The sequence below is a fragment of the Nonomuraea sp. NPDC049625 genome (genome assembly GCF_040675285.1).
Lineage (GTDB): Bacteria > Actinomycetota > Actinomycetes > Streptosporangiales > Streptosporangiaceae > Nonomuraea > Nonomuraea angiospora_A.
In genome coordinates this window covers 1,380,700-1,436,829 of record NZ_JBFAOQ010000001.1, presented here as the reverse complement: position 1 = coordinate 1,436,829, position 56,130 = coordinate 1,380,700, and the positions used below count along the sequence as shown (strand labels likewise).

The window sequence follows — 56,130 nt, the reverse complement described above, 5'->3', positions numbered from 1 at the left end:
GATGAGGAAGCCGCCGTCCGTGTGGATTCGTGGGCTGGCTCCCGGTGGTCCTGCACGGCGGCGGCCTCCTTCGTTCGGTGAATCAAGTTCAGGCTGTCGGCTTGCTTCTTGCCTTGGCCGGGCAGCCCGCCTTGAGCGGCGGGCCTGCCTGGCCGGTTGCTTGCCTAAGCCTAAGCCTGACCGACCTTGAAGCGGACAAAGGCCTGGACCTCGACGCCGTTCTCCTCGGCGTACTTGCCCACGCTCTTCTTGTTGTCCTTGACGAAGGCCTGCTGGAGGAGGGTGAAGTCCTTGTACCAGCCGTTCACTCGGCCCTCGACGATCTTGGAGATGGCAGCCTCGGGCTTGCCCTCCTCGCGGGTCATCTCCTCGAAGAGCTTGCGCTCCTTCTCGACCACGTCGGCCGGGACGGAGGCAGCCTTGAGGTACTGCGGGGCCATCGCGGCGGCGTGCTGCGCGATGTCCTTGGCGACCTCGGCGTTCGGCTTGTCGAGCTGGATCAGCACGCCGACGGCCGGCGGCAGCGCCGGGTCGGTCTTGTGCATGTAAGCACCGATGTAGCCGCCCTCGAGGACCGCGAACCGGCGGATCTCGATCTTCTCGCCGAGCGCGGCGTTGGCGACGTCGAGGTGCTCCTTGACGCTCTTGCCGTCGAAGGACGACTCGAGCAGCGACGCCACGTCGGCGGGCTTGGTCTCGAGGATGTGCTCGACAACCTGGGCGGCCAGCTCCTGGAAGCGCTCGCCCTTGGCCACGAAGTCGGTCTCGCAGTTGAGCTCGAGCAGCGCGGCAGCGGAGTCGCCGTCCTGCTTGAGCGCGACCAGGCCGTTGGAGGCGGTGCGGGCCTCGCGCTTACCTACGTCCTTGGCGCCCTTGAGGCGCAGGAGCTCGATAGCGCGGTCGAAGTCACCCTCGGACTCCTCGAGCGCCTTCTTGCAGTCCATCATGCCGGCAGCGGTGATTTCGCGAAGCCGCTTGACATCGGCCATGTTCACGGAAGCCATTGCTTTTCCTTGTGGGATTTCGTCGTCGTCGTGGATCAGGTGGGCAACGGCACGCCTGCTCACCCTTGGTTCGTACGGCGGGCGCTTGCCGTACGGAAGCCTTTGTCTTGCGTCAGCCTCTGTCTTGCGTTTCGGGGCCCGGCTCGCCTGGCATACTGCCCAGCCTCGCCCTGGCTTACCATCCTGGACCATCACCAGCCAGCACCGACGCCACCCGGCCGGCCCGCCGCGCCCGGTTCGGGCAAGCCCGCCCTCTCCGGCCCGGCCGGCCACCCTGGCCCGCTGAACTACCCGGTCCAACCCGGCCCGGTCATCCGTCCCGGTCACCCGGAACGGCCCGGCTCACCACCGGCCCGGCCTGCGACCCAACCCTGGATCGCAACCCAGACCTCGGCTCACAACCCCAGCCCGGGACTCAGACCTGAGGCCCCGGCCCGGGACCCGGGCCTCAGGCCCCGGCCCGAACCTCGACTCAGGGCCTCGGCCCCGGGCCTTGAAGCGCGACCTCACGGACCCGGCCCTGAACCGCGGCCCTTGAACCGCGACCTCACGGGCCCAGCCCTGGACCACGGCCCTTGAACCGCGACCTCACAGACCCGGCCCTGGACCACGGCCCAGGCCTTTGACCTACGGCCCAGATCCCGGCTCACAGCCTCAGCCTCGGCATCGGCATCGGCCCTGAACCTTGAGCCTCGATCTCAGCCCGGCTCTTGGTCCTTGCCTGACTGGGAAGCGTCCTCGCCTGGCGATCACTCACCCGGCGAGGCCGCGGCCCCTCGCTCAACCGTTCACTTGTCTTCGTGGCCCGTTCCTTGCCCGGTCATGGCAGGACCAGGGACATCCCTCGTCCTGCCGTTCCGTTCGCCGGAGCAAGGCGCGCGCCCTGCCTGGTGGACTCTTCACCCACCCGACCGGGACGGGCCCGTACCTGGGAAACCCCGGGTACCTGAGCGCTGACGTCAGGCCTGCGGCTCGGCGTCAGCCTCAGGAGCAGCCTCCTCCGCGGGGGCCGCCTCAGCCGCAGGAGCGGCCTCAGGAGCAGCCTCGGCCGCGGGGGCGGGCGCCTCAGCCTCGGCCGGCGCCTCAGCCGGCGCCTCGGCAGCGGCCTCGCCGGTGCCCTGCTCGATGAGCTCGCGCTCCCACTCGGCCAGCGGCTCGGCGGCGGCAGGCTTCTCGTCACCGCGGGCGGCGCCGGAGCGAGCCATCAGACCGGCCGCGACACCGTCGGCGACGACCCTGGTCAGCAGACCGACGGCGCGAATGGCGTCGTCGTTGCCCGGGATCGGGTAGTCGACCTCGTCGGGGTCGCAGTTGGTGTCGAGGATCGCGACCACAGGGATGCCAAGCTTCTTGGCCTCGCTGATCGCGATGTGCTCCTTCTTGGTGTCGACGACCCACACGGCGCTGGGCACGCGGCCCATGTCACGGATACCGCCGAGCGTGCGCTCGAGCTTGTCCTTCTCGCGACGGCGCATGAGGAGCTCCTTCTTGGTGAGCCCCGAGCCCGCGACGTTGTCGAAGTCGAGCTCCTCGAGCTCCTTCAGCCGCTGAAGCCTCTTGTGCACGGTGGAGAAGTTGGTGAGCATGCCGCCCAGCCAGCGCTGGTTGACGTACGGCATCCCGACTCGGGCAGCCTGCTCGGAGATGGCCTCCTGAGCCTGCTTCTTGGTGCCGATGAACAGGATGGTGCCGCCGTGGGCGACGGTCTCCTTGACGAAGTCGTACGCGCGGTCGATGTAAGAGAGCGACTTCTGCAGGTCAATGATGTAGATGCCGTTGCGCTCGGTGAAGATGAATCGCTTCATCTTCGGGTTCCAGCGCCGGGTCTGGTGACCGAAGTGAACGCCGCTCTCAAGCAGCTGTCGCATGGTGACGACGGGGGCCATGTGCTGGTCCTCCAGGTCTTGGCGCCCTGCGGAAGGGCGCGGTTCTCGGTTGTGCCGCAGCAGCGCGTCGTCTGCCGCCCTGATGCCCCGAAACCCCGCCAGCCGGGCCCATGGCCCGGACCGATGGCGCGGTCCGCAGTGGGGCATGCGAAGTCGGCCTGTGGTCACAGGCCACCGAAAAGTCTACCTCCCGTACCAGCCCAGCCTGACCGTCAACGGTCAATCAGACATCCAGCTCTCCACCCCCACACCCACCCCCATCGTGATCACTCAGTCATCAAGGCACCAAACACCATCAACATCTGACATGCACCGCGCCAACACCGGCCGCTTCCTGCAACTCGACCAACGCCCGGCAGCTCACCCCCACGAACCGCCCGACCAAACCCGCGGACCAGAGCACGATTCCGCACGTCAACACCGTCTCAACCAGGCCCTCCGCCCACTCTTGGCCCTCCACCCGCCCTTGCCGAGAACCAGAACACGGTCCCGCACGCCAACCACCACCTCAGCCGCAGACCAGAGCACAATCCCGCACGTCAACCTCTGCCTCAACAGGCCCTCCGCCCACCCTTGCCGGTTCCACATCAGCCGGCCGCATCGTGATCCTCGGTAGGCAGCCCCGGCGTCGGCCTCTTCGCGACCGGGAAAAGGTTCAGCTGCGCTTCGGCGATCCTGGCCCCGCTCGGCGCGGCCTTCTCATCGCGATTGGCAATGAGGTACGGCTCGAGCAGCTTCTCGATCGACTCGTTGAGCTGAGCCAGCTCCTCCGGGTCGACCCTGATCCGCATCCGGTTGAACCGGGTGACATCCCGCCACTCATCAGGCTCAGCCTCAACGGCCGCCATAGCGCGATCCGCCTCTTCATGCGCTTCCCGGCGGAACGCCAGCATCAGAGCCACCTTGGCATCCCGTACGTCCGGCTGATCGCCCGGCTTGACTCCGACGCTGATCGGCTTGTTCACGCTCTTCCACAGCCGTTCCCTGCCGTCGCCACGCGGCGGCGCGTCTTCCACGAACCCGTACTTGGCCAGCATGCGCAGGTGATAGCTCGCGGCGCTGGGCGTGATCCCCGCGATCTCCGCCACTTCAGTGGCAGTGGCACTGCCCTCGAGACCCAGCCGATTGAGGATCATCAGGCGCGCCGGGTGGGCCAGCGCCCGCATCGCCCTGGGATCACTGAGCCCCTCACTCATGCCGCCAAGATTACCCGTCCCAAGGTGTGAAGCATTGCCTTCATAACTATGAAGGGATATCTTCACAGTTATGAAGCGTTCCCTTCACAACTCCACCATGCCCTGCACCAGCCAGAACGCTCGTCAATCACCCCAAACCACGCCCACCCACAGCCAACCAATACGTCCAATGCCCCGTCCCCCACCCTCACAACACCAACGCCGAAGCCACTCCCACCACCCGCGATCAACCCACCGGCCCGACGCTCCCCCGGGCCCACGGCCTGGGCACCCACAACCGACGACGAGACCGCACCCCCCGCAAGCCATAACCAGCCAAAAGACCCAACGACCAGGCCAATCCCGCTCAACCCAGCACCACCAAACGCCAACCCCGCACACCAGCCCAAGTGCCCATAACCACCAACCCACCTGGCCCTTACCGCCGCGCACCCCAGTAACAGCCACGAGGCCGGCGCCTAAGCCCGACCCCAATCAGCTCAGTCCATCCCTCCAGCCAGCCACGTCCGAGGCTGCAGCCGCCATGACCGAGACCGCCACGTCATTGACCGAGGATCGAATGCCTGACCGCAACCTCACTAACGAAAACCGCGCCCCTCACGACAACCACGCCGCCAGTGCCCACCACATCCCCCGGCGCCACACCCCCGACCCCAAGCACGCTGCTCGTGACGGCACCTCCGATGACCCCACCGCCGATTCGAGCCACCATCACGCAACTCCCGACAGCACCCCCAACTCAAACCACGCCAGCCACGCAGCTCCCGACGACACCTCCAACGACCCCAGCACGAGCTCGAACCACCCCAACCCCGTAGCTCGTGACGGCACCTCCAGCTCGAACCGCCGCAACCACGCGGCTCCCAACGACACCTCCGACTCGAATCACCCCAACCACGATGACCGCAGCTCAGACGCGCCCATCCCACTCAGAAAACAGCGCGACTACCGCTTCCTCTGGGCCGCCCGAACGATCTCCGTCACCGGCTCGGAGGTATCCAAGCTGGCCATCCCCCTGACCGCGGTGACCCTGCTGGCCGCCTCCCCCTCCCAGATGGGCCTGCTGACGGCCGCCGCCTCGGTGCCCGCCCTCGTGTTCGGCCTCCAGTCAGGCGCCATTGCGGACCGGCTCACCCGGCACCGGCCTCTCATGATCGCCTGCGAACTCGTCTCATGCGCAGCCGCCGCCACAGTCCCCCTGGCCTGGCTCCTCGACCTCCTCAGCGTCGCATGGCTGATCACCGTGGCCCTGGTGATCGGCGCAGCCGGCGTACTCTTCAGGGCCGCGAACTTCCCCTACGTGGCAGCAGTCGCCGCCCCTCCCCAGCGAACCGAGGCGATGGCCGGATTGAACGCCTCCTACTCGGTGGCGTCGGTCGGCGGCCCCAGCCTGGCCGGTCTCCTGGTTCAGCTCTTCACGGCCCCGCTGGCCGTGTTGGCGGAGGCATTGTCGTTCCTGACCTCAGCCCTCTTGCTCCGCGCCATCCGCACCCCGGAGAAGAACGAGCCGGCAACCTCCCGAGGCATGTGGAACGACGTCATGGAGGGCCTGCGGACCAGCGTCACCCATCCCGTACTCCGCGCTCTCCTGGGCGCAGGCGTCACGATCAACTTCTTCGCCATGGCGTACACGGCCATCTACATGCTCTACATGGTGAACGCGCTCAACATCCCCAAGCCCCTGCTAGGCGCCCTCATCGCCCTGAGCGGCATCGGCGGCATGCTGGGCGCCTGGATCACGGCCCGCCTGTCCAAGCGCTACGGCGAGAACCGCATCCTGCTCGTCTCGGTGCTCTTCTTCCCCATCGAAATCCTCGCGGTAGGCCTGCTGACCGGCCCCCTTTGGTGGAAACTCTCGCTGCTCGCCCTAACCGGAACGATCACAGGCGGCATCGTCGTAGCCTTCGCCACCTGCATGGGCGCCATCACCCTGCGCGAAACCTCCCCAGAGCTCCGCGGCCGGGTGAACGCCACCATGACTTTCGCAGTACAAGGCGTCCTGGCCCTCGGCGGCATAACCGGCGGCATCCTCGCCGAATTCATCGGCCTACGCCCGGTCATCCTCATTTGCGCAGCAGGCATAGCCCTGAGCGCCCTCTGGATCTGGACATCTCCCCTACGCCCTCACCGCCAACCACGCCCCACCCGCCTGGCGAAACCCAGCAGCGAGCCGCCTGCATCCCAAACCATGAACTCCTTGATCGCTTGCAAACGCCACGCCCCTCGCTGACCCGCCACCCCTCAGACGTAGCCCAACCCGAGTCCCGAAACCAACAGATGGCGGGCGAAAGTGCGGTCGAGCAGAGGCGTTTGATCACTTCAAACCCCCGAAGAAGACCCGCAGATCCTTCGCCAGCATCTCCGGTGCCTCCATGGCCGGAAAGTGTCCACCCCGCTCATACTCCGTCCAGTGGGCCTCGGCGGGCGGGTTGACGAGCTTGCGGACAGTGGGATCGGCGCTGAACACCGCGAAACCCTGCGGCACGGCCGGCGGCGCACCCCACTCGGAAGAGTGGGCCTGTTCGTACAGGAATCGAGCGGCGGAGATGCCAGAGCCGGTGAACCAGTAGAGGCTGGCGATCGTGAGAAGCTGATCCCGGTCGTAGGGCAGGTCGGTCGACCGCTCGAAGCTCTCTGCGATCCAACCGAGCTGCCCGGCGGGCGAGTCGTTGAGCAGGTAACCGATGTTCTGGGGGCGGGTGTTCTGGATCGCCAGATAACCGGAGCCGTCGGCGCGGAACTCGGCCATCCGCTCCAGGGCCGCCTGGTCGACCGGGTCCGCCGGGTCGAGCCTGTCAGCCATGCCGGGAAGGAACGTGGCCGTGGCCGCCGCCGTGTACGGATCGGTCACCGCATGAACGCCCACGACATGCTCGCCGTCAAGGCCTGCCACCGCACCGGAGACCCCGGCGCCGATGTCGCCGCCGTGGACACCGTATCGGTCGTAGCCGAGCCGCCGCATCAGCTCTATCCAGGCCCGAGCGGTACGAGCCATCGCCCAGCCCGTCTCGCCCACCGGCGTGGAGAAGGCGAAGCCGGGCAGTGACGGGACCACCACGTGAAAGTCCTGCCGCAGGTGCTCGATCAGCATGGTGAACTCGGCGAACGCGCTGGGGTAGCCGTGAGTGAGCACCAGCGGCAGAGCGTCGGGGTTGCCGGATCGGACGTGCAGGAAGTGGATCCGCTGCCCATCGATCTCGGTGATGAACTGCGGGTACTCGTTGAGCCGCGCCTCGGCAGCGCGCCAGTCGTAACTCTCGGCCCAATACGCAACCAGCTCCTTCAGAAACTCCAGCGGCACCCCGCGACTCCACCCGATACTGGGTAGTTCGTCCGGCCAGCGAGTCCGGGCCAGCCGGACTTTCAGGTCATCGACGTCGGGCTGAGGGACAGCGATGGTGAACGGCCGAATCTCCATCTGACGCTCCTTGTCGGCTTGAGTGTTCACCACGCTAGGAGCCAATGCGGCACACTTCCTTCCGCAATCCGCCGACGATTCAGCACCTGCGATCCACCCAGCAATCGCCGGCTCGGCAAAGCCCCGCCGGTTCCCCACTCACGCGCCCCGACCAGACCGTCCGGCGCGTGTCCCCTCCCCACTGACCTGCACAAGGCCAGAACCGGCAGCCTCATCATCGCAGCGCTTCATCCCGCCCCGAGCCGCCATCGAGCCAGTTATCCACAACCCATAAACACCTCGCCCGCTTCATCCCCAGAACCCCGTTCGCCTCCCAACCACCCCGGCGCGCTCAACCAAACTCGCGCCATGACCTCTCTCCCTCCCACCCCGGCAACCCACCCACCAGCATCAACAACCACCCTCACAGCCCAAAGAAGGCCCACCCACTCCCCAGAGCCCGACACCCCCCACCCCATCAGCGCCGCCACCCTGGGCAGCCTCCACCAAACACTCCACCCCAGCAGAACGCCTTACCCACCCAAGGCAACACAGAGCACCCCACCACCGCCCACCCACCAGTTCCCCAAACCGACCCAAGCTGCCGCATCATCTCCACCCCACCGCCCCCTCAATCCACCCCGAGAAGACGAACCACCCCCCACTCACCAAGCCCCCATTCCCAGCCAAGAACCCACACCTCCCCGTACTGGCCAGTCCCCCACCCCCAGGCAAAAAGCCATGCCGCCCCACCCTCGCCAAACCCTCGCTGGCCAAGCCCTCACACCCAGGCAAAAGGCCACACCACCCCGCCCTCGCCAAGCCCCCGCACCCAGCCAAGAACCCGCACCACTCCGTACTGGCCAGGCCCCCACCGCCGGGCAAAGAGCCATGTCGCCCCACCCTCGCCATGCCCTCACGGCAGCCCAAGGCGCCCTGACAACGCTGCTCTTCGCTGCCGCCGCGATCCTTCTTCTCCCCGCTCCCCCGGCGAGAGCATCTCCACCCACATGGCGCTGGCCACTGGACGGACACCCCCACGTGCTGCGCCGCTTCACCCCACCGCCCGAGCCCTGGCTTGCCGGACACCGCGGCATCGACCTGGCCGCTGCCCCATCCACCCCAGTCCTGGCAGCCGGCCCCGGCACAATCCGCTTCGCCGGCCCCGTAGCCGGAATAGGGGTGGTCACCGTCGAGCACGAGGGCGGCCTCCGTACGACGTACCTCCTTGTCAAGGCGTCCGTACGGCGAGGCCAACCCGTCGCCCCGGGATCCAGGCTCGGCGTCGTAGAAGCCTCACCAGGCCACTGCCGGGAATCTTGCCTGCACTGGGGCCTCCGACGCGGCACCCATTACCTCGATCCCCTCCTGCTTCTGGGCCAGGCGACCATCCGCCTCCTCCCCTTCTGGCACGAAGACGAGAACCCGCTCCCGCCCGTGCATGAGCACTCTCTACGGGATGTCGACGAGCACGAGCATTTCCTCCAACCGCCAGCCGAGGAGACCACCAGACCGCTCACCACACAGCCACAAAGATCCCCAGCCATCCTCGGCCCTGCACCACCAGCAACGCCAAGAGCCCTGGCCGCCACCCCACTCACCCTCACCTTGATCAAGTACGGGACCCACAGCCTGCCCCGGCACACCCCATCGCCAAGCCGTCACGACAGCACGCCAAGCCAGCGCCACCCCCTGGCAGCCGCCGGCTCCTTCACCCCCACCACCTCACGCCGGAGACACCACCCCGCTCTCGCCACCCCGACGCTCGACTTCCTGACCCGCTCGGCCTCGACCACCACCACGACATCGGCAATTGGCCTCGGCACCCTGCTAGGGATAGGTCTCCTGATCACAGCCCTGCGCAGCCACAGACGTACTCGAACAGACCACCGTCCCCGAAGAAGGGGCCAGCACCGCGCCACCACAGGAGAAGAGCAAGGGCCCGCGAACACCGGCGTCCGGCACCGTGGTGAGAAACACCCAGCGCCCAGCCGCCCCACAACCACCCACGCGAAGTCCGGCCGCCACCGCAAATCCGCAACCGACAGAAATTAGAAGATCATCCGACGACGCATCCAACCAACCATCGACGTACTCGCACGCTCGATCATCGCTATCCCTCGTCAGGCCCTCGGATGCGCCTGTCGGTAAGCCGCCCGCAGCCGCTCGATCGAGACATGCGTATAGATCTGCGTGGTGTTCAGAGACGCATGGCCAAGCAACTCCTGAACACTCCGTAGATCCGCACCACCCTCAAGCAAGTGGGTCGCCGCACTGTGCCGCAACCCATGCGGCCCCATGTCCGGAGCCCCCTCCACCTGAGCCAGCCGCGCATGCACGACCCGCCGAATAGTCCCCGCATCGATGCGGCCACCCCGTACCCCAAGGAAGAGCGCAGCCCCTGACCGCGCCCGAACCCACAACGGCCGCCCATGAATGCACCACTTGTCCACCGCCCGAAGAGCAGGCAGCCCAAAGGGCACAGACCGTTCCTTGCGCCCTTTTCCCAGGACCCGGATGACATGCCGATCCCGATCCACGTCATCGACGTCGAGCCCGCACAACTCACTCACCCGCACACCGGTGGCGTACAGCAACTCAAGAAGGGCTTGATCTCGAAGTTCCTTCGGCTCCCCAGCCGAGGGCACCTCCAGGACAGCCTGCGCCTGCTCCGGAGCGAGAACAGCAGGCAACGGCCGAGCCGCCTTCGCGCTGCCCAGCAACAACCCCGGATCGGCCGCAAGCCAGCCGCGGCGGTAGCAGTAGGCGGTAAAGGTACGAACGCAAGCGGTCCGCCGCGCCAGCGTGGCCCGAGCCTTGCCGGCCCGATACTGCTCAGCCAGCCACTCACGAAGCACCCCGATATCAAGTCCTTCCAGCCGCCCATCCACATGATCAAGCAAGGAGTTCACGTCACTCAGATAGGCCCGCACCGTGTGCTGCGAAAGATCCCGCTCAATCCGCAGATGCCGCCCGAACTCCCCCACCACTTCTTCACGACCGACACCCCCACTCATCCCAGAACCCCCACTCCGATCCCTCCCACTGCCAAGCCATGACAGGCAGGAAAAACTTCACCCGCCACTCAAGCTCAACCCCATCCCAGGAACAACTCATAACCACCGGAGTCAGAACAACACCTCACCTCTCAACCAGGAGCCAACCCTGCCCGTGGTCAACCAGCACCTGGTTTGCCCTGTCTCAGGTCAATTCGCGTCAGGTTCGCCAGCCCCGGTGGTGCCCAGAACCCGATTCCGCGCCAGGCCAGGCCCTCGACCGGGGCCCGCAGCTGTCCATCCCGTTCCGCCACGAGCACGAACCCCGCGACCAGCGTCACGGGCAGCGCCCCGAGCTAGCGGCACCTCGGAGACCCGTTCGAAGTCGGCCAGGTTGCGGGTTCTCGTCGGTGCCGTGGTGAACGGCTCCGGGGCCCTCCACCCTGGCATGGACCACCTCCACTCAACCCGGGGCGCACCAGCGACTCCACCGAAGTCGGGGCACACCAAGGCCTCCATCGAAGTCGGGGCGGTTCACGCTGCCTTCCCGCGTTGAGCCGACCCAGCACTATGGAGTGGAGTCACACCGCCTGGCCGCGCATCTTCGCCCTGGACCCTTTCGGCCATGACAGTAGTAGGCGCAGTGCCGCCTCAACTTGATCGTGGTTTGCACCATAGGACCAAGCGAACTCGAACGACCGCTCACGAGCGTGGAGGTGGAAGTTCAAGAGCGAGGAGCTGGGAAATGGTGACGGCCATCGCTTGCTCCTTCGAGGGCCTAAGTCGAGACCGAAGGAGAGCAAAGCGATGGCCGCAGACATCAGTCTGCCCCGCGAGCGCTGGTTCGCGAAGGGGATCTGTAACCGGTGACCCCGACTTTGTCGCAGCCTATGATCAATGCTCTGACCAGCACAGACAAAGCCCTTCACATCCCTGATTTCACTGACATCTTCGTCGTTCCGCTGACATTCACCAGTTGAAGCGGCCGACATTTAAGCGTGGAGAAAACCTCCCTCAGCCCCACTGCGTCCACCGACTCCTGGACGCCGGGCGCACTCTCCGGCGGATCAGCGGACGCGCGGTCTGAGGATGTGGTTGAGGCCGCGAGGGAACGCAGCGATAGGTGCCGGCAAAGACTGAGAGCACTTCAGAAACGACGGACTCTGGAGCATCTATGCGCTCCTCGAAAACAAGAACGCCGGGCGCGGCGGGACTCGAATGCGTGGCGGCGGCCCGGGCGCGGGGTTACGTCCCGCGGAGGCTGACTTGCAGGAGTATGTTCACCTGCCTCCATGTCTCAGCGGCGGTGACTTATGGCATCGCCCGAACGGACACCCTCGCCTCGTACCAAACGGTCTTAGCCGGTCAGACAATTGTCCCCACCCACCGCCCAGCCCACTGCATGGACGAACTCGGCGGTCTTGTCCGGACCGGAGTTGTCCGTCAGACGGCGACACACCGTCCAGCCCCCGCCGGCCGCCGTCCAGCCCGCCGTCCAGCCCACCGTCCAGCCCACCGCAAACCAGCCCGCCGTCCAGCCGACGTCCAGCCCACCGCAAACCAGCCCGCCGTCCAGCCGCCGTCCAGCCGACGTCCAGCCGACCGCCGACCGCCGACCGCCGACCGCCGACCGCCGACCAGAGCATCGCGGGCCGCTACCCACGTGACAAGCCGTTGCCCAGTTCTCAAGGCTCCGTCGCGTCGGACGCCATCCCCGTACATCACAGCCGACTGTCGGCGCATGGTTGGCAGCCTGACAGGCCATTCCCGGCCCAAACTGGCGGGCCATTCCGAGCCCAAACTGGCGGGCCATTCCGAGCCCGAGCTGGCGGGCCATTCCCTGCCCGAGGGCCCTGTACCGATCGGGCAGCAGTTTCTCGGGCCGTAGCGGCCGTCGCATTGGCTCGGTCCGGGCGCTTTCAGAGGTGGATTGATTGTGCCTCAGCGCCAACCGTGCTGCTCGGGCTCGAGGGGGAAGTCGTCGTCTGGGAACGGGGGGTCGTCGGATGCGTCGGGCTCGGGGATGGCTGGGGGTTCTGGGGCTGCGGAATCGGGGGCTTTGGGGTAAGAGGCGAACTGTTTGCGGAGGCGCCAGCCGTTTGTGGTTCGTTCTATGTAGCCCGCGGCTGCTAGGCCGCCCAAGGCGCTCAGGGTGGCGTCCAGGCTTAGCCCTGCGGCGACCGCTATGGACGCAGGACCTGCGCCGCCTCGGCTGGGGATCGCGTCGAGGACTTTTCGGGTGGGTTCGTTAAGTTTGTCTCTGGGGACTGCAGGAGCTCGGGACTGAGAGGCCAGGTCGTCGCCTATTACGCCGACCAGGTCGATCATTTCCTCCGGAGAGGTTACGCATACGGCTTTGCGATCGCGGAGAAGCTTGTGGCAGCCGGCCGACATGCTCGAGGTGACCGGGCCAGGGACGGCCGCCAGGTGTCTGTTGAGCGATACGGCGTGGGCGGCTGTGTTGAGGGCTCCGCTGCGTAGGGCTGCCTCGACCACTACCGTCCCCCTCGACAGGGCGGCTATCAGGCGGTTTCTGATGAGGAAGCGGGCTCGGGTGGGGTGGACGCCGGGCGGGCATTCGCTGATCACGACGCCCCGATCTCTAACGGCGGCGAACAGGACTTCGTGGCTCGCCGGGTAACAGATGTCCACACCGCAGGCCAGGACTACGACCGTTGGTGCGTTGGCGGCCAGGGCTCCTCGGTGAGCCGCACCGTCCACACCGTGGGCACCGCCCGACACAACGGTCCAGCCCGACTCGCCGAGACCGACGCCGAACTCGGCTGCGATGTGGGTGCCGTACGACGTGGCGGCTCGCGCTCCGACGACCGCCACCGACTTGAGACAGGAGAAGCGCAGGTCGGCCGTGCCATGAAGCCACAGACCGAGGGGGCGGCCAGGGCCTAGTTGGTCGAGTTGGGTGGGCCATTCCGGGCTTCCCGGGGTGACCAATCGGGCTCCGGACCTTTCTCCGTTTTCGAGGTCTGCTGCTGGGTTGGCCGCTGCCAGGCGGGCGTGCCAGGCATTGAGACGGGCGGTGAGGTCAGGGGGACGATCTTGGTGGGCTTCCTGAGCCCGCTTGACTTCCTGGGCTACGAACTCTGGTGGCAGAGTGCGGGCGCGGATCGCCTCCACTACCGATGAGGCCCCGTACAGCATCACTAGACGGCCCATGATGGGGTCGCCGACGTCCGCCGCCCTCATGAGCGCGGCTCTGGCCTCAGTTTCGCTTCTGGCCGAGGTTGAGGCCGAGGTCGATGTAGTGGCCGATGCAGCAACCCTGGCCGAGGGGGCAACCGTAGCCGAGGGGGTGATGGCGGGCGAGGTGGCGACCGCAGCCGAGGTACTGGTCGTGGGCGAGGTGGTGATCGCGGGCGAGGTGGTGATCGCGGGCGAGGTGGTGATCGCGGGCGAGGTGGTGATCGCGGGCGAGGTGGTGATCGCGGCGGTGTTAGCGGTGGTGGCCGGGATGACGATCGTGGACGGTGCGGTGGCGACGTTGGCTGGAGCGGGGGATGTGGTGGCTGGCGCGGGAGCGGTGGATGGGGTGGAGATCGTAGCTGGGGCGGCGGTAGTGGATGGGGTGGCGGTAGTGGATGAGGTGGCGGTAGTGGTTGTGGGCGAGGACAACGGCGGCGGCGACGGCGCGGCAGGTCGGGGCGAAGTTGTGGATGTGGTTTGGGCGGTGGTCCCCGTCTGAGGCATGATCACGGGCTGATGCTTGGTTTCGCTTTCGGGCTTAGTTGCGGGCTCATGCTGCGTATCGCTGACCGTTGGGGTGGTGCTAGTGGGCTCAGGCGTTTCCCGCAGCTGATCGACGGGAGTAATGCCGGCGTCGACGGCGACGCCCTCGCCCATGCCGGTAGCGGTTTCTGTGGCAGTGCCAGCGCTAGTGCGGCTTGTGTAGGCGACTGTGGCGGTGCCATTGCCTGCGCTGATGGCGGGGGTGACACCCGTTTCGGCGGAGGTGGGGAGGCTCGTGCAGGCGACAGCGGCGGTACCCAGTTCGCCGAGCGTATCGGGGCTTGTGCAGGTGGTCGTGGCCGTGGCGGTACCCGTGTTGGCGGCTGGAGCGGTCTCGGCGGCTGCTGGAAGGGTGTTGGTCAAGGCTGTTTCGGTAGGCGCATGGGTCATGCCGTGGTCCGGATGGGGGCTTTGTGGAGCGTCTGACCGCGGTAGGCCAGGGGTAGCGGCTGGTGGGGGTACGAGGGGTGTGTCAGCTTCCGGGATTGAGCTGGGCATGAGGGCTCCTGGAGGGATGGGGTGGGCGGCGAGAGCTGAACGGGATGAAGACCTGGTCGTAGTGCGGGAGCAGGTCATGGTGCCGGAGCGCGTCGTAGTGCCAAAGCACGTCGCGGTGCTGGAGCACGTCGCGGTGCCAAGCACGTCGCGGTGCCAAGCACGTCGCGGTGCTGGAGCACGTCGCGGTGCTGGAGCACGTCGCGGTGCCAAGCACGTCGTGTGCTGATGGGGCGCGTGTGGGGTGGGTGTTAGGACTTCACCCCTAGCCAGAAGCTGAGGGCGGCGTTGGTTTCGTCCTCCTCCGGGGTGTCCTTGTCGGCCAGGTCGGCGAGGGTCCATGCCACGCGTACGACGCGGTCCAAGCCGCGGGCGGTGAGGGTGCCGGAGTCGAGGCAGGACGTCATGGGTTTCATGGCCTCGTTGGACGGGCGGTAGTCGGAGTGGAGCAGGGAGGAGGGGATTTCGGCATTCGTGCGCCAGGGCGTGCCGGTCAGGCGTTTGGCGGCGCGTTCGCGGGCCAGGAGGACGCGTTCGGCCACTGTCTTGCTCGTTTCTACGAACTGGCGGTCGGCCAGGAGTTCGCGTCTGGACGAGCGGACCACGGTGACCTTCATGTCTATGCGGTCCAGGAGCGGGCCGGAGAGCCTGCCCAGGTAGCGGCGCTTGATCGTGGGGGTGCACTTGCAGGTATCCCCTTGGTCCTCGGCCTGGGCGCACGGGCAGGGGTTGGCGGCCATGACGAGCATGAACCTGGCCGGGAACGTGACCGAGCCCGCAGACCTCGACACCGTCACGCGGCCGGACTCCAGAGGCTGCCGGAGGGCGTCGAGCACGTGGCGGGGGAACTCGGGAGCCTCGTCCAGGAAGAGGACGCCTCTGTGGGCGAGGGAGACCGCTCCTGGACGTACGATCGCGCTGCCTCCGCCGATGATCGCGGCGGACGTCGCCGTGTGGTGAGGGCTGACGAACGGGGGTCTGCTCATCATGGGAGCGTTCGGCGGCAGGGCGCCCGCGACGGAGTGGATGGCCGTGACCTCCAGGGCGTGGTCGAGCTCCAGGTCCGGCAGGAGGGTGGGGAGGCGTTCGGCCAGCATGGTCTTGCCGGTGCCCGGCGGGCCGAGCATCCAGAGGTTGTGGCCGCCTGCCGCGCACACCTCCAGAGCCCGTCGGGCGACCGGCTGGCCCACGACGTCCGCAAGATCCACCGTCGTGCCGTCGGTGGACTTGGGCAACTCGGCGCACTCCTCGACCCGGGGCTCGGGCTCGTCGTCTCCCCTGCGCAGCCACTCCACGAGCTGGCGGAGGTGCGAAATCGGGATCACTTTGACGTTGGGCACCAGGGCGGCCTCGGCTGAGTTCGCGGCGGGGACGACGACTGTGACGTCACCGTGTTTGGCCGCACCGAGGATGGAGGGCAGCACACCGCGTACAGGTCTGATGCGGCCGTCGAGGCCGAGCTCACCCAGGAAGAACGGCTCTGCGATGCGCTCGGCTGGGATCACGCCAGCGGCGCCCAGAATGGCCACGGCTATGGCGAGATCGAACTGGGAACCGCGCTTGGGGAGGCTGGCCGGGAAGAGGCTGACGATGATGCGGGCGTCGGGCCAGGGATACGCGCTGTTGACCATCGCGGACCTGACCCGATCTCGGGCCTCGCTGAGCGCCGTGTCGGGGAGGCCGATGAGGTGGATGCCGGCCAGGCCGTTGCCCACGTCCGCCTCGACCTCGACGGTGCGGCCGGCGACTCCGATCACGGCCACGCTGCGCGTGCGGGCCACGGCCATCTAGATCGCCCCCCGTACGTGACTCAGGGCGAAGTCACCGGCGAAACGCTCGAGGGCGACCACGTCCACCCGTACGGTGCGGAACGTGCGCGGCTGCGCGGCCAGCCACTTGGCCGCGAGCATCCTCAGCCTGGCCAGCTTGACCGGGCTCACGGATTCCAGGGCTGTGCCGTGAGATCTGCCCGATCGGGTTTTGACCTCGACGACGACCAGGGTGGCGCCTTCTTCGGCGATGATGTCGATCTCGCCGTGGCGACAGCGCCAGTTGCGGGCGATTATCTGCATCCCCTCGGCCTCCAGGTAGGTCACCGCTACCTGTTCGCCTTGTTTGCCGAGGTCTTGGTCGTGTTTCGCGGCCATATGCCACCTCCGTCGTCGGTCTGGTGCTGGTCCGGGCACCGACTTTCGTGGATGAGGGGTGGTGGGGGTGGGGCCGAACGGGGTTCTGGGGATGGTGGGGGTGGGTCAAGGGCTCGGTTGTGGATAGCGGGGTTGCGGACGGGCGGGGTTGCGATTCGCGGTATTGGATGGCGCGGTTCTGGGTCGGGGGATGGGTGGGGGCTGAGGCTCGGCTGTGCTGGTCCGCGGGTGGCTCGGTCGCACGGGCCTCACGCGGTGGGGGGCCACGGGTCCGTGGACGAGGCTCCGGTCAGGCAGGGGCCGACGGTCTGAGGGCCAGCGGTCCTGGCCAGCGGTCCTGGCCAGCGGTCTGGGGCCGTGGGTCCGGTTCGTCGGGTGAGGGTTTGCAGTGCCGATGGCTGTGGTGTCTGGCGTTTCGGCCAGTTGGTCGCATGTGGGCATAGGTGGTGTGGCTGTGGGCACGGTGCCATGGCTCGACGCGGTGCCGGGGGGGTGTGGTACCGGGGGGCGGTGGTACCGGGAGGCAGCGTGGTGCCGTGGATGACGCGGGCCGTGGATGACGCGGGCCGTGGATGACGCGGGCCGTGGATGACGCGGGCCGTGGATGACGCGGGCCGTGGGGGCTGTGGGCAGGCCTGCGGGTATGCGTGGGTTGCTGCGGCTGTGCGTTATCGCGGCTTGTGGCGGTGGATTGTGTCGCTCATCGAGCGGCGAGGAGCCTCAGCCCTGGCTCGCAACGGCCGATGCAAGATGGCAGCTTGGGGACCTGACTGATGACGCTCGTGGGAGTGGTTCGCGGCGTCAGTCGACCTGACCGGCGCACCAGGGTTGGCGGCTGGCTCACAGGGGTGGATGCGGGTGGCGGTTGAGGGCTGTACGCCGCGTTGAGCCATCCGGGCGCCACAGCGCCGACATGAGGCCTTCTGGGACGCGATAGGGCGCGGTGGGCTCATGAGTGTGGGTACGCGGCGCTGGCCGCCTCGCATGGCGCACGGGACGGCTTGCCGGGGCAGTGCACGGTGACGGCTTGCCGGGGCAGTGCACAGTAGCGGCTGACCGGTTCCAGTCCTCAGTAGCGGCTGACCGTTGCAGTCCACGGTGGTGGTTCGCCGTTGCAGTCCCATGGTGACGGCTCGCGGTTACAGTCCACGGCGGCGGTTCCCCGGTGGGAAGCACGCGTGTGGCCCGCGAGGGGTCTCTGTGGCGCCTGGTGGTGAGGTTGTGGGGCGCGTGCTGGCTGTGCCCGTCCAGGGCCGTCCCGCCGACGGCTGGTCAAGCTGCGAGAGGGTACGGCCCCCGTCTCGTTACCCCGAGAACCCCTCCTTGGGCATCTCGAGGTCCGCCTTGGCCAGTTCTTCCACGTTCACATCTTTAAACGTGACCACCCGAACGTTCTTCACGAACCGCGCCGGCCGGTACATGTCCCACACCCAGGCGTCCTGCATCTTCACGTCGAAGAAGACGTCGCCGTTCTCCGCGGTACGGACATCGAGGTCGACCGAGTTGGTCAGATAGAACCGACGCTCGGTCTCGACCACGTATGTGAACAAACCGACGACATCCCGGTATTCGCGGTAAAGCTGCAGCTCCATCTCGGTTTCGTACTTTTCGAGATCTTCTGCGCTCATCGCGGTCCTCCTGTCGTACCGGTCCCCCGGTTCGCCTGGTCAGGCAACCCCGGCCCCCATTTCATTTTCACCCATCCCCCTCGCCACCGTGACGAAGGAGTATCGGTGATCAGGACACGGCCCGTGCGTTTCCAGCGCCAGCCGGTGTCCTGGTGTGACATACCCCTTGTGCACGGCGAAACCGTACTGCGGGTAGCGCCCGTCGAGCGCGACCATGAGGCGGTCTCGAGTCACCTTGGCCACGATCGACGCCGCCGCCACGCATGCGGCCACCTGGTCCCCCTTCCACACGGCCAGTGACGGCGCCGGGAGGCCCGGCACCGGGAAGCCGTCCGTCAGGATGTACTCCGGGTCACAAGGCAACTGTGCGACAGCCCGCCGCATTCCTGAAACGTTGCATTTGTGAAGACCTTTAGCGTCGATCTCCCCCGGCGGGATGATCACCAATCCGATGTGGGAGACGCGGACGATCTGGTCGTACAGACGTTCGCGCACCGCCGGGGACAGCAGCTTCGAGTCGCCGAGGCCGTCGATCTGCCTGCGCAGGATCACGGCCGCGACGACGAGGGGCCCCGCGCAGGCGCCGCGGCCGGCCTCGTCGACGCCCGCGATGGGGGTGAGGCCGCGGCGGGCGAGCGCCCGCTCATAGGCGTAGAGTCCGGAATCGCGCCGGACGACGCTTGGCCGAGGGCGGAACGCAACTGTCATGACAGAGGCAGCGTACGCCCCAAACGCCGCGAACCGCGACCGAAAGCGACCGCTATTTGACCTTGTCGAAAGTGTCAGGACGGGAGAAGAGATACCCCCGGGACAGCGGCCAGTAGCGCACCACGGCCTTGCCGATCACGTCGTTCTCCGAGATGAACCCGCCTCCGGCCTCGTCCATGTGGGCCCGCGAGTCGGCCGAGGCGCTGCGGTGGTCGCCCATCAGCCAGAGCTTTCCGGCCGGCACGGTGACGCTGAACTTATCGCCGGAAGCGTAATCGCCGGGGTAGAGGTAGGAAGTCTCCTCCAGCGGCGTGCCGTTGACCGTGATGCGCTTCTTGGAGTCGCAGCACACCACCTTGTCGCCGCCGACGCCGATGACCCGCTTGATGGTGTCCTCGCCGGTGCTCCAGCCCTTGAAGACCACGATGTCGCCGCGCTCGGGCTTGCCCGCCAGCTTGTTGACGAAGACCCGGTCGTTGACCAGCAGCGTGTTCTCCATCGAGATGGACGGGATGTAGAACGAGCCGACCACGAACGCCTGCAGCAGCAGCGCGATGCCCACGCCCAGGACCAGCAGCAGCACCGTCTCGCGGAAACCGCCCTTCTTCTTCTCTTTCCCCACGCCCTCCGCCTTCTTGGTGACGGCCATCAGCGCCTCTTCCCCTTCCAGCGGCGACGAACCAGGACCAAGGGTACGGCGAGCCCGAACCCGGCGACCAGCGGTACGGAGCCACCGAGCGCCTGAAGCGCCGGTTGCGAGAACGTGTCCGGAATGTCGATCGAGGTCGCCCGGTTGAACGGCCAGACGATCACGAAGGCCCGCCCGATGACCTGGCTCACGGGAATGGAGCCACCACCCGCGTCACCGGTGTGGGATCGGGAGTCGAGCGAGACCGACCGGTGGTCGCCCATCACCCACAGCCGCCCCTCAGGCACCGTGATGTTGAAGAACTTGTCGGACGGCACGTTGCCCGGATAGAGATAGCTCTCCTCGTCGATGGGCGTGCCGTTGACCGTGATGCGATTCTTGGAGTCGCAGCACTTCACGTGGTCGCCACCGACGCCGATGACCCGCTTGATGTAGTCCTTCTCGCCGGGCACGATGCCGAACGCCGTGCCGACCCAGCGGAAGAAGGCCGCGACCGGGTTGGACGGCTCCTCCATCTGGAACTCACCGTCCCAGGAGTCGACTCCCGAGAAGACCACCACGTCTCCGCGCTCGATGTCACGCGTGTGGTAGACGAGCTTGTTGACCAGAACCCTGTCGTTTTTCAACAGGGTGTTCTCCATCGACTCCGACGGAATGTAGAAGGCCTGGACCACAAACGTCTTGATGATCAGGGCCAGCACCAAGGCCACGACGACAAGAACGGGCAGCTCTTTCCAGAACGACCCCTTCTTCTCCTTTTTCTCGCCTTTTGCTGGCTTCTGAGTCTCTTCGGCGACCACGTCCACCTCGTCCTCGACAGGGCGGCGCGCCGCGCCGTGCTCCTGGCTCTCGCTAGTCATCGCTGACGAGCCTAGATGATGCTTCGGCTCGACAAGCCTCGACCGACGTTACACCCATGCACGAGTCGCTCCACATAAAGGAAACGGCCCTGTAAAGCCGAATGGCCCGCGCGAGTGCGCGGGCCACGAAAAGACCGGGCTACTTGGCGGCCGTCGTCTCGCGCTTCTCGCGGATACGGGCGGCCTTGCCGCGCAGGTCGCGCATGTAGTAGAGCTTGGCCCGGCGCACGTCGCCGCGGGTCACGAGCACGATCTTCTCGATGACCGGGCTGTGCACGGGGAAGGTGCGCTCGACGCCGACGCCGTAGCTGACCTTGCGGACCGTGAAGGTCTCACGGGCGCCGCTGCCCTGCCTGCGCAGCACGAAGCCCTTGAAGACCTGGATACGGGAGCGGTTTCCTTCGACGACTCGCACGTGAACCTCGAGCGTGTCACCGGGGCGGAAGCTCGGCACGTCGCTGCGCAGCGTCGCCTTCTCGAGCTCCTGGATCTTCGTGTGCATGAGAGCTGTCCTCAAGTCCTCGCGAGCACGCGGAGGTCCACCCGGCCGTGGCTCGCGGCGGACACGCCTGCTGATGTGATGAACCCGGGATCGTTTCCCGGGCATGACAGACCAACCAAATGACGGTTGGCAGCGATTCAGTTTGCCATATCTTCGCGCTCGACGCGAAACGACAGCTCCTCGAGGAGCTTCCTGTCGTGCTTGTCGAGCGTGTCGGGGTCGAGCGCCGCCGCCAGCTCCGGCCTGTTCCGTACGGTACGGCGCAGCGCCTGGTCACGCCGCCATCTGGCGACTTTTCCGTGATGCCCGGACAGCAGCACCTCAGGCACTTCATGCCCCCGCCAGACGGGCGGCTTGGTGTAGACGGGGCCCTCGACCAGATTCTGCATGGACCCGGGCGCGAACGAGTCGTCCACGGCCGACTGGGCGTTGCCCAGCACACCGGGCAGCAGCCGCCCGATGGCTTCGACCATGACCAGCACCGCGACCTCGCCCCCGGCCAGCACATAGTCACCGATGCCGACCTCGTCGACCCGCAGCCGGGAGCCGTACTCCTCCATGACCCGCGAGTCGATGCCCTCGTACCGCCCGCACGCGAACAGCAGCCACGGCTCCCCCGCCAGCTCCTGCGCCAGCTCCTGGGTGAACGGCCGCCCGCTCGGCGTCGGAACGATCAGCCGCGGCGCGCCGTCCCCGGCCACGTCGTCGATGGCCTCGCCCCACACCTCGGGCTTCATGACCATGCCCGGCCCCCCGCCGTAGGGGGTGTCGTCCACGGTCTTGTGCACGTCGTGGGTCCAGTCACGGAGCTGGTGTACGCGTACGTCGAGCGTGCCGCGCTCGCGGGCCTTGCCGATCAGCGAGACGTCGAGCGGCGCGAAGTATTCGGGGAAGATCGAGATGATGTCGAGCCGCATCACAGCAGGCCCTCTGGCGGGTCGACGACCAGCCGACCGCCCTCCAGGTCGATCTCGGGCACCAGTTCCTTGACGAACGGGATGAGCGCCTCGTCCGCCCCGACCCTGCGTACCACCAGGAGGTCCTGACCGTGGTGGAGAACGTCGGTGATCTCGCCCACGGGCTCCCCCGCGGCGGTCTCCACCGTCAGGCCGATGAGCTGATGATCGTGGAACTCGTCGGGGTCGTCGGACGGCACCACCTCGGCCGAGTCGATGACCAGCATGGTGCCCCGCAGCTCCTCCGCCACGTCGCGGTCGGTGACCCCCTCGAGGGTCAGCAGCAGGAAGCCCTTGTGCCAGCGGCGGGCCGCGACGACGAGCGGCCCCCTGTCGGCGGGGTCCGTGGCGATGGACGTGCCCACGGCGAAACGCAGCTCGGGATCGTCGGTGCGTACCTCCACGGACACTTCACCGCGCACCCCGTGCGGACGGCCGATCCGGCCGACGACCAGCTGCAACATGAACTCCTAACGCAAGCGCCCCCATCGGCCGCAAAGCCGATGAGGGCGCGGAAACCTGACGCTAACGGACTGTTTCGTGCAGGTCGAGCAGGTCGACCCGTACGTACTTCCCGTCGGCCAGGGCGTTCACAACGGTGCGCAGCGCCTTGGCGGTGCGCCCGCCGCGTCCGATGACCTTGCCCAGGTCCTCGGGGTGCACCCGGACCTCCAGGACGCGCCCGCTGCGAATGCGGCGTGCGCGGACCCGGACATCGTCTGGATGTTCGACGATGCCCTTGACGAGGTGCTCGAGAGCCTCCTCGAGCACGTCAGGCCTCGCCCTCGGCCTGGGTCTCGGCGGGGGCCTCAGCCTCTTCCTTCTTCTTGGCCTTCTTCGGCGTGGTGGCGGCCGTGCCGGTGTCGCCACCGGACAGCGCCTCCTTGGCCGCGGCCTCGTAGAGGGCGTGACGGTCAGGCGCGGGCTCGGCGACCTTCATCGGCGCAGGGGCGGGCTCGCCCTTGAACTTCTGCCAGTCGCCGGTGAGCTTGAGCAGCTTGAGGACGGGCTCGGTCGGCTGCGCGCCGACCCCCAGCCAGTAGGCCGCACGCTCGGCGTTGACCTCGATGCGCGAAGGGTCGTCCTTCGGGTGGTACAGGCCGATCTCCTCGATCGCCCGGCCGTCACGCTTGGTGCGGCTGTCGGCGACGACGATGCGGTATTGAGCGTTGCGGATCATGCCGAGCCGCTTGAGCTTGATCTTGACTGCCACGGGTGTGGTCTCTCCTGCATTCGAGCGTGGGTGAACGGCATCTCGCCGAGTGGGGCACGACGGGACGACGCTCCAGGGACAGGCGCGTCCGGCGGGAGATGAGAGGGCACCCGCATGGCCACGATGTTCCAACATGCCATTGTGCCAGATCCACGGCACTGCCATCGACGTTCCGTCACGGCGCGTCGCCTCCATCCGCGCCCGATCGGCGCCCGAAGGCTCGGCACTGCTTGCGACCTGGCCGCATGTACGGCGAGTGACCCGCTCATGGTATCCCGCCGGCGCATGATCTCCGGCCGCGCGACCGGTTCCGGGTGGGCGTGCGGCAAGTCGAGGCGAGCAGCCGTACGAAAGAGCGGACGCAGGCGCTCAGGGAGACGGGGCTGCCGGGAGTCCACCAGCGGGAAGGCGGGGCCCGGGGCACGCCACCGCCGGGAGCCCGAGGCGCGCCACCCCCGGAGACCGGAGTGCGGGTCGGCCGGGGTTGGCCGCCGGGAGTGCAGGGTCCCGGCGGTGGTTACTTCTGGCCGGGCAGGCGGAACTTGGAGGGGTCGAAGCCGGGCGGCAGCTCCACGCCCGGAGGCAGCTTGCCCCCGAGGTTGCCCAGCAGGCCACCGCTCTTGGGCTCCGCCTCCGGAGCCTCGGCGGAAGAGGCCTTGCCGAGAGCCGCCTTGCGCGGGTCGCCGCTGACGCGCCGCCCCTTGGCCTTCTTCTGCGCCTTGCCCGCCTTGCCGCGACCGCCCGGCATGCCGGGAATGCCCATCCCGCCCGCCATCCGCTTCATCATCTTCTGCGCCTCGAAGAAGCGGGTGACGAGGTTGCTGACGGCGGTGACCGTGACGCCGGAGCCGGCCGCGATGCGGGCCCGGCGCGACCCGTTGATGATCTTGGGGTCCTGGCGCTCCCCGGGCGTCATCGAGCGGATGATGGCGGCGATGCGGTCGAGGTCGCGGTCGTCGATGGAGTTGAGCTGGTCGCGCATCTGCCCCATGCCGGGCATCATGCCCAGCAGGTTTTTGATGGGCCCCATCTTCTGGACCATCATCATCTGCTCGAGGAAGTCCTCGAGCGTGAAGTTTTCGCCCGACGTGAGCTTGCCCGCCATCTTGGCGGCCTGCTCCTCGTCGAACGTCTTCTGGGCCTGCTCGATCAGGGTGAGGATGTCACCCATGTCGAGGATGCGGGAGGCCATCCGGTCGGGGTGGAAGGCGTCGAAGTCTTCGAGCTTCTCACCCGTGGAGGCGAACATGATCGGCCGGCCCGTGATGTGCCGCACCGACAGGGCGGCGCCACCGCGGGCGTCGCCGTCGAGCTTGGTCAGCACGACCCCGTCGAAGCCGACGCCCTCCATGAACGCCTGCGCCGTCGTGACGGCGTCCTGGCCGATCATGGCGTCGACCACGAACAGGACCTCGTCGGGCGAGACCGCGTCGCGGATGTCGGCGGCCTGCTTCATCATCTCCTGGTCGATGCCCAGGCGGCCGGCGGTGTCGATGATGACGATGTCGTGCAGCAGGCGCTTGGCCTCGTCGATCGACGTACGGGCGACCTCGATCGGGTCGCCGGCGCCGTTGCCCGGCTCGGGGGCGTAGACCGCGACCCCGGCGCGCTCGCCCACGACCTGGAGCTGCTGGACGGCGTTGGGGCGCTGCAGGTCGGCGGCGACGAGCAGGGGCGTGTGGCCCTGCTCGCGCAGCCACCTGGCCAGCTTGCCGGCCAGGGTGGTCTTACCGGCGCCCTGCAGACCCGCCAGCATGATGACGGTCGGCGGCGTCTTGGCGAGGCGGAGCCTGCGCGTCTCGCCGCCGAGGATCCCGATCAGCTCGTCATTGACGATCTTGACGACCTGCTGCGCCGGGTTGAGCGCCTGGGAGACCTCGGCCCCGCGGGCGCGCTCCTTGACCTGGGCGACGAACGCCTTGACCACCGGGAGCGCGACATCGGCCTCCAGCAGGGCGATGCGGATCTCGCGGGTGGTGGCGTCGATGTCGGCATCGGACAGCCGGCCTTTGGACCGGAGGGAGGAGAAGACCGATGTCAACCGGTCGGATAGCGTCTCGAACACGTGGTTGGCCAGTCCTCGAAGCGAATGAACGTCTAAGACTCCAGCCTATCCGCTCCGCTAGCCGCTCCAGCCTGGCACGGCCATGCGGACCGAGAGCGCGTGCTCGACCAGGTTGATCAGCGCGGTCTTGACCGAGTCCTTGGACCTGGCGTCGAGGCGCACCATCGGGATGTGCGGCGCCAGGGTCAGGGCGTCACGCACTTCGGTGTCGCTGTGGGCGTACTGGCCGTCCCAGCCGTTCACCCCCACGATGAACGGCAGCTGCGCCTCCTCGAAGTAGTCGATCGCGGGGAAGCTGTCCGCCAGGCGGCGCGTGTCCACGAGCACGACCGCGCCGATGGCGCCGCGTACCAGGTCGTCCCACATGAACCAGAACCGGTGCTGTCCGGGCGTGCCGAACAGGTACAGGATCAGGTCGCGATCGAGCGAGACGCGACCGAAGTCCATGGCGACGGTGGTGGTCGACTTGAGCGGCGTCATGCCCAGATCGTCGATGCCCTTGGAGGCGTCGGTCATGACGGCCTCCGTGGTCAACGGCATGATCTCCGACACCGCGCCGACGAAGGTCGTCTTGCCCACCCCGAACCCACCGGCGACCACGATCTTCGTCGAGGTCAAACCGGGGCTAGAGCCTGCGAAGTCCACTGAGCACCCTTTCCAGCAGGTTGACGTCCGGCCTACCCGCTTCCAGCTGCGGCTGATGCACCCGAACCAAACCCTCTGCCGCCATGTCCGCGATCAGAACACGCACCACACCGAGCGGGATCCGCAGCAGCGCCGAGACCTCAGCCACCGACCTGACCTGCAGGCACAACTGGCTGATCGCCTTGTATTCGGGGGTGATGTGCGAGAACTCCCGGTGCTCGGCGGTCGCCGAGGACACCAGGGCCTCCATGGCCAGCTTGACCTTGGGCGCGGTACGCCCGCCGGTCACGGCATAGGGCCGTACCGGCGAGGCGGGGTCGTTGCTGGGCGGCGGCTGAGGGGGAGGCTGCCAGCTCCCACTGTTCTGGGAATCCCACGCACCGCTGTTATGGGAGTCCCAGCCGCCGCTGTTCCATCTGGGGTCTGTCACCTACATCACCTGGTCTGGCTGGCGCGCAACTCTGCGCGCACAGCCGGGGTAAGCACCTGGCCGGCGCGATCAACCATCAGCGTCATCTGATACGCCACCAGACCCATGTCACAGTCCGGAGCCGCCAGCACCGCCAGGCACGAGCCGTCACTGATCGACATGATCAGCATCAGCCCACGCTGCATCTCCACGATCGTCTGGTTGACCGGCCCACCCTCGAACACCCTGGCCGCACCCTGCGTCAGGCTCACCAGGCCCGACGCGATGGCGGCCAGCTGGTCAGCCCGGTCGGCCGGGAATCCCGCGGAGGCCGCGAGCGGCAGCCCGTCTGAGGAGACGACCACCGCGTGCGCGACGCCAGGAACGGTGCTGACGAAATCGGTGATTAACCAGTCCACCCCACGTGCCGACTGGCTCAAGTCATTCATGCGCGCTCATCCCTGCTTTCAACACTTCTCGGACCGGAGGGGTACGTCCTGCCCTCGCTGATGTCGTCACGTGCCGCCCTGAACCCCTGCTGGAAGCTCGAAAGGCGGCTGCGCACCCGGTCCGGCGAGACCGCCGGCATGGGGGCGACGCCCTTGGGCGCCGAGACGGTGTCGGCCGAGCCGGGCACCAGGTTGGCCTTGGGCACCCGCTTGGGCAGCCCTGCCGCGGTCGCACCGTCGCGTACCGGCTCGACGACCGCCTCCGCGGCGCTCCAGCCCGCGTCGGCCTTGGCGGAACCCCAGGTGGCGGCGCCCTCGTTGCCGTGCTCGAACCAGGCCGACTCGACCGAGGCGAAGATCGGCAGGTATTCGTCGCCCGAAGAGGCGGGCTTCACGGCCGGGATGGGACCGGTCGCCGCCGACTCCGTTTCGGGGAAGTCGTACCTCGGCTGCCCCATGTCCATCTGGTCGCCGCCGAAAGGCCGCCTCGGCAGGGAGTTGCCGTTGTCCTGGCCCCACTCGCCCGGCCGGCTGTTGGAGTTGCGCGCCGGCACCCAGACGTCAGAGGTGTCGTAGCCGCCGCTGCTGCTGCGCGGGTCGGCCGGCCAGCCCACGTCCACGCTCGGCTGGGCCGAGAAGGACGGCTGTGAGGGGAACGACGGGTGCCCCGGCCCGGGCTGGTAGCCTCCCGGACCCCACTGGGGGGTGGGCGGCGGCGGCACGGGCGGCATGGGGGGCTGCTGCATCGGCGGCATGGAAGGCATGGGCGAACGGGCGCCGAAGCTCTCGTCGAACGAGTCCAGCGTCCCCATGCCGGTGCCGCCGGGGGTCGCGTAGGCGGGAGCCTGCGAGCCGAGCAGCGCTTCCGGCATCAGGACCATGGCGGTCAGACCGCCGGTGCCGTGGGGGCGCAGTTGCACCCGGATGCCGTGGCGGTGGGCCAGACGCGCGACCACGAACAGGCCCATGCGGCGCGACACGGACACGTCCACGGTGGGGGCGTCCATGAGGCGGTCGTTGGCGATGGTGAGCTCGTCCGGGGTCATGCCGATGCCGGAGTCGCTGATCGACAGCATGACGCCGCCGCCGTCGATCCGGCTGCCGGAGACGGTCACCCTGGTCTCGCGCGGCGAGAACGACAGGGCGTTCTCGATCAACTCGGCCAGCAGGTGGATGACGTCGTTGACGGCCTGGCCGGCCACGGCGACGCCGTCGGGCACCTGGAGGACGACCCGCTCGTAGTTCTCGACCTCGGACAGCGAGGCGCGGGCGACGTCGACCAGCTTGACGGGCTTGCTCCAGCGGCGGGGCGGTTCCTGGCCGGCGAGGACCAGCAGGTTCTCGCTGTTACGCCGCATGCGGGTGGCCAGGTGGTCCAGCTTGAACAGGTTGCCGAGTCGCTGCTCGTCCTGCTCGCCCTGCTCCAGCCCGTCGATCAGGGTGATCTGGCGTTCCACCAGCGTCTGGCTGCGCCGCGACAGGTTCACGAACATCGCGTTGACGTTGCTTCGCAGGCGGGCTTCCTCGCCCGCCAGCCGGACCGCTTCGCGGTGGATCTCGTCGAACGCCCGCGCGACTTCACCGATCTCGTCCTGAGAGGCGACGCCGATGGGCTGGACGTCGACGCTCTCGACCGACTCGGACTCACGGAGCTGGCGCACGGTGTCGGGCAGGCGGCGACCGGCGATGAACAGCGCCTCCCTGCGCAGCCTGCGCAGGGGGCCGCTCAGCGAGCGCGCCATGAAGACGGTGACCAGCAGCACGAGGATGAGCAGGATCAGGATGCCGACCGCGACGATGACAGCGCTCTGCTGCTCGGACCCTTCCAGGGTGCGGCTGCGGAGCACGATCGAGTCGGCCACGCGCTGCTCGACCTTGCGCATCCCGTCGACGGTCTCGCTGATGGCGGCGAACCAGTCCTTGCCGTCACGGGTGAGCCCGAGCTTCGGGTCCGACACGTTCCGTGGTTGCCCCAGGCTCTGCAGGAACAGGGCTCGGGCGGCCAGGATCTCCGCGCGGTCGACGGCCTTGCCGCTGACGGTGTCGTCGTACGCCTGGCGCAGCTCAAGGGGGACCTGCGCCCGGAAGGTGGCCAGCTCGCTGTTTTTCTGGGCGCGCGCGGCGATGAAGGAGTCAAGCTCCACCCGACCGAATTCCCGGGTGGCCAGGGCCGCCACGAGCAGCGCGCGCTGCGTGGAGACGTACTGCTTGGCCCGGGAGAGGGCGGCGAAGCCGGAGACGCTCGCCGAGAGCTCCTTGTCGACCGCACCTTGGTCGATGGTGTCGTTCAGGGAGAGGAGGTCTGTGATGAACCGGTCGTAGAGCTCGATGACGGAGTTCACGTCGAGCTGGGAGTCCATCGCGTTCTTACGCGCGGTGTCGAGCTCGTTGAGACGGTTCTTGATGCGCAGGGCCTCGGGCGCCTGAGGGCTGTCGGAGGTCGCCAGCGCGTCGACGCTGCCCTTGACCTCGGCGACGAGCTTGTTGACCGGCTCGTACTGATCGGTCACTTCGGTCCGGCCGGCCTTGCGCCCGAGGGCGACGAAGCGCGCGGTGTAGTCACGCTCCACCTCGACCTCGTGCGCGAGCGCGGTCAGCCGGCTCGCCAGCACGGCGACCTCGTTGACCTGCGCGTAGTCGCTGGCGCTCGCGATCGAGGTGGTGACACGCAGGCCACCGAGCACGAGCGCGGCGAGGGTCGGGATGACGACCAGGACCAGCAGCTTGGAGCGCACACGCCAGTTACGCAGGGAGAAACGCGATCCCGTCCGAGCCTTTCCGGCTTCGCCCGCAACGCCAGGGGCGACCGGCTGGGGTCCCCCGGACGCATGTCGGGGGGCTTCCTCTATTAAGCCCGGATCCCCGCCCACAGAGGGGACAACACTCTTCACTTGCCTCCGCAACCTCTCCTCGGACGGTTGGTGCACGAAGATCACGTTATGCAGGTGTTTGCGGTGTGACGCCGACGCACCCTTGGGGCGAGAGCTTATTGGAGCACATCAACACGAGATCGGCCAATAGCGCAAAGATCACGGTCGACACACAGCTGCACATTTTACGCAAATCACAACACCTGCCACAGGCCCTAGAAGTCAAGCCAGGCCCGAGATATTAATCGGACAAAAGGGATATATCGCCACATATGGTGATATATCTTGTTAATTTTAGGGGTTCCCGGTGCATCGGGAACTACGGCCTGCGCTAGGGTTCGACCGTCGCTGACACCCTCAGTTACCAACACCCCCACCCCCATGGGTTCATAAGGAGACGCGTAATGCGGTTCGGTGCATTAGGGCGTAGTGCCCTGATTGGGCTTGTGAGCACCCTCGTCATCACCGGGTGTTCAAGTTCCGGCGACAAACCAGAAAGCGCGAGTTCCGCCGCCGGTGGCATGAAAACCGACCTGTTGGTCGGACAGTATCCGGGTGCGGACTCTGCGCCACTGTTCATCGCCATGGAGCGCGGCTTCTTCAAGGAAGAGGGCCTCAACGTCAAGCAGGAGCCCATCCAGGCTCCGCAGGCGGTGCTCCCCAAGCTCGCCAACGGCCAGATGGACGTGGTGCTGGGCAGCTACGCCACCATCCTGACCATCCAGCAGGCCGGCACTGAGAAGTTCAAGTACATCGCGGACTCCTACCAGGGCGCGCCCGGGGCCTTCGGCATCATGGTCAAGAAGGACTCCCCCATCAAGCAGGTCGCCGACCTGAAGGGCAAGAAGATCGGCGTCAACATCGTCGGTGGTCTGGGCACGCTCACGATGAGCCCCCACTTCAAGATCGCCGGTCTCGACCCCACCCCCGGCAAGGACATCACCTACGTCGTGATCCCGACGACGGAATGGATCTCCTCGCTGGACAAGGGCAGCGTCGACGCCGTGTGGATGACGGACCCGTACGTCAGCCAGGCGAAGAAGGAGATCGGCGCCACCATGCTGCTGGACACCATGTCCGGCCCGACCGACGGTCTGCCCATCACCGGCTGGGCGGCCACGGAGAAGTGGACGCAGAACAACCCCAAGACCCTGGCCGCCTTCCAGCGGGCCATGGCCAAGGCGCAGCAGATCGCCGCCACCGACCGGAGCGCGGTCACCAAGGTCCTGCCGACCTTCACCAAGATCCCGGCTGAGACCGCCGCCACGATCAACCTCGGCGCCTACCCGACCTCGCTGAACTCCCAGCGCATCCAGCGGGTGGCCGACCTGATGTTCGACTCCGGCCTGCTCAAGCAGAAGATGGACGTCAACTCGATGATCTACGCAGCACCTCAGGGATGATGACCACGATCAACCCGGCGCGGCGCGGGCAGCACCCGCTCGCCCGCGCCAAGCTGGCCAAATACACCCGCCACGCCATCGGCGTGGCGGGTTTTCTGCTTGCCTGGCAGCTTCTCGGCATGACGGGCCTGTTCAAGTGGATGCCTCCGGCCGCGGAAACCCTGGCCAGGACGTTCTCCCTGGCCGTGGACCCGGAGTTCCTCGGGGACATCGGGGGCACGCTCACGGCCGCGGTCATCGGGTTGCCGCTGGCCGTCCTGATCGCCGTCCCGATCGGGCTGCTGCTGGGAACGGTCCCGGTGGTCGAGGAGATGACCCGGGTGTTCGTGGAGTTCCTGCGACCCATCCCCTCGGTGGCGCTGATCCCGCTGGCGCTGTTCTTCTTCCAGCCGGAGATCAACGCCAAGGTGGCGCTCATCGTGTTCGCCGCCTCCTGGCCGATCCTGATCAACACCCTGTACGGCGTGCGTGACGTGGACCCGCTGGGCAAGGAGACGCTGCGCTCGTTCGGGTTCGGCCCCGGCGCGGTGATCTGGCGGGTCGCCCTGCCGAGCGCGGCGCCCTTCATCGCGACGGGCGTCCGGCTGGCCGCCTCCATCACGCTCATCCTGGCCATCAGCGTGGAGTACATCGTGGGCGGTTCGGTCGGCGTCGGAGGCTTCCTCATCGAGGCGAGCACCGGCATCGGCATGGACGCGCTGATCGATGTCGTCGCGGTCCTGATCTGGGCCGGCGTGATCGGTCTCGTCGTCAACATCCTGCTCGCGCGCGCCGAGCGCCGGCTGTTCAGGTGGCGGAACACATGATTCTCACCCTGGTCAAGCGCCTGTGGCTGGTCCCGGTCATGTTCTTCGGCTGGGAGCTGCTCGCGGGGGCGCTCGCCACTCCGTTTCTCCCCGGACCGACCCTGATCCTTTCTCGGATGTACGAGATGTGGCTCTCCGGGCCTTACGTCTTCACCGAAGAGGCGGTCCACAACTTCCTGCCCAGCCTGATCAGGGTGGTCGGTTCCTGGGCCATCGCCGTGGTCGTGGGCGTGGGCCTCGGCGTGGCGATCGGCAGGACCCCCTGGCTGGCCGACATCGTCGAACCGCTGATCGAGTTCGGCCGGGCCGTACCGCCTCCCGTGATGCTGCCGATCTTCCTCGTGCTCTTCCAGATCGGCCCGCAGGTGCAGGTCGCGACCATCGTGTTCGGCATCGTCTGGCCGATCCTGCTCAACTCCATCGACGGCGCGCGCAACCTCGACATGCTGAAGGTCGAGACCGCGGCCGTCTTCGGTGTGCCCGCCCACCTGCGGTTCTTCCGGATCATCCTGCCCGCCGCGGCACCGAAGATCTTCGCGGGCCTGCGCCTGAGCGTCTCCCTGGCGCTGATCCTCATGGTCATCTCCGAGCTCAAGGCCAGCACCGAGGGATTCGGCTATCTCCTCAACATGGCCGTCAGCGCCGCCGACATGCCCGCCATCTGGGCCAACGTGGTGCTGCTCGGCGTGCTGGGCTTCGCATTCAACTCACTGTTCCTCACGGTGGAGCGGCGCGTGCTGTCCTGGCACCGCCACGCCTACCGCCTCGCATAGGAAAGACCACTGCTGTGACCGACCTGTTGTTGAAGAACGTGAAGGTTGTCACCCACGAACACGACGACCCCGTGGAGGCGGACATCGCCATCGCGGACGGCCGCATCGTACGGGTGGAGCCGGGCCAGTCCGCCGCCGGCGAGGTGATCGACGGCGGCGGCAAGCTGGCCTTCCCCGGAGTCGTCGACGCCCACCAGCACTGGGGCATCTACAACCCGCTGCCCGAGGACACCGAGTCGGAGAGCCGGGCCAGCGCCCAGGGCGGCGTGACGACGGCGCTCACCTACATGCGGACCGGCCAGTACTACCTCAACAGGGGCGGCTCCTACGCCGAGTTCTTCCCGGAGGTGCTCAGGCAGGCCGAGGGCCGGGCCTACGTCGACTACGGCTTCCACCTGGCGCCCATGTCGAGCGGGCACATCGGCGAGCTGCCCGACCTGGTCGAGCGGTTCGGGGTGCCGTCGTTCAAGATCTTCATGTTCTACGGCGGGCACGGGCTGCACGGGCGCTCCGACGACCAGCGGGCGTTCCTCATGCTGCCGGAGGGCGAGCGCTACGACTACGCGCACTTCGAGTTCGTGATGCGCGGCGTGCAGGCGGCCAGGGAGCGGCTGCCCGAGCTGGCGGGCGAGATCTCGTTGTCGCTGCACTGCGAGACGGCCGAGATCATGACCGCGTACACGAAGCTCGTGGAGGAGGCCGGGGACCTGAGCGGCCTGGCCGCCTACAGCGCCTCGCGCCCGCCGCACTCCGAGGGGCTGGCCGTCTTCATCGCCTCCTACCTCGCCCACGAGACGGGCCTGGCCAACGTCAACCTGCTGCACCTGTCCTCCGCCAAGGCCCTGGACGCCGCCGTCCGCATGGCGGCGACGTTCCCCCACATCGACTTCCGCCGCGAGGTCACGATCGGTCACCTGCTCGCCGACATCGACACGGCCAGCGGCATCGGGGCCAAGGTCAACCCGCCGATCAGGCCCCGCGAGGACGTCGAGGCGCTGTGGGGACACGTGCTCGACGGCACCGTGGACTGGGTGGTCAGCGACCACGCCTGCTGCCGCGAGGAGCTCAAGTTCGGCGAGCCGAGCGACAACGTCTTCGTGGCCAAGGCAGGGTTCGGCGGCGCCGAGTACCTGCTGCCCGGCCTGGTCACCGAAGGCCGCCGCAGGGGCCTGCCGTACGGCAGGATCGCCGCGCTGACCTCATGGAACCCCGCCAAGCGGTACGGCCTGCGCACCAAGGGGACCATCGCCCCCGGTTTCGACGCCGACATCTGCCTGGTCGACCCCGGGCAGACCTGGACGGTTCGCGCCCAGGACTCGGAGTCGACGCAGGAGTACACGCCGTTCGAGGGGTTCGAGCTGACCGCCAAGGTCACCGACACGTTCGTACGCGGCAACCACGTGCTCGACGCAGGCAAGATCGTGGGCCGGCCGGTGGGCCGCTACGTGTCCCGGCCCGCCTGAAAGCGCGTGCGCCTGCAAAGACGATCATTCCTCGGGTACGCTCACGCAAAGTAACGTGTCTCGCTCTCCCAAATCCCAGTAGGAGACCCCCCATGGCACGCACTCTGCGCTGTCACGTACTCGCGCTCGGCTCCGTCGCCGTCCTCGCACTCACCGGCTGCAGCGGGGGCGGCGCGTCCCCGGCCTCGACGGGACCCAACGGCCTGGAGAAGGCCACCATCAAGGTCGGGGCGCTGCCGATTCCCGACCCGGTCGCGCTCTACATCGCCCAGGCCAAGGGCTTCTTCAAGGAAGAGGGCCTGACGGTGGAGCCGGTCACGATCACCGGCGGCGCCGCCGCGCTGCCGCAGATCGAGAGCGGCGCCCTGGACATCACGCAGACCAACTACGTGTCCTCGATCCTGGCGGCCGGCCAGGGCAAGAAGATCAAGCTGGTGGCCGACATGTACCGGGCGGCCCCCAACACCTTCGAGATCATGGTTCCCAAGGACTCGCCGATCCAGCAGGTCGCGGACCTGAAGGGCAAGACGGTCCTGGTCAACAACCTCAGGAACATCGCCACGCTGGCGGTCACGACCCAGCTCAAGGCGGCCGGGCTCAGCGAGACGGACGTCAAGTTCGCCGAGAAGCCGTTCCCCGAGATGGGCAACGCGATCACCGCGGGGCAGGGCGACGCGGGCTGGATCACCGAGCCGTTCATCACGGCCAACAAGAACGCGCTCGGCTTCCGCACGATCGCCGACACCATGACGGGCCCGACCGCCGAACTGCCCATCGCGGGCTGGATGGCCACCGACGAATGGGTGCGGCAGAACCCCAAGACGCTGGCCGCCTTCCAGCGGGCGATCTCCAAGGCGCAGCAGCTCGCCTCCGGTGACCGCAAGGAGATCGAGGCGGCGCTGCCGACGTACACGAAGATCGACGCCAAGACCGCCGCGGCGATCACCCTGGGCACCTACCCGAGCACCCTGGAGGCGGCCCGGCTGCAGAAGGTGGCCGACCTCATGCTCGAGTACAAGTACATCAACGGCCCGATCGACGTGAAGTCGCTCATCGCGGCGAGCCCGGGCGGATGACGGGTGCCCGCCTGCTCCGCGGCGTCGTCGGCGCCGCGGGGTTCCTCCTGGCCGGAGAGCTGTTCATCCGCTTCGGCCTGGGCGAGAACCTCCTCTTTCCACCGCCTTCGACCGTCCTGTACGAAGCCGTGCGCCTCCCGGCCGACGCCACGTTCCTGGCCGGGGTGGGCACCACCCTCGCGAACTGGGCGCTCGGCCTGCTGACCGCCGTCGCGGTGGCCGTGCCCGCGGGCGTGCTGCTCGGCGCGCTGACGCCGGTGGAGCGGGCGATCAGGCCCGTGCTGGAGTTCATGCGCCCGATCCCCTCCGTGGCCATCATCCCGCTCGCGATCCTGCTGGTCCCGGTGGACGAGCTGATGAAGGTCTCCGTCATCGTGTACGCGTCCGTCTGGCCGATCCTCATCAACACCCTGTACGGCATGCGCGACGTGGACCCGCTGGCCAAGGAGTCCCTGCGCAGCTTCGGGTTCGGCCCGCTGGCCGTGCTCGCCAGGGTGAGCCTGCCCAGCGCGGCCCCGTTCGTGGCGACCGGCGTCAGGATCGCCGCCGGGATCGCGCTCGTCCTGGCCGTCAGCGCCGAACTCGTGGCCGGCGGCGTGAACGGGATCGGCGTCTACGTGACCGTGGCCGGCAACGGCAACCGGACCGATCTCATGATGGCCGCGACGTTCTGGGCCGGTCTCTTCGGCGTGATCGCGAACATGGCGCTGCTCGCCGCCGAGCGCCGCCTGTTCCGCTGGCACCACGCGCGGACCGGGGCGGTTTCGTGAAGGCGCCGGCCCGGCTCTGGGTGGTCCCCGTGGTGCTGGCCGTCTGGGAGATCGCCGGGCGCGCGATCGGGGACACCGATTTCCCGCCGCCCACGACGATCCTGGCGCGCATGCACGAACTGTGGTTCTCCGGCCCGCCCGCTCGTGGCTTCCTGACGAACGACGCGATCGCGAACATCCTGCCCAGCCTCGGCCGCATGTTCGGCGGCTGGCTGCTGGCCGCGCTGATCGGGATCGCGGCGGGCATGCTGCTCGGGCGTTCGCGCTCGGCGACCGACTACGTGGACCCGCTGATCGAGTTCGGCCGGGCCATCCCGCCTCCGCTGCTGCTGCCGCTGTTTCTGGTGTTGTTCAAGGCGGGCCTGACCACTCAGCTGGCCACTATCGTGTTCGGAGTGATCTGGCCGGTGCTGCTCAACACGATCGACGGTGTCAGGTCCGTCGATCGCACCTACACCGACACGGCCACGGTCTTCAACCTGTCGAGGCCGCAGCGCCTGGGCCTGGTCGTCCTCCCCGCCGCCGCTCCCAAGATCTTCGCCGGGCTGCGGCTGAGCCTGTCGCTGGCGCTGATCCTCATGGTGATCTCCGAGCTCGTCGGCGGCACTGACGGCATCGGCTACCAGTTGCTGACGGCCATGCGCAGCTTCGACGGCGCCGGGGTGTGGGCGGCGATCGCCCTGCTGGGCGTCCTCGGCTACGTCGTTAATTCCCTGTTCGTGCTGGCCGAGCGCCGGGCGCTCGTCTGGCACAGGCAGGCCACCGGAAATTCGTGAACTCTCAGGACCGAGAAAGGCATTGGCGATGAAGCTGGCCAGGTTCGTAGTCGCGGGTATGGCGATCGCGCTGACGCTCAGCGCGTGCGGCGGCGGAGGAGGAGGGAGCCAGACGGGCACGAGCAGCACCTCGGCCGCAGGTGGGCTGGAGAAGACCCAGCTGCTGGTCGGCGTGGTGCCGGTCCCGTCGTCGGCGCCGCTGTTCATCGCGGAGAAGCGCGGCTTCTTCAAGGAGGAGGGCCTGACCGTCAAGACGGAGATCATCCAGGCGCCGCAGGCGGTCATGCCGAAGATCCTCAACGGCAGCATGGACGCGTTCCTCACGAGCTACGTGTCGCTGATGGCCATCAACGACTCGGGCGCCGCCAAGCTCAAGCTCTTCCAGCACAGCCAGGAGGCCGCCCCCAACATCGCCGGCGTCGTCGTGGCCAAGGGCTCCCCCGTCAAGACGCCGGCCGATCTCAAGGGCAAGACCATCGCGGTCAACGTGCTCAAGGCGCTCGGCCAGACGCTGACCAACGCCCACCTGCAGGAGGCCGGGCTCAAGCCCGAGGACGTCAAGTACGTCCAGGTGCCGTTCGCCGACCAGATCTCCGCGCTGGGCTCGGGCAAGGTGGACGCGGCCTGGCTGGTCGAGCCGTTCCTGACGGCGGCGAAGAAGAGCGGCGCCACGCAGATCATCGACACCACCGACGGCGTGACGGCCGGCGTGCCGATCGACGGGTGGGGCGTCACGGAGGACTGGCTGGCCAAGAACCCGAAGACGGCCGCCGCCTTCCACCGCGCCCTGGCCAAGGCCCAGCAGATCGCGGGCTCCGACAGGAAGGCGATCGACGAGGTGGTGCCGACGTACACGCAGATCCCGGCGGACGCGGCGGCGGCGATGACGCTCGGCAAGTTCTCGATGGAGGCCGACAAGGCCGGTGTCCAGAAGCTGGCCGACCTGCTGCACGGCTATGGCTACCTCAAGTCCAAGGTGGACGTGGCGCAGCTGTTCGCGCCTGTGAGCGGATGATCGAACACCGGATCGGGCGGGCGGTGCTCGGGGCCCTCGGGCTCGCCGTGTTCATCGCCCTCGCCGAGCTGGCCGGGCGGCTCGGGCTGGCCCCGGCCGGATGGCCGTACGTGTCGTCCGTGCTGGCCACGGCGGCGGAGCTGCCGCTGGAGCCGCAGTTCAGGGCCGACGTGCTGGCCACGCTGGGCGCGTGCGCGAGCGGCCTGGTGATCGCGGTCGCGGTCGCCGTGCCCGCGGGGCTGCTGCTCGGCACGGTCCCGTTCGTTGAGCGGTCGGTGCGGCCGCTGGTGGAGTTCCTGCGGCCGATCCCGTCGGTATCGCTGATCCCTATCGCGATGTTCCTGTGGACCGAGAGCCAGGACGCCAAGACGGCGCTGGTCGTCTACACCTGCACGTGGCCGGTGCTGATCAACACGCTGTACGGCCTGACCGACGTCGATCCGCTGGCCAAGGACACGCTGCGGAGCTTCGGCTTCGGGCCGGTCGCCGTGGCGCTGCGGGTGAGCCTGCCGAGCGCGGCGCCCTTCATCGCGACCGGCGTGCGGATCGCGGTGTCGGTCACGCTGATCGTGGCCGTCAGCGCGGAGCTGCTGGCGCCGGGCGGAGGCGGGATCGGCGCGTTCCTGTCGCTGGCCGGCAGCGCGAACCGGCTCGACCGCATGCTGGCGGCGCCGCTGTGGGCGGGGCTGATCGGGCTGGCCGCCAACCTGCTGTTCACGGCCGCCGAACGGCGCGTGTTCCGCTGGCACCGGGAACGGACGGGGGACGCCTCGTGAATTCTCTGCGCAGGCTCATGTGGTACTGGCTGCTGCCCGTGGCCGTGCTCTGCTGGGAGCTGGCCACGCGGTCCGCGCAGGCCGCGTACTTCCCGCCGCCGTCACGGATCGTGGCCAAGCTGCACGACCTGTGGTTCTCGGGGCCGTGGACGCGGGCGTTCCTGACCGACGAGGCCGTCGCCGACCTGCTGCCCAGCCTGGCCAGGCTGTTCGGGGGCTGGGCGGTGGCCTGCGCGGCCGGGATGGCGATCGGGGTCGCGCTCGGACGTTCGCGCTGGTTGTCGGCCCTGGTGGAGCCGCTGCTGCACTTCGGCCGCTCGGTACCGCCCAGCACGCTGGTGCCGGTCTTCCTGGCGCTGTTCAAGATCGGCACCCCGATGCAGGTGGCCGCGATCGTGTACGGCGTCGTCTGGCCCGTACTGATCAACTCCATGGACGGCGCCCGCAACGTGGACCGGCAGTACATCGAGACCGGGGTCGTCTACCGGCTCGGCCCCTGGCAGCGGCTCACCCGGATCATCCTGCCCGGCGCCTCCCCCAAGATCTTCGCCGGACTGCGGCTGAGCGTGTCGCTGGCCCTGATCATGATGATCATCTCGGAGCTGGTCGGCAGCACCGAGGGCATCGGGCACCGGATGCTGGAGGCGCAGAGCCAGTTCGACATCCCGGCCATGTGGGCGGGGATCGTGCTGCTCGGGCTGCTGGGCATCCTGCTCAACGCCGGGTTCCTGGGGTTCGAGCGCGTGGTGCTGTCGTGGCACCGAGGGGCGAGAGGCTGAGTCAGCTCACGCGGCGCTCGTTGATCAGGGTGCGCTTCACGCACACGCCGTCCTTGATCCACTGCCAGACGCGGTTGCGGGACTTGCCGTCCTCGCTGAGCACGATCATCTCGTAGAGGCGCAGGTCCTCGTCCTCGGCCTTGTACTGCCAGCTGAGGTAGATGGTGCTGCCGTCCAGCTCCCAGAACTCACCCTTGATCCGCTCGGTGTCGAACCCGCAGCGCCCGCCGCCCAGGTACGTGCCCGGGAACTCGTGCACCTCGGTGCGCCCGTCGGCCCAGATGTAGCGGTTGGTCTGGTGGTAGACGGTGTCGTCCAGGATCGCGCAGGTCATCTGGACGCGGTGCCGGTCGATCGGGTTTCCCTCTCGGTCGAGGTGGAGGTACTCGCCCTCCCACTCGCCCTCGTGGCGGGCCAGCAGCGGCATGTCCGCGCGAAGTCCCATCCGCGGCTACTCCTTCGTCGTGTGCCACCAGGGGTCGGCGGCGTCGGAACGGTTGACCAGGAAGGCCCTGCGGCGTACGAACCGGCGGATGGAGGCGGCGCCCATCCGCGAGCCGCCGAGCCCCGACAGGCGGAAGGAGTGCTTCTCGCCCTCGTGCACGAGCGCGGTCAGCGAGGCGTCGTTGACGCTGATCGCGCCGGCCCTCAGCCGTGCCGCCACGGCCATGGCCTGCTCCTCCGTGGCGGCGAAGACCGCTGCCGACAGCCCGTAGACCGAGTCGTTGGCCATCGCGACCGCCTCGTCGGGCCCGTCCACGGCCATGACCGGCAGCACCGGGCCGAACGTCTCCTCCGTCATCACCAGCATGCCGTGATCGACGCCGGACAGCACGGTCGGGCGGCACCAGTGGCCGCCGCCGTGCCGCTCGATCCGGCCTCCCGTGTGCACGGTCGCGCCCTTGAAGACGGCGTCGGCCAGGTGCGCGGCGATGACGTCCTCCTGGCCCGGGCCGATGATCGGCCCGATCGGGCCACCCTCGCAGGTCAGGCCCACCTTGGCGGCCCGCTCCACCAGCAGCGCCAGGAACTCGTCGTGGACCTCACGGGCGACGTAGACGCGCTCGATCGACTGGCACGACTGCCCGGCGTTGGCGGTGCCGCCCCACAGGACGGCCGACGCCGCCCGCTCCAGGTCGGCCCCGGCCAGCACGATCGCCGGGTCCTTGCCGCCCAGCTCCAGGAACGCGGGCACGAACGCGCGGGCGGCCGCCTCGGCGACCACCTGTCCTGTCTCCACGCTCCCGGTGAAGACCACGGCGTCCACCAGATCCACCAGGGCCGCGCCGGTATCGCCGTCGCCCTCGACGATCTCCAGCGGCAGCCCGTCCGGGATCAGCCGCATCAGCGGCTCGATGAACCTGGGGGTCACCTCGCTCGGCTTGACCAGCACCGCGCATCCCGCGGCCAGCGCGGGCACGGCGTCGATGAGGCCCAGCAGCAGCGGGAAGTTCCACGGGCTGATCACCCCGACCAGCTCGTACGGAACCACGTCGCCGCCCACGAAGACGCCGGGCAGGGAGGCGGGGGTCTCGGCCGGGGGTGCGAGGAGGGCGGGCGCCTGGCGTACCCACCGATCGATGAGACCGGCGACGATCTGCCGCTCCAGGACCGACTCCCCCACCCTGCCGGTGTCGGCCACCAGCGCGGCGAGCAGCTCCTCGTCGGCGGCCAGCGCGGCGGCGAACCTGGAGAGGACCTCGCCGCGGTCGGCCTCCAGCCAGCTCCGCTGCCTTTCGCGCAGACCGGCCGCCAGGGCGGCGAGCCGGTCGGGCGGCACAGGGGCGAGCAGCCTGTCGGCCTGCCCGGTGATCGGGTTCCTCACGTTCATGTGGTGCGGCCACGGGACATGATGCTCCTGCGATGCTCGGCGGGAGCCATTGTGATCAGGAGAGGGCCGCGGCTGTCAACGCGCCCACGCGGGCGAAAGCGGCGCGAAAGTGGAGCTAACCACCCCAGCCCGGTACGGCCATGCGGACCGAGAGCGCGTGTTCGACCAGGTTGATCAGCGCGACCTTGACCGAGTCCTTGGACCTGGCGTCGAGCCGCACCAACGGGATGTGCGGCGCCAGCGTCAGAGCGTCGCGTACCTCGGCGTCGCTGTGCGGATACTCACCGTCCCAGCCGTTGACGCCCACCACGAACGGCAGCTGGGCCTCCTCGAAGTAGTCGATCGCCGGAAAACTGTCGGAAAGCCGGCGCGTGTCCACGAGCACGACCGCGCCGATGGCGCCGCGTACCAGGTCGTCCCACATGAACCAGAACCGGTGCTGCCCGGGAGTCCCGAACAGGTAGAGAATCAGGTCACGGTCCAGGGAGACCCGGCCGAAGTCCATGGCGACGGTGGTGGTCGACTTCAGCGGCGTCATGCCCAGATCGTCGATCCCCACGGAGGCGTCGGTCATGACGGCCTCCGTGGTCAACGGCATGATCTCCGACACCGCGCCGACGAAGGTCGTCTTCCCCACCCCGAAACCTCCAGCCACCACGATCTTCGTCGAGGTGAGACCGGGGCTAGAGCCTGCGAAGTCCACTGAGCACCCTTTCGAGCAGATTGACGTCCGGCCTGCCCTCGTCCAGCTGTGGCTGATGCACACGGACGAGACCTTCGGCAGCCATGTCAGCGATCAGCACGCGCACCACGCCGAGGGGGATCCGCAGCAGGGCCGACACCTCTGCCACGGACCGCACCTGCCGGCACAGTTGACTGATCGCCTGGTACTCCGGCGTGATGTGCGAGAACTCCCGGTGCTCGGCGGTCGCCGAGGACACCAGGGCCTCCATCGCCAGTTTTACCCGCGGCGCCGTCCGTCCACCTGTCACGGCGTAAGGACGGACGGGCGACGCGGGGTCGGGATTCAGCTGCGGCTGGGACTGGGGCACAGGCGGGGGCGCCCAACCGCCGCTGTTCCATCTCGGGTCTGACACCTACATCACCTGGTCTGGCTGGCACGCAACTCTGCGCGCACAGCCGGGGTCAGCACCTGACCGGCGCGATCAACCATCAGCGTCATCTGATACGCCACCAGACCCATGTCACAGTCCGGAGCCGCCAGCACCGCCAGACACGAACCGTCACTGACCGACATGATCAGCATCAGCCCACGCTGCATCTCCACGATCGTCTGATTGACCGCACCGCCCTCGAACACCCTGGCCGCACCCTGCGTCAGGCTCACCAGACCCGACGCGATGGCGGCCAGCTGGTCAGCCCGGTCAGCCGGAAAGCCCGACGAGGCCGCCAGTGGCAGCCCGTCGGACGAGACGACCACCGCGTGCGCGACGCCCGGCACCGTGCTGACGAAGTCCGTGATCAGCCAGTCGACACCACGTGCCGCATGGCTCAGATCGCTCATGCGCCCTCCTCCGTCGGTCGCATGAGCGACAATCGGCTGTGTCTAATTGATCGCTCGCTTCGCTCACTCATGCTCCCTCCTCCCTGTCATTGTTCCTGGGGCCAGAGGGGAACGCCCTGCCCTCGGTGATGTCGTCACGCGCCGCCCGGAAGCCCTGCTGGAAGCTCGAGAGCCGGTTGCGTATACGGTCCGGCGACACCGACGGCATCGGTGTCACGCCCTTCGGGGTCGAGGTGTCGGCCGAGCCGGGCACCAGGTTGGCCTTGGGCACCCGCTTCGGCAGCCCCGCCGCCGTCTGGCCGTCACGTACCGGTTCCACCACTGCCTCCGCCGCGCTCCATCCTTCGTCCGCCTTGCTCGAACCCCAGCTCGCCCCGCTGTCGCGGCCGAACCAGGCCGACTCCACCGCGGCGAAGATGGGTAAGTAGTCGTCTCCCGCCGAGGCGGGCGGTGCGGCCGGGATGGAGCCCGGGTTGGCCGACTCGGTCTCGGGGAAGTCGAACCCCGGCCGCTGCGGCGGCATGGTGTCGCGGCCCCAGCCGCCCGGCGGGGGCTCGGGCACGGGTCGTCTGGGCAGTGCGCGGTCGCCGTTCCAGGACGGGCTGCGGGGTGGGGTCCACACGTCGGAGCTGTCGTAGCCGCTGCCGATGCGCGGCTCCGACGGCCACGCGTTCGCGTCCGGCTGCCACTGCTGCGTCGGCGGCCAGTTGCCGCTCATCTCCGGGTGCGACGGGAATGACGGGTGGCCGGGCCCCATCTGGCCGGGCCCCATCTGGCCGGGGCCCATCTGGTACGTGGGCGGCGGCGGCTGCGGCCAGTCCGTGGCCGGAGGGGCGGGGTGCGGCCCCGAGTACGGCTGCTCGCCCGGGCCGCCGGCGGCCGAGCCCGCGAGGGCCGGAGGCTGGTTGCCCGAGAAGGACGGCATGCCGGAGAAGTTGGGGGCCTGGGAGCCGAGCATGTTCTCCGGGATGAGCACCATCGCGGTCAGGCCGCCCGAGGCGTGCGGGCGCAGCTGCACCCGGATGCCATGCCGGTGCGCCAGACGCGCGACCACGAACAGGCCCATGCGCCGCGACACCGACACGTCCACGCTCGGCGCGTCCGTGAGGCGGTCGTTGGCCTGGACCAGCTCCTCCTGGGTCATCCCGATGCCGGCGTCGGTGATCGACAGCATCACGCCGCCGCCGTCGATCCGGCTGCCGGAGACGGTCACCCTGGTCTCGCGCGGCGAGAACGACAGGGCGTTCTCGACGAGCTCGGCCAGCAGGTGGATGACGTCGTTGACGGCCTGGCCGGCCACCGAGACGCCGTCCGGAACCTGGAGCACCACCCGCTCGTAGTTCTCCACCTCCGAGAGGGAGGCACGGGCCACGTCCACCAGCTTGACCGGCTGGCTCCAGCGGCGCGGCGGGTCCTGACCCGCGAGGACCAGCAGGTTCTCGCTGTTACGCCGCATGCGGGTGGCCAGGTGGTCCAGCTTGAACAGGTTGCCGAGCCGCAGTTCGTCCTGCTCGCCCTGCTCCAGCCCGTCGATCAGGGTGATCTGCCGCTCCACCAGCGTCTGGCTTCGCCGCGACAGGTTCACGAACATCGCGTTGACGTTGCTCCGCAGGCGGGCCTCCTCACCCGCCAGCCGGACCGCCTCACGGTGCACCTCGTCGAACGCCCGCGCGACCTCGCCGATCTCGTCGTGCGTGTCCACGCCGATGGGGATGACGGGGCCGGCCGCGCCCTCGCCGCTCTCGCGCAGCTGCTGCACGGTCTCCGGCAGGCGGTGGCCGGCGATGTCGAGGGCCTCGCCGCGCAGCTTGCGCAGCGGCCTGATGAGCGAGCGGGCGATGAGCGAGATGATCGCGGTGACCACGATCATCAGGAGCAGGATAAGGCCGCCAGAGATCAGGGCCGAGCGGTTGGCGGCTTCCTCCAGGGCACGGGCGCGCAGGATGACGGAGGAGGACAGGTCCTTCTCCACGCTGCGCAGCGCGTCGATCTTGCCGGTGCTGACCTCGAACCAGGTGGAGACGTCCTTGTCCGGCCGTACACCGATGCTCAGCTCCTTGCCCTCGGCGGACTGCGCCATGGCCCGCAGCCTGAACAGGTCGGTCTGGTCGACGTCCCTGCCCACGACCGTGTTGCGGTAGAGCTCGAGCTGGTCGAGGGTGGCCAGGGTCGCGAACAGCGTCTCCTCGCTCTCCTCACGCGACTTGGCGTCGGTGAGCGCGTCGAGTTCGCCGCTGTCGAAGCCCTTCTTGTCCAGCGCGCTGGCCAGGACGCCGCGCTGTTTGGAGGCCTGCTCCTTGCCCCGGGCGATGGCGGCCATCGCGCTGGCGCTGTGCGAGACCTCGTCGTCCACCGCCACCTGGCCGACCTGGTCGTGGAACTGGAGCAGGGCCGCGATGATCTGCGAGTACTTCTGGATCATCGGGAGGGGCTGGATCTTCCCCTTGACGGCCGTCTCCCGCAGCGTCGGGATCTCGTCCAGTCGCCGGAGCACGGGTCGTACGGCGTCGGCGTGGGTGTCCGTGAGCGCCCGCGCTCGCCGTTTGGCCTCGTCGATGAGGTTGTTCACACCGCTGTAGGTCGTACGGAGCTGGGCCTCTCGATTGCCCGGGCGGCCCTGGGCGATGTAGAGAGCGGTCTGGTCGCGTTCGAAGGACAGCTCATGGGTGACGGCGCCGAGCTGCTCGCTGAGCTCGGCCACCTCTCTGAGGGTCTGATAGGTGTTGGCGTCCCTGAGCGAGGTGAACACGTTCAGTCCGCCCAGAGCCACGGCCACGGCCGTGGGGACGACGATCAGCGCGACAAGGCGCGATCGCACGTGCCAGTTGCCCAGCCCGAACCTGCGTGAAGGAGGGTTGGGCAGCCGTCGCTTCTGATGCCCGTGCGGCTCGCGGTCGGCGGAAGCTTCAGCGCTCTGCGTTCTCACTTGCCTTCGCAACCTCTCGCCCCTGGAGGGGAATTCTCGGTGACCATGCAGGTAAATGCACGTGGGGCAATATCTACGTCTAGATAGGCGTCATTTGAGCACAGCAGTTGGCGCGGGCCAACCACTACTAGTGCCCCATTGAGGCGTTCATCCCCGATTGTCCAAATATTTCGGCAGAATCGGTAAGGCTGCCCTCCAACTGGTGAAACAGGCAACGGAAGGGTGCCCAGCGAGCCTCCTCGGGACTCGTGGAATATTCGACTGACTGGCCTCATCAGTAACAATCGTCCCGCCAATCCCCTCCTTTCACAAACCGGACAAACACCGATCTCTTACCGGTCATCAAATTTTCACGATAGAACGAGAACCCGACATTGCAACCACAGGCGTCGTTTTCGCGATAATGACTACGGATTTGGTGTTACGGTCTATCCCTGTTGTGCGTCAGGCACACAGCCCCCGGGAGCAGAAGCCACCCGGTCCCCCCGCCTGGCTCCATCTGAAGGGAGTCCCTGACATGAGGCTTGGCCGTCCCGCCAGGGCCGCCATCATCGGGTTAGCTTTGACACTCGGCGCCGCTGCGTGCAGCACGGGCGGCTCCACGACACCCAGCGCGGCACCGTCCGCATCCGCCGGCGGCCTGGAGAAGACGAAGATCAAGGTCGCCACCCTGCCCGCCATCGACAGTGCCGCCATCTACGTCGCCATCGACCAGAAGCTCTTCGAGAAGGAAGGGCTGGAGGTCACCCCGCAAGTGGTCCAGGCCGCGCCGGAGGCCATCCCCATGCTGGTCAAGGGCGAGATCGACGCGATGTTCGGCAACTACGTGTCGATGTTCCAGGCGCACGACAAGCAGGCGCTGAAGCTGCGCATCCTGGCCGAGGGCTCTCGCGCGGCCCCCGACTCGCTGAGCATCATGGCCCTGCCGAACTCCCCCATCAAGACCGCCAAGGACCTCGAAGGCAAGACGATCAACGTGAACGTCCTGCACAACTTCCAGGAGCTGGCGCTGACGCAGGTGCTCAAGGCCAACAACGTCGACCCGTCCAAGATCAAGTACGTCCAGGTGACGTTCCAGAACATCATGCCCTCGTGGAAGGGCGGGCAGATCGACGCCGCGTACCTGGGCGAGCCCATGGTCACGGCGGCCACGTCCGCGATGGGCGCCCGCAAGATCCTCGACCCGGCGTCGGGTCCGGCCGCCGAGTTCCCGATCTCCGGGTACGTCAGCACGCAGGACTGGTACGACAAGAACCCGAAGACGGCGGCCGCGTTCCAGCGGGCCATCCACAACGCGGCCAAGCTCATGGAGAACAACCGCGAAGTGGTGGCCAAGGTGCTGCCGAACTTCACCCAGATCGACGCGGCCACCGCGGCCACCGTCACGTTCCCGTACTTCTCCAGCAACGACAACCCGGTCCGCCTCCAGCGGGTGGCCGACTGGATGCTGGAGGCCAAGTGGCTCACGAAGGCGATCGACGTCAAGTCGCTGATGTCGCCCACCACGTCCGGGTGAGCACTCAGACCCTGGCCTCCACCCGCCCGGCGTCCGCCGCGACACGCTGGTCACGCCGGGCGGGCGGAGCCCTCGCCTTCGCCGCCCTGATCGAACTGCTCAGCCGGACCGGGCTGGTGGACCCGGAGACCCTGCCGCCCGCGACGGCGATACTCGGGCGGGCTGCGACGCTGATGGCCGACCCGGCCTTCCGCGCCCACGCCCTGACGAGCCTGCTCGCCTGGGCGATCGGCCTCGGCCTCGCGGCGGTGATCGCGGTGCCGCTCGGGCTGCTGCTCGGCAGCGTGCCGATCGTCGACGCGGCCACGCGTTCGGTCGTGGAGTTCCTGCGGCCGATCCCGTCGGTGGCGTTGATCCCCCTGGTGTCCCTCCTGATCGGCACGGGCCTGCAGGTACGCGTCACGCTCGCGGTCTACGCCTCGTTGTGGCCGATCCTCTACAACACGATGTACGGCCTGCGCGGCGTCGACCCGCTCGCCAAGGAGTCGCTGCGGTCGTACGGCTTCGGGCCCCTGGCGGTGCTGCTGCGCGTGTCGCTGCCGTCGTCGGCGCCCTTCATCACCACCGGGTTCCGGCTGGCCGCCGGAGTGGCGCTCATCCTGATCGTGAGCACCGAGATCGTGGCCGGGCGGGGCGAGGGCATCGGCGTGTTCATCTTCTTCGCCGGCATCGCCGTACCCGCGCGGATGACCGACATCCTGGCCGCGGTGTTCTGGGTCGGGCTGTTCGGGGTGCTGGTGAACGCGCTGCTCGTGGCCGCCGAACAGCGGGCGTTCCGCTGGCACCACGCGCGTCTGGGAGAGACGGCATGAGGACCAGGGGCATGCGCGGGGCGGCGTTCCGGTCGCTGGTGCTGGTCGGGCTGATCCTCGCCTGGGAGGTGGCCACGCGGCTGGCGGGCAGCACGTTCTTCCCCCCGCCCAGCACGATCGTGGTCAGGATGCACGCGATGTGGTTCTCGGGCCCGCCGGGCACGCTGTTCCTGACCGAGGACGCCATCGGGAACATCCTGCCGAGCCTGGGCCGGATGGCCGCCGGGTTCGCGGGGGGCGCGCTGGCCGGGGTCGTGCTCGGGCTCGCGCTGGGGCTGTCCGCGCGGGCGTACGACTACCTCGACGGGGTGCTGCAGTTCCTGCGGGCCATCCCGCCGCCCGCGCTGGTCACGGTCTTCGTGGTGGTGTTCGGGTTCGGGCTGCGGATGCAGCTGACGTTCATCGTCTTCAGCATCGTCTGGCCGGTACTGCTCAACACCGCCGACGGCGCCCGCTCGGTCGAACCGCTGCTCCTGCAGACCGCCCAGGCGTTCCGGCTGTCGAGGGCCGAGCGGCTGTTCCGGGTGATCCTGCCGTCGGCGCTGCCCAAGATGTTCGCGGGGCTGCGGCTCGCGCTGTCGCTCTCCTTGATCGTCATGGTCTTCTCCGAGCTGCTGCCGGGCACCGTGAACGGCATCGGGTTCCAGCTCACGGCCGCGTACCAGACCTTCGACCTGCCCGCCATGTGGGGCGGGATCGTGCTGCTCGGAGTGCTGGGCTACGCCCTCAACGAGCTCTTCCTGGTCGTCGAACGACGGGTGCTGGCCTGGCACCACGCCGCCCAGCAACTTTCCAGCACGTAAGAGTAAGATCACACGCGTTTACAAGTATGCCGATTCCGGCTCGGATAGAGTATTTCCGGCTCCGAGTTGTCCATGGTCTCGCCCCTGAGGAACTCCATTGCTCGAGATAGACAACCTCTCCCACGTCTACGGCGGCGGTACCCCCAACGCGCACCACGCCATCGAGGGCCTCAACCTGAGCGTCGCCGCGGGTGAACTGCTGTGCATCGTCGGCCCCTCCGGGGCGGGCAAGTCGACCCTGCTGCGTTCGATCGCCGGGCTGCTCACGCCGACGGGCGGGCAGATCAAGGTCGAGGGCAATCTCGTACGCCAGACGCCGGACAACCTCGCCGTGGTCTTCCAGGACTACAGCCGCTCCCTGTTCCCGTGGATGTCGGTGGCCGACAACGTGGCGCTGCCGCTGCGCCGCAAGAACATGGACAAACGCCAGCGCCGCGAGGCCGCCCAGGAGGCCCTGGAGTCGGTCGGCCTGGCGGGCGCGGAGCGCAAATACCCGTTCCAGCTGTCGGGGGGCATGCAGCAGCGGGTGGCGATCGCGCGGGCGCTGGCCTACCGTCCGGCGCTGATGCTCATGGACGAGCCCTTCGGCTCGGTCGACGCGCAGACCCGCGAGGACCTGGAGGACCTCGTCCTCAAGGTACGCGGCCACCACCAGATGACGATCGTGCTCATCACGCACGACATCGACGAGAGCGTCTACGTGGGCGACCGCGTGGTGGTCCTGTCCAAGGCCCCGGCGCACGTGGTCGGCGACCTCAAGGTCGAACTGCCCGGGCCGCGCGACCAGATCACGACCCGCGAACACCCGGACTTCGTCCACCTACGCGCCGAGGTCGGCCGCCTGGTCCGCGGCAGCCACGCCACGGTGTAGGCGGGCCTGGCTCCCCCACCCGTTGCCCATCTGGGTGGTGGGCCTGCTGACACCCACCCCGAGCCAAAGGACCTCGCTCCGCTCGGGCTGCCCTTCCTAAGCGCCTTCGGCGCACCCCACGCGCCTTCGGCGCCATCGGGCCCACCCCTTGACCGTCTAGGCGGTGGGCCTGCTGAAGCCCACCCTGCCTGCTGGATCAGGCAGCATCTTGCCCGTCTGGCCAATCCATAAATGGACGGCGTCAAAGGCCATGAAGCATCAACGGCAACGGGAGCCGTGACGCTTGAGGCGCCAGTCACCCGAGGTGTTTCACCGACGGCTCCGCACGATCTCATCAATCGCACTCATAAGTTCAGCATCGTCGGCAAGAGGCGGACTGTTCACGTCGCTGCAGCAGGCAGGCTTGGCTTGGCTGCGGCCCGCGCCGTGGCCTGACCGATCGGGCAGGTTGAAGGCATTTTCAAGGAAGGTGTAGGGGTCGGTGCGGTTGTCATGTTTGTCGAGGACCAGGAAGGCGATGGTGTCGATCTCTGGGAAACCCATCACCAACCGCCAGCTCTCGGGAAGCTGAGCGACGCAGAATCGGGGCCAGTGTCCCGGACCCGAGAGTCGGTAGTCGGCAGCGCCACACCCGCGCTCGGCCGTTTCGCGGTGGACGGCGGCAAACGCCTGCCCCACCCTTCGTGACGTCCCGGTGTCGCGGACGGTGGCATCGACCTGTTTGGCCACGATGATGCGGAAACGGACCGCACGGGGAGACTCGCCGGAACGGCGCGCGCGGCTCATCAACGGAGCAACCTCTCCAGATCGCCCTCGTCGTACTCTACGAAGTCGGGACTCCCCGCCAGCGTTTCTTGTGCCTGTTGCAGCAGGTCCCGGTCACGGAGCGCAGCGATCACCTTGGCGAGTCTGCGTCCAGGATCGTCCTCGCCGATCTCGCGAAGGACAACCACGACCCGGGCCAGTGAGGTCGCCGTCACACGAGCGACACCCTCGCCAGGAACCGCTTCGAGCACTCCGTGACTCATCCACGAGCGAACAGTGGGAACTGTCACGCCGAGAACTGAGGCCGCCGTGGACAACCGTACAGCGCTCGGCTGCGGCCCACGGTCGTGCCGTTGAGCCATGCGCCGGATCGCCGCGTGGAGAGCCCGATCGGCGGTTCGTCCCTGCGCGAGGGACATGAGGTCAGCCAGATCCTCGACTACGAGCCGAGCCTGCTCATCCTGCACAACCATAGCTCCACCCTACCCCGACTTCTTTCAAAAATAGGCGTGATATTAAAAGTTGCGGCGATCACTGGGCCTCGCCGCGCAGAATCTGCTCGAAGGTGTGCCTGGCGGCAGCGGTCAATGTCCACGAGGTTTCGTGGACGGTTCGCTTGTCGCGGTCGGTACGGCGGACGAAAGCCTGACCGGCGGCGGCGCACAGCTCGTACGTCGTCGGCCGGCATTCGCACGTCCACGAGACGACACGGATGCGCAAAGCCCGGCGGTCTGGTTGGTACCAGGCCAATACCAGGTGGCCCGGCAGGGGCTTCGCGGCGTGCGAGCCGTGGAAGTCGGGGATCACCAGCGCCATGTCACCACGTCCTTCCCTCGAAGATCTCGACAAGGTTCTTGAGCGCGATGTCGACGCGGGCCATGACGAGTTCGCGGATGTGATCGCGACCTGGTGGTAGCCGATACCCGTGCCTCTCCAGTACGGCCTGGACCTCCGCAGTGAGGAGAGGCGTGAATCGTACGCCTGTCATCGAGTCACCCATGGGCCTAGTGGAGCCCTTCCCGAAAGGATCGCTCATGCGCGTGACCTTCGCTTCTGCTGAAGAAGCCGTTTCGACGGCTCGCCCTTGACGTCGCCATAGTACGCCACATCCACATGGTTCACCATGGTGAGGTATGGCTACTCATGGGTATCTTAGGTTCTTCAGGGTGATCTACCGTTTCCTCGTGATCGAGTGGCGCCTCAACCAACCCAAGTGGGTCCAGGTGGCGAACATCATCAAGGAGCGGATCGCCTCGGGCGACTACCCCGTTGATACGCCGGTCCCCAGCGAGCACCAAATTGTGCAAGAGTTCGGCGTTGCTCGCGGCACGGCCCGCAAGGTTTTGCAGCGACTCCAAGAGGAAGGCGTCATTTACGCCGTCCGAGGCCTCGGCTCCTTCGTCTCGCCTTCCAAAAGACGCTGATCGGTAAGACTCGGGTGAGTTTATACCTCCACCTGCCCGAGGCGGCCTCTGCCTCGATGGGCTTACAGCACAGGCTTGACGCAACTCGTCCATGAACACCTGTGCAGATTGCGCACCATCGCGGCCATCGACTCAGTCCAACATCTTCTTGGGCGCAGGAGTCGCATCAGTCGTGAACGGTTCGGGTTGATTGCAAGACCCGGGCTGGGCCGTGGCCGCAGAGATCGATGCGCTGGCCTGACAGGAATACCGTTTTCGTTCGGCAGCATGACGTCGGAATGGTGGCGTGGCAAAGTGAATCGGAACGAATGTGAGACTTCCGTGGCACGGCTTGCGTACCACTTCGGTGGGAGGTCTTGATGGCTACTCGTGCCGAGTTGATGAACGCGCTGCGCCGTGCTCAGGAATTGTCTGACCAGCACTGGCACACCCTAGACCGGCCGCTGCAGCAAATGTCGAGCGGCCGGACGTGGACAGGGCCGGTCGCTGATAAGTTCGCCCGTGACCTGACACATCAGCGTGCGGAGTTGTGGCGCGGACTTCGCGGGGTCATCGACCATCTCCACGAAACGATCTCCGACCAGACCGTGATGGGGCCGAGAGACGAATGACCTTCTCCTCGATCGACCCCAGAGAAATGCACCAGCTCGGCTCCGGCGTGCAAAATGCGGGTAAAGGTCTGACCGAATGCGCGGCGCAGCTCCGGGCGATTCTGAACGAGGTCGAGCTCACCCACTCGGGAGTGGCGGCGATCGGCCGGATAGGGCAGTGGCTGACCGAGCAGGCCCCAGACCTCTATCGGCGGCGCGATCTCGCGTACGAGGCCGAGAAAGTCGACGTGGACGTGTTCGGCAACCCGGTCCCCGGCGCGATCGTCCCTGCCGGGATGGCGCGGATCGACGAGTCGAGAATGATCCCGGCCAAGGTGCGGGCCGAGGCGACGCAGGCCGCCCCGCTGTTCGCAGCCGCCGCGCGCGGGGACGCGGGCGCGCTGGAAAAGCTCGCCGCCTTCAAGGGGCGACTGTCCGACCCACAGTTTGCCACCGCCCTCATCGAACAACTCAGCCCGCAGGGTCTCTTGGCGCTTCCCGCCACCATGGGAACGCGGGTGCGCAAGGCGCTCGACGCCGATCGCGATTCGGCGGCGGCCATCCGGCGGCAGAATCGCGACGTACTGTCCATGCTGGGCAAGGCCCTCGCCGCTGCCACGGACCCGACAAAGAACGCGCATCTCAACCGGAAGTTCATCGAGGAGCTAAAGCGGCAGGGGCGCACGGAGATCCCGGCTCCCGACATGGGCGGACTGACAAATCCCGGATATTGGTCGCTCGGCCAGATCCTCGCGGCAGCGCCGAAAGAGGCGTACAGCGAGTGGTTCATGGGGACCATCGGTCAGGACATGATCCAGTGGGACCGCGACTACCTGAAAGAGCATCGCGCACGGTTCCTGCCGAAGGACACCGACGTCTATAACCTTCCCGCGCCCATCGACACGCGGCCGTTCCAGGATTCCGACGTCATTGGCGCCGCCGATCCGATCGCCGCGTTGATGACCGTTGCGAGCACGTCGCGAGAGCGCGCGCAGGCGCTGCTCGACAACAGGGACCTGCTGAAGTACCTGATGCGCGATCGGCGTCTGCAGTGGGTCATGGGCGACTACGGCGAATCGCTCGGGGAGGCCATGGAGGCCGCGATGAGGGGCGCCGACGCCGATTCCAAGCGGCTGGTCGTCAGGGCCTCGCAGATATACGCCGACGAAGTGCGGCCGCATGTGTCGTTGAACGCCGACGGAAAGGTCGAGTTGAAGGACCCGTCGGAGCTCGATCGGCTCTCGGGCATCCGAGACAACATGGGCCGCGTTCTCGCCGAGCACTCCGGCGACATCGTGTCGAGCTACTACAAGAACTATGCGCGGTTGAAGGACAGCGAGCTCGTGGGCTTTGTCGGAGGGCAGGCCGTCGCGCGTTTCACCAAAGCCGACCTCGATCTCGTCATGCTCGACGTGGCTGCCGACGACAAGGGATACCAGGCCATGCTCCTAGGGCAAATCGCGCACATGCGGGGCAAAATCGACGAGGCACTGGCTACGCGCAACAAGGACATGCTGGGAAATGTGATCGCCAATGACGCCAAGACACTGGGGCATTTGGTGGAGGCACGTCGGCAGGCTCTCGTCGCCCGAGGCCAGGAGGCGGACGCGGCGGACGAGGCGTTGCGGAAGCTGGTCCAAGAAGGGATCGGGCTCGTTCCGATTCCCTTTGCCCAGCAGGCCGGCAAGGTCGGCCTCAAAGCTGCCGGCACCATCTACGAGAATTTCGTCAAGGAGGGCTACACGAAGGCGGGGGATTGGCTGATGGAGCAGAGCGAGCACGCCGGCGGAAAAACAGGCAAGGCTTACAGTGAAGCCGCGTCGAATGAGGAAGCTGTCGAACAGCTGCTGAAACAGATGATCGAATCATCCGCTGTGGCTCATGAAGCGTATCGTAATGGCGACCTCAAACGGTCTTTCGTGATCGGTGACCCGCCAAGGGTCAAGGATCCGCTCCAGATGACCAAGGATGAATACGACGAGTTTGCGGACTGGATAGTCCAGAATTCCACAGTGCCGGCCGATTACGGGGAAGCGCAGCAGAGTACCTCCACCGGAGCGAATGAATTCCGCAACAGCATGCGTGTTCCTCCACCCCAGGGCGGGCGTGATGGGTAGGCGTCAGGCGGGATGGCTATGCGTGGCCGCTATGATCATGGTTTGTCCGGCGTGCACGTCGGACAAACCCCCCTCTGTGTCGACGTCCACCCCTGCGCCGATGCGGCGTCCCGTCCCTGACCGTTCGCCCTACCTCTGCTACTTCATCCCGGAGGCCGCGGTTGCCGAGTTGACGGGCTACACCGGTCCATACAAAGCAGGTTCCGCCAAACGCGATCCTGACGGGTATGGCTGCGTCATATCGAACGACGAGCAGAGCCTCTTCATCACGAGTTATGACGTGTCCGCCTCGCGAAAACTCATCGAGAACTTCATCGAATTTGGAAAGAATCGCAATCCGGTCAAACTCCCCGAGGAGCTGGGCACGGGAGCAGTAAGCGATTTCGAGGCCCGGCTCTATCCGTACCGAAAGGCAGGCGTCTGGTTCCGCTGCGGATCCGACAACTCGCTCATCACTATTGTCGTGAAACGGAATCCCGCCCGGGACCAGGACCACGACCTCATTCAGCTCATGCAAATCGCCCAGCGGCAGTTCGCCGAGATGTTCAAGTGCAAGCTCGGCGGTCCGCCCCCTGGCTAACACGTCACGGCGGCAGCGACCGCTCAACTCCGACCGGAACTAATCACCGCCCGGCAAGGCTCTGCCAGGGCGTCAGGCGCGGACTCGGCGGCGACGTGGTCCATGCTTGATGTCAAGTCGTCTGGTCTCGAGGACGACCGAGGAGCGTTGTACGTACGATAGAGGCATGAGCGAAGCGGCACAGGAGATCCCTCTGGAGGAGTTGCACGCCCACCCCGAGCGCTGGGATGAGGCTGTAGCCTCGGCAGCGCGGGGTCAGGTGGTGACTGTGACAGGCGAAGGGAAGCGTCTAGCCGCAGTGGTTCCGGCCGACCAACCCGACTTGGTTGCCCGCCTGCGTGAGACCATCGACGTCCTATCCGACAGCGAAGCTGTCCAAGCCATCGTTGATTCCCGTGCTTCCATCGCCCGCGGTGAAGGTCTCCGTGGCAAGGATGCCATCCGGGGTCTGCTCGACGGTCGGCAGTGATGTCACTCGCCCGGAAGCCGTTTGAGCCTGTTCTCGGTTCGGCGGCCAAGCGTGCGATCTCCGACAAACTGCCTCCTGACGTCGCCGTCGGCGCGGTCGAGTTCATTACAGGTCCGCTACTCGACAACCCCTACCGAGTCGGTAAGGAGCTCCAAGAACCTCTCGATGGGATCTTTAGCGCGCGGCTGATGCGTGAGTGGCGAATCCTCTACGAGATTCATGATCAGCAGGAGCCCCGCGAGGTTCATGTTCTCGACATCCGGCACCGTGCGGATGCGTACCGTGGTCGCTAACCCGCTTTGTGGTTCAGGCGATTGATGCGGCGATCTGGTTGGCCAGTGACTGCATGGCGGAGAGAAGGTGCTCTGGATCTTGGCCGAGGTCGCGGGAATGACAGACGATCTCGATGACTAGCACCCACCAGACCGTCAAGGCACGCATTCGG

At 67.5% G+C, this 56,130-nt stretch carries 56 protein-coding genes and 1 pseudogene; 23 read left to right on the top strand and 34 right to left on the bottom strand.

Features of this window, described 5'->3' with window-relative positions; genetic code table 11:
• Positions 1–170: 170 nt before the first annotated feature.
• The 3 genes from tsf to AB0J87_RS06935 all read right to left on the bottom strand — a co-directional run bounded on the left by tsf (position 171) and on the right by AB0J87_RS06935 (position 4,086).
• Complete coding sequence (gene tsf / locus AB0J87_RS06945) at positions 171–1,004, bottom strand: translation elongation factor Ts (RefSeq protein WP_350739053.1); 834 nt, start codon at positions 1,002–1,004, stop codon at positions 171–173.
• Positions 1,005–1,963: 959 nt separating this feature from the next.
• A complete protein-coding gene (rpsB, locus tag AB0J87_RS06940) occupies positions 1,964–2,890 on the bottom strand; it encodes a 30S ribosomal protein S2 (protein WP_363962951.1) in 927 nt (308 codons plus the stop codon).
• A gap of 587 nt (positions 2,891–3,477) precedes the next feature.
• Complete coding sequence (locus tag AB0J87_RS06935; RefSeq protein ID WP_363962949.1) at positions 3,478–4,086, bottom strand: helix-turn-helix domain-containing protein; 609 nt, start codon at positions 4,084–4,086, stop codon at positions 3,478–3,480.
• A 523-nt stretch (positions 4,087–4,609) separates the two neighbouring features.
• Between AB0J87_RS06935 and AB0J87_RS06930 the strand changes: the two genes are divergently transcribed.
• A complete protein-coding gene (locus AB0J87_RS06930) occupies positions 4,610–6,316 on the top strand; it encodes an MFS transporter (protein WP_363962947.1) in 1,707 nt (568 codons plus the stop codon).
• Between the two features lie 84 nt (positions 6,317–6,400).
• Here the strand turns inward: AB0J87_RS06930 and AB0J87_RS06925 are convergent, their stop codons facing one another.
• A complete protein-coding gene (locus tag AB0J87_RS06925; protein ID WP_363962945.1) occupies positions 6,401–7,504 on the bottom strand; it encodes an epoxide hydrolase family protein in 1,104 nt (367 codons plus the stop codon).
• A 348-nt stretch (positions 7,505–7,852) separates the two neighbouring features.
• Here AB0J87_RS06925 and AB0J87_RS06920 point away from each other — a divergent pair.
• A pseudogene (locus AB0J87_RS06920) lies at positions 7,853–8,836 on the top strand (peptidoglycan DD-metalloendopeptidase family protein); the annotation flags it as partial.
• A 308-nt stretch (positions 8,837–9,144) separates the two neighbouring features.
• Here the strand turns inward: AB0J87_RS06920 and AB0J87_RS06915 are convergent.
• The 3 genes from AB0J87_RS06915 to dprA all read right to left on the bottom strand — a co-directional run bounded on the left by AB0J87_RS06915 (position 9,145) and on the right by dprA (position 13,683).
• Positions 9,145–9,309, bottom strand: coding sequence for a hypothetical protein (locus AB0J87_RS06915; RefSeq protein WP_363963121.1), 165 nt, complete (start codon positions 9,307–9,309; stop codon positions 9,145–9,147).
• A 297-nt stretch (positions 9,310–9,606) separates the two neighbouring features.
• Positions 9,607–10,500, bottom strand: coding sequence for a tyrosine recombinase XerC (locus AB0J87_RS06910; protein WP_355209907.1), 894 nt, complete (start codon positions 10,498–10,500; stop codon positions 9,607–9,609).
• Between the two features lie 1,920 nt (positions 10,501–12,420).
• Positions 12,421–13,683 (bottom strand): DNA-processing protein DprA, encoded by a 1,263-nt coding sequence (gene dprA / locus AB0J87_RS06905; protein ID WP_363962943.1) that lies wholly within the window; start codon positions 13,681–13,683, stop codon positions 12,421–12,423.
• Between dprA and AB0J87_RS06900 the strand changes: the two genes are divergently transcribed.
• Positions 13,682–14,179, top strand: a complete 498-nt coding sequence (locus AB0J87_RS06900; protein WP_363962941.1) for a hypothetical protein — start codon at positions 13,682–13,684, stop codon at positions 14,177–14,179. The genes dprA and AB0J87_RS06900 overlap by 2 nt on opposite strands.
• 790 nt (positions 14,180–14,969) lie before the next feature.
• On the opposite strand, the gene AB0J87_RS06895 is transcribed toward AB0J87_RS06900, so the two are convergent.
• The 16 genes from AB0J87_RS06895 to AB0J87_RS06820 all read right to left on the bottom strand — a co-directional run bounded on the left by AB0J87_RS06895 (position 14,970) and on the right by AB0J87_RS06820 (position 29,684).
• Entirely contained in the window at positions 14,970–16,505 is a 1,536-nt protein-coding gene (locus AB0J87_RS06895; protein ID WP_363962939.1) for a YifB family Mg chelatase-like AAA ATPase, read from the bottom strand.
• Positions 16,506–16,865, bottom strand: a complete 360-nt coding sequence (locus tag AB0J87_RS06890) for a YraN family protein (RefSeq protein ID WP_363962937.1) — start codon at positions 16,863–16,865, stop codon at positions 16,506–16,508. It lies immediately after the preceding gene.
• 1,304 nt (positions 16,866–18,169) lie between these two features.
• A complete protein-coding gene (locus tag AB0J87_RS06885) occupies positions 18,170–18,493 on the bottom strand; it encodes a DUF2469 domain-containing protein (protein ID WP_026215037.1) in 324 nt (107 codons plus the stop codon).
• Between the two features lie 39 nt (positions 18,494–18,532).
• Positions 18,533–19,201 carry a ribonuclease HII gene (locus AB0J87_RS06880; RefSeq protein ID WP_350730342.1) on the bottom strand — a complete coding sequence of 223 codons (669 nt, stop codon included), beginning with the start codon at positions 19,199–19,201 and terminating at the stop codon, positions 18,533–18,535.
• Positions 19,202–19,253: 52 nt separating this feature from the next.
• Entirely contained in the window at positions 19,254–19,850 is a 597-nt protein-coding gene (gene lepB / locus AB0J87_RS06875; protein ID WP_363962935.1) for a signal peptidase I, read from the bottom strand.
• Entirely contained in the window at positions 19,850–20,656 is an 807-nt protein-coding gene (gene lepB / locus AB0J87_RS06870) for a signal peptidase I (protein ID WP_363962933.1), read from the bottom strand. The genes lepB (AB0J87_RS06875) and lepB (AB0J87_RS06870) overlap by 1 nt, the downstream gene beginning before the upstream one ends.
• Before the next feature lie 193 nt (positions 20,657–20,849).
• The gene (gene rplS, locus AB0J87_RS06865) at positions 20,850–21,212 is read right to left on the bottom strand and encodes a 50S ribosomal protein L19 (protein WP_185071559.1); all 363 of its coding nucleotides are present in this window, start codon (positions 21,210–21,212) and stop codon (positions 20,850–20,852) included.
• 137 nt (positions 21,213–21,349) lie between these two features.
• The gene (trmD, locus tag AB0J87_RS06860) at positions 21,350–22,129 is read right to left on the bottom strand and encodes a tRNA (guanosine(37)-N1)-methyltransferase TrmD (RefSeq protein WP_350730336.1); all 780 of its coding nucleotides are present in this window, start codon (positions 22,127–22,129) and stop codon (positions 21,350–21,352) included.
• Positions 22,129–22,629, bottom strand: coding sequence for a ribosome maturation factor RimM (rimM, locus tag AB0J87_RS06855; RefSeq protein WP_363963114.1), 501 nt, complete (start codon positions 22,627–22,629; stop codon positions 22,129–22,131). The genes trmD and rimM overlap by 1 nt, the downstream gene beginning before the upstream one ends.
• 64 nt (positions 22,630–22,693) lie before the next feature.
• Positions 22,694–22,939: an RNA-binding protein gene (locus AB0J87_RS06850; RefSeq protein WP_113699978.1), complete on the bottom strand. Its 246-nt coding sequence runs from the start codon at positions 22,937–22,939 to the stop codon at positions 22,694–22,696.
• Between the two features lies 1 nt (position 22,940).
• On the bottom strand, positions 22,941–23,381 hold the full coding sequence (gene rpsP, locus AB0J87_RS06845) for a 30S ribosomal protein S16 (protein WP_350730334.1): 441 nt from the start codon (positions 23,379–23,381) through the stop codon (positions 22,941–22,943).
• Positions 23,382–23,898: 517 nt separating this feature from the next.
• Positions 23,899–25,446 (bottom strand): signal recognition particle protein, encoded by a 1,548-nt coding sequence (gene ffh, locus AB0J87_RS06840; protein WP_350730332.1) that lies wholly within the window; start codon positions 25,444–25,446, stop codon positions 23,899–23,901.
• Between the two features lie 57 nt (positions 25,447–25,503).
• Entirely contained in the window at positions 25,504–26,064 is a 561-nt protein-coding gene (locus AB0J87_RS06835) for an ATP/GTP-binding protein (RefSeq protein WP_350730330.1), read from the bottom strand.
• Between the two features lie 7 nt (positions 26,065–26,071).
• On the bottom strand, positions 26,072–26,380 hold the full coding sequence (locus AB0J87_RS06830; protein WP_319719344.1) for a DUF742 domain-containing protein: 309 nt from the start codon (positions 26,378–26,380) through the stop codon (positions 26,072–26,074).
• Between the two features lie 146 nt (positions 26,381–26,526).
• A complete protein-coding gene (locus tag AB0J87_RS06825) occupies positions 26,527–26,949 on the bottom strand; it encodes a roadblock/LC7 domain-containing protein (protein ID WP_185071550.1) in 423 nt (140 codons plus the stop codon).
• Positions 26,946–29,684 (bottom strand): nitrate- and nitrite sensing domain-containing protein, encoded by a 2,739-nt coding sequence (locus AB0J87_RS06820; protein WP_363962930.1) that lies wholly within the window; start codon positions 29,682–29,684, stop codon positions 26,946–26,948. Before AB0J87_RS06820 ends, AB0J87_RS06825 begins: the two co-directional genes overlap by 4 nt.
• Before the next feature lie 539 nt (positions 29,685–30,223).
• Between AB0J87_RS06820 and AB0J87_RS06815 the strand changes: the two genes are divergently transcribed.
• From AB0J87_RS06815 to AB0J87_RS06770, 10 genes are all read left to right on the top strand, one after another.
• The gene (locus AB0J87_RS06815; protein ID WP_363962929.1) at positions 30,224–31,222 is read left to right on the top strand and encodes an ABC transporter substrate-binding protein; all 999 of its coding nucleotides are present in this window, start codon (positions 30,224–30,226) and stop codon (positions 31,220–31,222) included.
• Positions 31,219–32,028 carry an ABC transporter permease subunit gene (locus AB0J87_RS06810; protein WP_350730324.1) on the top strand — a complete coding sequence of 270 codons (810 nt, stop codon included), beginning with the start codon at positions 31,219–31,221 and terminating at the stop codon, positions 32,026–32,028. Before AB0J87_RS06815 ends, AB0J87_RS06810 begins: the two co-directional genes overlap by 4 nt.
• Entirely contained in the window at positions 32,025–32,801 is a 777-nt protein-coding gene (locus AB0J87_RS06805; protein WP_363962928.1) for an ABC transporter permease subunit, read from the top strand. The genes AB0J87_RS06810 and AB0J87_RS06805 overlap by 4 nt, the downstream gene beginning before the upstream one ends.
• 14 nt (positions 32,802–32,815) lie before the next feature.
• Positions 32,816–34,264 carry a dihydroorotase family protein gene (locus AB0J87_RS06800; RefSeq protein ID WP_363962927.1) on the top strand — a complete coding sequence of 483 codons (1,449 nt, stop codon included), beginning with the start codon at positions 32,816–32,818 and terminating at the stop codon, positions 34,262–34,264.
• A gap of 92 nt (positions 34,265–34,356) precedes the next feature.
• Positions 34,357–35,340 carry an ABC transporter substrate-binding protein gene (locus AB0J87_RS06795; RefSeq protein ID WP_363962926.1) on the top strand — a complete coding sequence of 328 codons (984 nt, stop codon included), beginning with the start codon at positions 34,357–34,359 and terminating at the stop codon, positions 35,338–35,340.
• The gene (locus tag AB0J87_RS06790) at positions 35,337–36,110 is read left to right on the top strand and encodes an ABC transporter permease (RefSeq protein ID WP_363962925.1); all 774 of its coding nucleotides are present in this window, start codon (positions 35,337–35,339) and stop codon (positions 36,108–36,110) included. Before AB0J87_RS06795 ends, AB0J87_RS06790 begins: the two co-directional genes overlap by 4 nt.
• On the top strand, positions 36,107–36,886 hold the full coding sequence (locus AB0J87_RS06785) for an ABC transporter permease (RefSeq protein WP_363962924.1): 780 nt from the start codon (positions 36,107–36,109) through the stop codon (positions 36,884–36,886). The genes AB0J87_RS06790 and AB0J87_RS06785 overlap by 4 nt, the downstream gene beginning before the upstream one ends.
• A gap of 28 nt (positions 36,887–36,914) precedes the next feature.
• Positions 36,915–37,901 carry an ABC transporter substrate-binding protein gene (locus tag AB0J87_RS06780; protein WP_363962923.1) on the top strand — a complete coding sequence of 329 codons (987 nt, stop codon included), beginning with the start codon at positions 36,915–36,917 and terminating at the stop codon, positions 37,899–37,901.
• On the top strand, positions 37,898–38,677 hold the full coding sequence (locus tag AB0J87_RS06775; RefSeq protein WP_350730312.1) for an ABC transporter permease subunit: 780 nt from the start codon (positions 37,898–37,900) through the stop codon (positions 38,675–38,677). The genes AB0J87_RS06780 and AB0J87_RS06775 overlap by 4 nt, the downstream gene beginning before the upstream one ends.
• Positions 38,674–39,456, top strand: coding sequence for an ABC transporter permease (locus tag AB0J87_RS06770; protein WP_363962922.1), 783 nt, complete (start codon positions 38,674–38,676; stop codon positions 39,454–39,456). The genes AB0J87_RS06775 and AB0J87_RS06770 overlap by 4 nt, the downstream gene beginning before the upstream one ends.
• A gap of 1 nt (position 39,457) precedes the next feature.
• Here AB0J87_RS06770 and AB0J87_RS06765 read toward each other — a convergent pair whose 3' ends face one another.
• The 6 genes from AB0J87_RS06765 to AB0J87_RS06740 all read right to left on the bottom strand — a co-directional run bounded on the left by AB0J87_RS06765 (position 39,458) and on the right by AB0J87_RS06740 (position 45,630).
• Positions 39,458–39,901, bottom strand: a complete 444-nt coding sequence (locus tag AB0J87_RS06765) for a DUF3598 family protein (protein ID WP_363962921.1) — start codon at positions 39,899–39,901, stop codon at positions 39,458–39,460.
• A gap of 6 nt (positions 39,902–39,907) precedes the next feature.
• On the bottom strand, positions 39,908–41,281 hold the full coding sequence (locus AB0J87_RS06760) for an aldehyde dehydrogenase family protein (protein WP_363962920.1): 1,374 nt from the start codon (positions 41,279–41,281) through the stop codon (positions 39,908–39,910).
• Positions 41,282–41,402: 121 nt separating this feature from the next.
• Positions 41,403–41,990 carry an ATP/GTP-binding protein gene (locus AB0J87_RS06755; RefSeq protein ID WP_350730304.1) on the bottom strand — a complete coding sequence of 196 codons (588 nt, stop codon included), beginning with the start codon at positions 41,988–41,990 and terminating at the stop codon, positions 41,403–41,405.
• Positions 41,971–42,339 (bottom strand): DUF742 domain-containing protein, encoded by a 369-nt coding sequence (locus tag AB0J87_RS06750; RefSeq protein WP_192790731.1) that lies wholly within the window; start codon positions 42,337–42,339, stop codon positions 41,971–41,973. The genes AB0J87_RS06755 and AB0J87_RS06750 overlap by 20 nt, the downstream gene beginning before the upstream one ends.
• 50 nt (positions 42,340–42,389) lie before the next feature.
• On the bottom strand, positions 42,390–42,812 hold the full coding sequence (locus AB0J87_RS06745) for a roadblock/LC7 domain-containing protein (RefSeq protein ID WP_350730302.1): 423 nt from the start codon (positions 42,810–42,812) through the stop codon (positions 42,390–42,392).
• Positions 42,813–42,879: 67 nt separating this feature from the next.
• Positions 42,880–45,630 carry a nitrate- and nitrite sensing domain-containing protein gene (locus tag AB0J87_RS06740; protein ID WP_363962919.1) on the bottom strand — a complete coding sequence of 917 codons (2,751 nt, stop codon included), beginning with the start codon at positions 45,628–45,630 and terminating at the stop codon, positions 42,880–42,882.
• A gap of 625 nt (positions 45,631–46,255) precedes the next feature.
• Between AB0J87_RS06740 and AB0J87_RS06735 the strand changes: the two genes are divergently transcribed.
• The 4 genes from AB0J87_RS06735 to AB0J87_RS06720 all read left to right on the top strand — a co-directional run bounded on the left by AB0J87_RS06735 (position 46,256) and on the right by AB0J87_RS06720 (position 49,740).
• Positions 46,256–47,254 carry an ABC transporter substrate-binding protein gene (locus AB0J87_RS06735; protein ID WP_363962918.1) on the top strand — a complete coding sequence of 333 codons (999 nt, stop codon included), beginning with the start codon at positions 46,256–46,258 and terminating at the stop codon, positions 47,252–47,254.
• The gene (locus tag AB0J87_RS06730; protein WP_363962917.1) at positions 47,251–48,066 is read left to right on the top strand and encodes an ABC transporter permease; all 816 of its coding nucleotides are present in this window, start codon (positions 47,251–47,253) and stop codon (positions 48,064–48,066) included. Before AB0J87_RS06735 ends, AB0J87_RS06730 begins: the two co-directional genes overlap by 4 nt.
• Positions 48,063–48,869 carry an ABC transporter permease subunit gene (locus AB0J87_RS06725; protein ID WP_363962916.1) on the top strand — a complete coding sequence of 269 codons (807 nt, stop codon included), beginning with the start codon at positions 48,063–48,065 and terminating at the stop codon, positions 48,867–48,869. Before AB0J87_RS06730 ends, AB0J87_RS06725 begins: the two co-directional genes overlap by 4 nt.
• A gap of 97 nt (positions 48,870–48,966) precedes the next feature.
• Complete coding sequence (locus AB0J87_RS06720) at positions 48,967–49,740, top strand: ABC transporter ATP-binding protein (RefSeq protein ID WP_319718892.1); 774 nt, start codon at positions 48,967–48,969, stop codon at positions 49,738–49,740.
• Positions 49,741–50,049: 309 nt separating this feature from the next.
• Here the strand turns inward: AB0J87_RS06720 and AB0J87_RS06715 are convergent, their stop codons facing one another.
• Genes AB0J87_RS06715 through AB0J87_RS06700 form a run of 4 tightly spaced genes read right to left on the bottom strand, consistent with a single transcriptional unit; the run spans position 50,050 to position 51,541 of the window.
• Entirely contained in the window at positions 50,050–50,526 is a 477-nt protein-coding gene (locus AB0J87_RS06715) for a hypothetical protein (RefSeq protein ID WP_363962915.1), read from the bottom strand.
• The gene (locus tag AB0J87_RS06710) at positions 50,526–50,978 is read right to left on the bottom strand and encodes a hypothetical protein (protein ID WP_363962914.1); all 453 of its coding nucleotides are present in this window, start codon (positions 50,976–50,978) and stop codon (positions 50,526–50,528) included. Before AB0J87_RS06710 ends, AB0J87_RS06715 begins: the two co-directional genes overlap by 1 nt.
• 58 nt (positions 50,979–51,036) lie before the next feature.
• Positions 51,037–51,321 carry a hypothetical protein gene (locus AB0J87_RS06705; RefSeq protein WP_363962913.1) on the bottom strand — a complete coding sequence of 95 codons (285 nt, stop codon included), beginning with the start codon at positions 51,319–51,321 and terminating at the stop codon, positions 51,037–51,039.
• 1 nt (position 51,322) lies between these two features.
• Positions 51,323–51,541, bottom strand: a complete 219-nt coding sequence (locus AB0J87_RS06700; RefSeq protein ID WP_363962912.1) for a hypothetical protein — start codon at positions 51,539–51,541, stop codon at positions 51,323–51,325.
• A 130-nt stretch (positions 51,542–51,671) separates the two neighbouring features.
• On the opposite strand from AB0J87_RS06700, the gene AB0J87_RS06695 reads away from it, so the two are divergent.
• The 6 genes from AB0J87_RS06695 (at position 51,672) to AB0J87_RS06670 (ending at position 55,978) form a co-directional block, all read left to right on the top strand.
• Entirely contained in the window at positions 51,672–51,929 is a 258-nt protein-coding gene (locus AB0J87_RS06695) for a GntR family transcriptional regulator (RefSeq protein WP_363962911.1), read from the top strand.
• A 359-nt stretch (positions 51,930–52,288) separates the two neighbouring features.
• Positions 52,289–52,540 (top strand): hypothetical protein, encoded by a 252-nt coding sequence (locus AB0J87_RS06690; RefSeq protein WP_363962910.1) that lies wholly within the window; start codon positions 52,289–52,291, stop codon positions 52,538–52,540.
• On the top strand, positions 52,537–54,636 hold the full coding sequence (locus AB0J87_RS06685; RefSeq protein ID WP_363962909.1) for a DUF6571 family protein: 2,100 nt from the start codon (positions 52,537–52,539) through the stop codon (positions 54,634–54,636). The genes AB0J87_RS06690 and AB0J87_RS06685 overlap by 4 nt, the downstream gene beginning before the upstream one ends.
• A 100-nt stretch (positions 54,637–54,736) precedes the next feature.
• Positions 54,737–55,216: a hypothetical protein gene (locus tag AB0J87_RS06680; protein WP_363962908.1), complete on the top strand. Its 480-nt coding sequence runs from the start codon at positions 54,737–54,739 to the stop codon at positions 55,214–55,216.
• A gap of 166 nt (positions 55,217–55,382) precedes the next feature.
• A complete protein-coding gene (locus AB0J87_RS06675; RefSeq protein WP_363962907.1) occupies positions 55,383–55,685 on the top strand; it encodes a hypothetical protein in 303 nt (100 codons plus the stop codon).
• Positions 55,685–55,978, top strand: coding sequence for a type II toxin-antitoxin system RelE/ParE family toxin (locus tag AB0J87_RS06670; protein ID WP_363962906.1), 294 nt, complete (start codon positions 55,685–55,687; stop codon positions 55,976–55,978). Before AB0J87_RS06675 ends, AB0J87_RS06670 begins: the two co-directional genes overlap by 1 nt.
• A gap of 13 nt (positions 55,979–55,991) precedes the next feature.
• On the opposite strand, the gene AB0J87_RS06665 is transcribed toward AB0J87_RS06670, so the two are convergent.
• Positions 55,992–56,126, bottom strand: a complete 135-nt coding sequence (locus tag AB0J87_RS06665) for a hypothetical protein (RefSeq protein ID WP_363962905.1) — start codon at positions 56,124–56,126, stop codon at positions 55,992–55,994.
• Between the last annotated feature and the right edge of the window lie 4 nt (positions 56,127–56,130).

What these genes read in the sequence shown, in the direction of transcription:
- tsf (WP_350739053.1), bottom strand. Translation starts at nt 1,004, where the DNA reads ATGGCTTCCGTGAACATGGCCGATGTCAAGCGGCTTCGCGAAATCACC.
- rpsB (WP_363962951.1), bottom strand. Translation starts at nt 2,890, where the DNA reads ATGGCCCCCGTCGTCACCATGCGACAGCTGCTTGAGAGCGGCGTTCAC.
- AB0J87_RS06935 (WP_363962949.1), bottom strand. Translation starts at nt 4,086, where the DNA reads ATGAGTGAGGGGCTCAGTGATCCCAGGGCGATGCGGGCGCTGGCCCAC.
- AB0J87_RS06930 (WP_363962947.1), top strand. Translation starts at nt 4,610, where the DNA reads ATGACCGAGACCGCCACGTCATTGACCGAGGATCGAATGCCTGACCGC.
- AB0J87_RS06925 (WP_363962945.1), bottom strand. Translation starts at nt 7,504, where the DNA reads ATGGAGATTCGGCCGTTCACCATCGCTGTCCCTCAGCCCGACGTCGAT.
- AB0J87_RS06910 (WP_355209907.1), bottom strand. Translation starts at nt 10,500, where the DNA reads ATGAGTGGGGGTGTCGGTCGTGAAGAAGTGGTGGGGGAGTTCGGGCGG.
- AB0J87_RS06900 (WP_363962941.1), top strand. Translation starts at nt 13,682, where the DNA reads ATGAGCGCGGCTCTGGCCTCAGTTTCGCTTCTGGCCGAGGTTGAGGCC.
- dprA (WP_363962943.1), bottom strand. Translation starts at nt 13,683, where the DNA reads ATGAGGGCGGCGGACGTCGGCGACCCCATCATGGGCCGTCTAGTGATG.
- AB0J87_RS06895 (WP_363962939.1), bottom strand. Translation starts at nt 16,505, where the DNA reads ATGGCCGTGGCCCGCACGCGCAGCGTGGCCGTGATCGGAGTCGCCGGC.
- AB0J87_RS06890 (WP_363962937.1), bottom strand. Translation starts at nt 16,865, where the DNA reads ATGGCCGCGAAACACGACCAAGACCTCGGCAAACAAGGCGAACAGGTA.
- AB0J87_RS06885 (WP_026215037.1), bottom strand. Translation starts at nt 18,493, where the DNA reads ATGAGCGCAGAAGATCTCGAAAAGTACGAAACCGAGATGGAGCTGCAG.
- AB0J87_RS06880 (WP_350730342.1), bottom strand. Translation starts at nt 19,201, where the DNA reads ATGACAGTTGCGTTCCGCCCTCGGCCAAGCGTCGTCCGGCGCGATTCC.
- lepB (WP_363962935.1), bottom strand. Translation starts at nt 19,850, where the DNA reads ATGGCCGTCACCAAGAAGGCGGAGGGCGTGGGGAAAGAGAAGAAGAAG.
- rplS (WP_185071559.1), bottom strand. Translation starts at nt 21,212, where the DNA reads ATGCACACGAAGATCCAGGAGCTCGAGAAGGCGACGCTGCGCAGCGAC.
- trmD (WP_350730336.1), bottom strand. Translation starts at nt 22,129, where the DNA reads ATGCGGCTCGACATCATCTCGATCTTCCCCGAATACTTCGCGCCGCTC.
- AB0J87_RS06825 (WP_185071550.1), bottom strand. Translation starts at nt 26,949, where the DNA reads ATGAATGACTTGAGCCAGTCGGCACGTGGGGTGGACTGGTTAATCACC.
- AB0J87_RS06815 (WP_363962929.1), top strand. Translation starts at nt 30,224, where the DNA reads ATGCGGTTCGGTGCATTAGGGCGTAGTGCCCTGATTGGGCTTGTGAGC.
- AB0J87_RS06810 (WP_350730324.1), top strand. Translation starts at nt 31,219, where the DNA reads ATGATGACCACGATCAACCCGGCGCGGCGCGGGCAGCACCCGCTCGCC.
- AB0J87_RS06805 (WP_363962928.1), top strand. Translation starts at nt 32,025, where the DNA reads ATGATTCTCACCCTGGTCAAGCGCCTGTGGCTGGTCCCGGTCATGTTC.
- AB0J87_RS06795 (WP_363962926.1), top strand. Translation starts at nt 34,357, where the DNA reads ATGGCACGCACTCTGCGCTGTCACGTACTCGCGCTCGGCTCCGTCGCC.
- AB0J87_RS06790 (WP_363962925.1), top strand. Translation starts at nt 35,337, where the DNA reads ATGACGGGTGCCCGCCTGCTCCGCGGCGTCGTCGGCGCCGCGGGGTTC.
- AB0J87_RS06780 (WP_363962923.1), top strand. Translation starts at nt 36,915, where the DNA reads ATGAAGCTGGCCAGGTTCGTAGTCGCGGGTATGGCGATCGCGCTGACG.
- AB0J87_RS06775 (WP_350730312.1), top strand. Translation starts at nt 37,898, where the DNA reads ATGATCGAACACCGGATCGGGCGGGCGGTGCTCGGGGCCCTCGGGCTC.
- AB0J87_RS06765 (WP_363962921.1), bottom strand. Translation starts at nt 39,901, where the DNA reads ATGGGACTTCGCGCGGACATGCCGCTGCTGGCCCGCCACGAGGGCGAG.
- AB0J87_RS06745 (WP_350730302.1), bottom strand. Translation starts at nt 42,812, where the DNA reads ATGAGCGATCTGAGCCATGCGGCACGTGGTGTCGACTGGCTGATCACG.
- AB0J87_RS06735 (WP_363962918.1), top strand. Translation starts at nt 46,256, where the DNA reads ATGAGGCTTGGCCGTCCCGCCAGGGCCGCCATCATCGGGTTAGCTTTG.
- AB0J87_RS06725 (WP_363962916.1), top strand. Translation starts at nt 48,063, where the DNA reads ATGAGGACCAGGGGCATGCGCGGGGCGGCGTTCCGGTCGCTGGTGCTG.
- AB0J87_RS06715 (WP_363962915.1), bottom strand. Translation starts at nt 50,526, where the DNA reads ATGAGCCGCGCGCGCCGTTCCGGCGAGTCTCCCCGTGCGGTCCGTTTC.
- AB0J87_RS06710 (WP_363962914.1), bottom strand. Translation starts at nt 50,978, where the DNA reads ATGGTTGTGCAGGATGAGCAGGCTCGGCTCGTAGTCGAGGATCTGGCT.
- AB0J87_RS06705 (WP_363962913.1), bottom strand. Translation starts at nt 51,321, where the DNA reads ATGGCGCTGGTGATCCCCGACTTCCACGGCTCGCACGCCGCGAAGCCC.
- AB0J87_RS06700 (WP_363962912.1), bottom strand. Translation starts at nt 51,541, where the DNA reads ATGAGCGATCCTTTCGGGAAGGGCTCCACTAGGCCCATGGGTGACTCG.
- AB0J87_RS06690 (WP_363962910.1), top strand. Translation starts at nt 52,289, where the DNA reads ATGGCTACTCGTGCCGAGTTGATGAACGCGCTGCGCCGTGCTCAGGAA.
- AB0J87_RS06685 (WP_363962909.1), top strand. Translation starts at nt 52,537, where the DNA reads ATGACCTTCTCCTCGATCGACCCCAGAGAAATGCACCAGCTCGGCTCC.
- AB0J87_RS06680 (WP_363962908.1), top strand. Translation starts at nt 54,737, where the DNA reads ATGCGGCGTCCCGTCCCTGACCGTTCGCCCTACCTCTGCTACTTCATC.
- AB0J87_RS06675 (WP_363962907.1), top strand. Translation starts at nt 55,383, where the DNA reads ATGAGCGAAGCGGCACAGGAGATCCCTCTGGAGGAGTTGCACGCCCAC.
- AB0J87_RS06670 (WP_363962906.1), top strand. Translation starts at nt 55,685, where the DNA reads ATGTCACTCGCCCGGAAGCCGTTTGAGCCTGTTCTCGGTTCGGCGGCC.
- AB0J87_RS06665 (WP_363962905.1), bottom strand. Translation starts at nt 56,126, where the DNA reads ATGCGTGCCTTGACGGTCTGGTGGGTGCTAGTCATCGAGATCGTCTGT.